The 57372-nt window shown below is 69.1% G+C and carries 50 protein-coding genes, 2 tRNA genes and 1 pseudogene (1 of these 53 only partly in view); 27 read left to right on the top strand and 26 right to left on the bottom strand.

Annotated features, from left to right (window positions below):
• A protein-coding gene (locus DEI82_RS08410; protein ID WP_111036486.1) for a UrvD/REP family ATP-dependent DNA helicase crosses the window boundary here: on the top strand, nt 1-1694 show its 3' portion. 1510 nt of this gene lie to the left of the window's left edge; 1694 of the gene's 3204 nt are visible here — the last part of the coding sequence; its start codon lies beyond the left edge, outside the window; its stop codon occupies nt 1692-1694.
• A complete protein-coding gene (locus DEI82_RS08405) occupies nt 1691-4981 on the top strand; it encodes an ATP-dependent DNA helicase (protein WP_258372013.1) in 3291 nt (1096 codons plus the stop codon). The genes DEI82_RS08410 and DEI82_RS08405 overlap by 4 nt, the downstream gene beginning before the upstream one ends.
• A 3-nt stretch (nt 4982-4984) precedes the next feature.
• On the opposite strand, the gene DEI82_RS08400 is transcribed toward DEI82_RS08405, so the two are convergent.
• Nucleotides 4985-5986, bottom strand: coding sequence for a phosphotransferase (locus DEI82_RS08400; RefSeq protein ID WP_111010838.1), 1002 nt, complete (start codon nt 5984-5986; stop codon nt 4985-4987).
• Nucleotides 5987-6132: 146 nt separating this feature from the next.
• Between DEI82_RS08400 and nudC the strand changes: the two genes are divergently transcribed.
• Both nudC and DEI82_RS08390 read left to right on the top strand, forming a co-directional pair.
• Nucleotides 6133-7068, top strand: a complete 936-nt coding sequence (nudC, locus tag DEI82_RS08395) for an NAD(+) diphosphatase (RefSeq protein WP_111036546.1) — start codon at nt 6133-6135, stop codon at nt 7066-7068.
• Nucleotides 7069-7155: 87 nt separating this feature from the next.
• Entirely contained in the window at nt 7156-8871 is a 1716-nt protein-coding gene (locus DEI82_RS08390; protein WP_111013632.1) for an ATP-dependent helicase, read from the top strand.
• Here the strand turns inward: DEI82_RS08390 and DEI82_RS16215 are convergent.
• Entirely contained in the window at nt 8762-9712 is a 951-nt protein-coding gene (locus DEI82_RS16215; protein WP_181435156.1) for a hypothetical protein, read from the bottom strand. The genes DEI82_RS08390 and DEI82_RS16215 overlap by 110 nt on opposite strands.
• A gap of 81 nt (nt 9713-9793) precedes the next feature.
• The gene (locus tag DEI82_RS08380; protein WP_111036484.1) at nt 9794-11155 is read right to left on the bottom strand and encodes a zinc-dependent metalloprotease; all 1362 of its coding nucleotides are present in this window, start codon (nt 11153-11155) and stop codon (nt 9794-9796) included.
• A gap of 135 nt (nt 11156-11290) precedes the next feature.
• Here DEI82_RS08380 and DEI82_RS08375 point away from each other — a divergent pair, with 135 nt between their 5' ends.
• From DEI82_RS08375 to DEI82_RS16510, 4 genes are all read left to right on the top strand, one after another.
• Nucleotides 11291-12403, top strand: coding sequence for a PDZ domain-containing protein (locus DEI82_RS08375; protein ID WP_111036483.1), 1113 nt, complete (start codon nt 11291-11293; stop codon nt 12401-12403).
• Between the two features lie 162 nt (nt 12404-12565).
• Nucleotides 12566-15616, top strand: coding sequence for a UPF0182 family protein (locus DEI82_RS08370; protein ID WP_181435155.1), 3051 nt, complete (start codon nt 12566-12568; stop codon nt 15614-15616).
• Between the two features lie 80 nt (nt 15617-15696).
• Nucleotides 15697-15773, top strand: a tRNA-Met gene (locus DEI82_RS08365).
• Between the two features lie 61 nt (nt 15774-15834).
• Nucleotides 15835-16458, top strand: a complete 624-nt coding sequence (locus DEI82_RS16510; protein WP_258372012.1) for a hypothetical protein — start codon at nt 15835-15837, stop codon at nt 16456-16458.
• Between the two features lie 81 nt (nt 16459-16539).
• Here DEI82_RS16510 and DEI82_RS16670 read toward each other — a convergent pair.
• The 12 genes and pseudogenes from DEI82_RS16670 to DEI82_RS08310 all read right to left on the bottom strand — a co-directional run.
• Nucleotides 16540-17514: pseudogene (locus DEI82_RS16670) on the bottom strand (recombinase family protein); the annotation flags it as partial.
• A 50-nt stretch (nt 17515-17564) separates the two neighbouring features.
• Nucleotides 17565-18203, bottom strand: coding sequence for an ImmA/IrrE family metallo-endopeptidase (locus tag DEI82_RS08350; RefSeq protein ID WP_181435154.1), 639 nt, complete (start codon nt 18201-18203; stop codon nt 17565-17567).
• Between the two features lie 28 nt (nt 18204-18231).
• A complete protein-coding gene (locus DEI82_RS08345; protein WP_111036481.1) occupies nt 18232-18615 on the bottom strand; it encodes a helix-turn-helix transcriptional regulator in 384 nt (127 codons plus the stop codon).
• 166 nt (nt 18616-18781) lie between these two features.
• The gene (locus DEI82_RS08340) at nt 18782-19045 is read right to left on the bottom strand and encodes a DNA-binding protein (protein ID WP_111036480.1); all 264 of its coding nucleotides are present in this window, start codon (nt 19043-19045) and stop codon (nt 18782-18784) included.
• Between the two features lie 130 nt (nt 19046-19175).
• A complete protein-coding gene (locus DEI82_RS08335) occupies nt 19176-20147 on the bottom strand; it encodes a site-specific DNA-methyltransferase (RefSeq protein ID WP_111036479.1) in 972 nt (323 codons plus the stop codon).
• Nucleotides 20144-20866, bottom strand: a complete 723-nt coding sequence (locus DEI82_RS08330; RefSeq protein ID WP_181435153.1) for a replication-relaxation family protein — start codon at nt 20864-20866, stop codon at nt 20144-20146. The genes DEI82_RS08335 and DEI82_RS08330 overlap by 4 nt, the downstream gene beginning before the upstream one ends.
• Before the next feature lie 209 nt (nt 20867-21075).
• A complete protein-coding gene (locus DEI82_RS08325) occupies nt 21076-23142 on the bottom strand; it encodes a type IV secretory system conjugative DNA transfer family protein (RefSeq protein ID WP_146242870.1) in 2067 nt (688 codons plus the stop codon).
• The gene (locus tag DEI82_RS15990) at nt 23135-23320 is read right to left on the bottom strand and encodes a hypothetical protein (protein WP_146242869.1); all 186 of its coding nucleotides are present in this window, start codon (nt 23318-23320) and stop codon (nt 23135-23137) included. The genes DEI82_RS08325 and DEI82_RS15990 overlap by 8 nt, the downstream gene beginning before the upstream one ends.
• Before the next feature lie 143 nt (nt 23321-23463).
• A complete protein-coding gene (locus DEI82_RS08320) occupies nt 23464-23655 on the bottom strand; it encodes a hypothetical protein (RefSeq protein WP_111036476.1) in 192 nt (63 codons plus the stop codon).
• 3 nt (nt 23656-23658) lie between these two features.
• Nucleotides 23659-23886, bottom strand: a complete 228-nt coding sequence (locus DEI82_RS08315) for a hypothetical protein (RefSeq protein ID WP_146242868.1) — start codon at nt 23884-23886, stop codon at nt 23659-23661.
• The gene (locus tag DEI82_RS16210) at nt 23883-24047 is read right to left on the bottom strand and encodes a hypothetical protein (RefSeq protein WP_181435152.1); all 165 of its coding nucleotides are present in this window, start codon (nt 24045-24047) and stop codon (nt 23883-23885) included. The genes DEI82_RS08315 and DEI82_RS16210 overlap by 4 nt, the downstream gene beginning before the upstream one ends.
• Entirely contained in the window at nt 24044-24346 is a 303-nt protein-coding gene (locus tag DEI82_RS08310) for a hypothetical protein (protein ID WP_111036474.1), read from the bottom strand. Before DEI82_RS08310 ends, DEI82_RS16210 begins: the two co-directional genes overlap by 4 nt.
• Before the next feature lie 229 nt (nt 24347-24575).
• On the opposite strand from DEI82_RS08310, the gene DEI82_RS15985 reads away from it, so the two are divergent.
• The 3 genes from DEI82_RS15985 (at nt 24576) to DEI82_RS15975 (ending at nt 29233) form a co-directional block, all read left to right on the top strand.
• A complete protein-coding gene (locus DEI82_RS15985; protein ID WP_146242867.1) occupies nt 24576-25709 on the top strand; it encodes a hypothetical protein in 1134 nt (377 codons plus the stop codon).
• A 184-nt stretch (nt 25710-25893) separates the two neighbouring features.
• Complete coding sequence (locus tag DEI82_RS15980; protein WP_181435151.1) at nt 25894-26382, top strand: hypothetical protein; 489 nt, start codon at nt 25894-25896, stop codon at nt 26380-26382.
• On the top strand, nt 26372-29233 hold the full coding sequence (locus tag DEI82_RS15975) for a hypothetical protein (protein ID WP_146242865.1): 2862 nt from the start codon (nt 26372-26374) through the stop codon (nt 29231-29233). Before DEI82_RS15980 ends, DEI82_RS15975 begins: the two co-directional genes overlap by 11 nt.
• 322 nt (nt 29234-29555) lie before the next feature.
• Here DEI82_RS15975 and DEI82_RS16665 read toward each other — a convergent pair whose 3' ends face one another.
• Complete coding sequence (locus DEI82_RS16665) at nt 29556-29750, bottom strand: helix-turn-helix domain-containing protein (protein ID WP_111036470.1); 195 nt, start codon at nt 29748-29750, stop codon at nt 29556-29558.
• 387 nt (nt 29751-30137) lie between these two features.
• Here DEI82_RS16665 and DEI82_RS08285 point away from each other — a divergent pair, with 387 nt between their 5' ends.
• The 3 genes from DEI82_RS08285 to DEI82_RS08270 are packed head-to-tail and all read left to right on the top strand — an operon-like array spanning nt 30138 to nt 34293.
• Nucleotides 30138-32057 (top strand): ATP-dependent endonuclease, encoded by a 1920-nt coding sequence (locus tag DEI82_RS08285; RefSeq protein WP_111036469.1) that lies wholly within the window; start codon nt 30138-30140, stop codon nt 32055-32057.
• On the top strand, nt 32054-33826 hold the full coding sequence (locus DEI82_RS15970) for an ATP-dependent helicase (protein ID WP_146242864.1): 1773 nt from the start codon (nt 32054-32056) through the stop codon (nt 33824-33826). The genes DEI82_RS08285 and DEI82_RS15970 overlap by 4 nt, the downstream gene beginning before the upstream one ends.
• Nucleotides 33827-33876: 50 nt before the next feature.
• A complete protein-coding gene (locus tag DEI82_RS08270; RefSeq protein ID WP_111036468.1) occupies nt 33877-34293 on the top strand; it encodes a hypothetical protein in 417 nt (138 codons plus the stop codon).
• 8 nt (nt 34294-34301) lie between these two features.
• Here DEI82_RS08270 and DEI82_RS16660 read toward each other — a convergent pair whose 3' ends face one another.
• Complete coding sequence (locus tag DEI82_RS16660) at nt 34302-34463, bottom strand: helix-turn-helix domain-containing protein (protein WP_181435149.1); 162 nt, start codon at nt 34461-34463, stop codon at nt 34302-34304.
• Between the two features lie 238 nt (nt 34464-34701).
• On the opposite strand from DEI82_RS16660, the gene DEI82_RS08260 reads away from it, so the two are divergent.
• Nucleotides 34702-35508 (top strand): carbon-nitrogen hydrolase family protein, encoded by an 807-nt coding sequence (locus tag DEI82_RS08260; RefSeq protein ID WP_111036541.1) that lies wholly within the window; start codon nt 34702-34704, stop codon nt 35506-35508.
• Here DEI82_RS08260 and DEI82_RS08255 read toward each other — a convergent pair.
• Nucleotides 35495-36700 (bottom strand): aminotransferase class I/II-fold pyridoxal phosphate-dependent enzyme, encoded by a 1206-nt coding sequence (locus DEI82_RS08255; RefSeq protein ID WP_111036467.1) that lies wholly within the window; start codon nt 36698-36700, stop codon nt 35495-35497. The two genes, DEI82_RS08260 and DEI82_RS08255, sit on opposite strands and share 14 nt — an antisense overlap.
• 290 nt (nt 36701-36990) lie before the next feature.
• Here DEI82_RS08255 and DEI82_RS08250 point away from each other — a divergent pair, with 290 nt between their 5' ends.
• The 5 genes from DEI82_RS08250 to DEI82_RS08230 all read left to right on the top strand — a co-directional run bounded on the left by DEI82_RS08250 (nt 36991) and on the right by DEI82_RS08230 (nt 43091).
• A complete protein-coding gene (locus DEI82_RS08250; protein WP_258372010.1) occupies nt 36991-38748 on the top strand; it encodes a S1C family serine protease in 1758 nt (585 codons plus the stop codon).
• 176 nt (nt 38749-38924) lie between these two features.
• On the top strand, nt 38925-39968 hold the full coding sequence (locus DEI82_RS08245) for a glycosyltransferase family 2 protein (protein ID WP_111010831.1): 1044 nt from the start codon (nt 38925-38927) through the stop codon (nt 39966-39968).
• A 1-nt stretch (nt 39969) separates the two neighbouring features.
• On the top strand, nt 39970-40863 hold the full coding sequence (locus DEI82_RS08240) for a CDP-alcohol phosphatidyltransferase family protein (protein WP_111036466.1): 894 nt from the start codon (nt 39970-39972) through the stop codon (nt 40861-40863).
• 62 nt (nt 40864-40925) lie between these two features.
• Nucleotides 40926-41771 (top strand): glycosyltransferase family 2 protein, encoded by an 846-nt coding sequence (locus DEI82_RS08235; protein ID WP_258372009.1) that lies wholly within the window; start codon nt 40926-40928, stop codon nt 41769-41771.
• Nucleotides 41772-41816: 45 nt separating this feature from the next.
• On the top strand, nt 41817-43091 hold the full coding sequence (locus tag DEI82_RS08230) for a CDP-glycerol glycerophosphotransferase family protein (RefSeq protein WP_111036465.1): 1275 nt from the start codon (nt 41817-41819) through the stop codon (nt 43089-43091).
• A gap of 23 nt (nt 43092-43114) precedes the next feature.
• Here the strand turns inward: DEI82_RS08230 and DEI82_RS08225 are convergent, their stop codons facing one another.
• The 4 genes from DEI82_RS08225 to DEI82_RS08210 form a co-directional block, all read right to left on the bottom strand.
• Nucleotides 43115-43396, bottom strand: coding sequence for a hypothetical protein (locus tag DEI82_RS08225; RefSeq protein ID WP_111027115.1), 282 nt, complete (start codon nt 43394-43396; stop codon nt 43115-43117).
• 114 nt (nt 43397-43510) lie between these two features.
• On the bottom strand, nt 43511-44281 hold the full coding sequence (locus DEI82_RS08220; RefSeq protein ID WP_111010827.1) for an ABC transporter ATP-binding protein: 771 nt from the start codon (nt 44279-44281) through the stop codon (nt 43511-43513).
• Nucleotides 44281-45099 (bottom strand): ABC transporter permease, encoded by an 819-nt coding sequence (locus DEI82_RS08215; RefSeq protein ID WP_111010826.1) that lies wholly within the window; start codon nt 45097-45099, stop codon nt 44281-44283. Before DEI82_RS08215 ends, DEI82_RS08220 begins: the two co-directional genes overlap by 1 nt.
• Nucleotides 45100-45142: 43 nt before the next feature.
• Entirely contained in the window at nt 45143-45838 is a 696-nt protein-coding gene (locus DEI82_RS08210) for an NTP transferase domain-containing protein (protein WP_111010825.1), read from the bottom strand.
• Between the two features lie 265 nt (nt 45839-46103).
• Between DEI82_RS08210 and DEI82_RS08205 the strand changes: the two genes are divergently transcribed.
• Genes DEI82_RS08205 through DEI82_RS08195 form a run of 3 tightly spaced genes read left to right on the top strand, consistent with a single transcriptional unit; the run spans nt 46104 to nt 49326 of the window.
• Entirely contained in the window at nt 46104-47465 is a 1362-nt protein-coding gene (locus DEI82_RS08205; RefSeq protein ID WP_258372008.1) for an ABC transporter ATP-binding protein, read from the top strand.
• The gene (locus DEI82_RS08200) at nt 47441-49012 is read left to right on the top strand and encodes an ABC transporter permease (protein ID WP_111036464.1); all 1572 of its coding nucleotides are present in this window, start codon (nt 47441-47443) and stop codon (nt 49010-49012) included. Before DEI82_RS08205 ends, DEI82_RS08200 begins: the two co-directional genes overlap by 25 nt.
• Before the next feature lie 50 nt (nt 49013-49062).
• Entirely contained in the window at nt 49063-49326 is a 264-nt protein-coding gene (locus DEI82_RS08195) for a DUF3039 domain-containing protein (protein WP_111010823.1), read from the top strand.
• A gap of 12 nt (nt 49327-49338) precedes the next feature.
• On the opposite strand, the gene DEI82_RS08190 is transcribed toward DEI82_RS08195, so the two are convergent.
• On the bottom strand, nt 49339-50586 hold the full coding sequence (locus DEI82_RS08190; RefSeq protein ID WP_375334618.1) for a nicotinate phosphoribosyltransferase: 1248 nt from the start codon (nt 50584-50586) through the stop codon (nt 49339-49341).
• 211 nt (nt 50587-50797) lie between these two features.
• On the opposite strand from DEI82_RS08190, the gene murI reads away from it, so the two are divergent.
• From murI to rdgB, 3 genes are read left to right on the top strand one after another with little or no spacing between them, the layout of a single operon-like run.
• Complete coding sequence (gene murI / locus DEI82_RS08185) at nt 50798-51655, top strand: glutamate racemase (RefSeq protein WP_111036462.1); 858 nt, start codon at nt 50798-50800, stop codon at nt 51653-51655.
• The gene (rph, locus tag DEI82_RS08180; protein ID WP_111010820.1) at nt 51652-52401 is read left to right on the top strand and encodes a ribonuclease PH; all 750 of its coding nucleotides are present in this window, start codon (nt 51652-51654) and stop codon (nt 52399-52401) included. Before murI ends, rph begins: the two co-directional genes overlap by 4 nt.
• Entirely contained in the window at nt 52398-53108 is a 711-nt protein-coding gene (gene rdgB / locus DEI82_RS08175) for an RdgB/HAM1 family non-canonical purine NTP pyrophosphatase (RefSeq protein ID WP_111036461.1), read from the top strand. The genes rph and rdgB overlap by 4 nt, the downstream gene beginning before the upstream one ends.
• Nucleotides 53109-53252: 144 nt before the next feature.
• On the opposite strand, the gene DEI82_RS08170 is transcribed toward rdgB, so the two are convergent.
• The 3 genes from DEI82_RS08170 to DEI82_RS08160 form a co-directional block, all read right to left on the bottom strand.
• A complete protein-coding gene (locus DEI82_RS08170) occupies nt 53253-53954 on the bottom strand; it encodes a DedA family protein (RefSeq protein WP_111011582.1) in 702 nt (233 codons plus the stop codon).
• Between the two features lie 170 nt (nt 53955-54124).
• Nucleotides 54125-54205: transfer RNA gene (locus DEI82_RS08165), tRNA-Leu, on the bottom strand.
• A 50-nt stretch (nt 54206-54255) separates the two neighbouring features.
• Nucleotides 54256-55539 carry an MFS transporter gene (locus DEI82_RS08160; RefSeq protein WP_111036460.1) on the bottom strand — a complete coding sequence of 428 codons (1284 nt, stop codon included), beginning with the start codon at nt 55537-55539 and terminating at the stop codon, nt 54256-54258.
• Nucleotides 55540-55578: 39 nt separating this feature from the next.
• Here DEI82_RS08160 and mnmA point away from each other — a divergent pair, with 39 nt between their 5' ends.
• Nucleotides 55579-56700, top strand: a complete 1122-nt coding sequence (gene mnmA, locus DEI82_RS08155; protein WP_111036459.1) for a tRNA 2-thiouridine(34) synthase MnmA — start codon at nt 55579-55581, stop codon at nt 56698-56700.
• The last annotated feature ends 672 nt before the right edge of the window (nt 56701-57372 follow it).

Genomic DNA, 57372 nt, shown 5'->3' with positions numbered 1-57372 from the left:
CGGCGGACGACCTGCTGGTCGAGGCGCTCTCCGGCCCGGACCGCTTCACGACGATCGACGCGGGCTTCGCGCGCCGAGCCGGGCGCCTCGCGGCGAGCCTCGAGCGGGCGCGCCGCGATGCCGCCGGGGGCGCCAGCATCGAGGAACTGCTCTGGGGGCTGTGGGAGCGCAGCGGACTCGCCCGCACGTGGGGCGGGCAGTCGGCCGCCGGTGGTGTCGGCGCGGCCGAGGCGGACCGGCATCTCGACGCGGTGGTCGGTCTGTTCACGGCGGCGAAGCGGTTCGTCGAACGCACACCGGACGCCCCGGCGCGTGTGTTCGTGGACGACCTGCTCGGCGCCGACCTGCCCGAGGACACGATCGGACCCGACCGGACCGCCGGCCGGGTCCGCGTGGTGACGCCGCTCGCGACCATCGGGGTGGAGTGCGACGTCGTGGTGGTGCTCGGACTCCAGGACGGCGTGTGGCCGAACACCCGCGTCCGTGGCAGCCTGCTCGACCCCGACGGCCTCGTCCGGGCCGCCGCCGGGATCGAGCGCACACCGACCGACGAGCGCGCCGCCGTGGTCGCCGACGAGCTGCGGCTGTTCGCCAGGGCGGTGTCCCGGGCGACGACACAGGTGGTGCTCGGCAGCATCGCCAACGACGACGAGGCTCCGAGCCCTTTCCTCCGGCTCGTCCCGGCGCCACCCGACCGCACGCCGAACTCCCACCCGCTCTCGCTCCGGGGCATGGCCGGGTCCCTGCGCCGACGGGTCGTGACCACCGGCGATGCGGAAGCCGCGTCGGCCCTGGCACGCCTGGCGGCTGAGGGCGTACCCGGGGCCGATCCGGACGAGTGGTACGGCATCGCCGAGCCGAGCACCGACCGACCCCTCGTCGACCTGACGGCGGAACCGGTGGTGCCGGAGGACGGCGGGGTGGCCGTGCCCCCGACCGTCGCCGTGTCGCCGTCGCGCATCGGGACCTTCGAGGAGTGCCCGCTGCACTGGTTCGCCCAGTCCTTCGGCGGTGGCGCACCGAGCCCGGCCATGGGCATCGGGACGATCGTCCACGACGCCATGGAGCACGCGACCGACGTCGACGTCGAGTCGCTCTGGCGCCGCGTCGAGGACCGGTGGTCCGAGCTCGTGTTCGAGTCCGACTGGATCGCCGAGCGGGAACGCGCTCGGACGCGGCGGATGATCGAGGGTCTCAGCGACTACCTCCGCACGGCTGCCGCCGCCGACCGACGCGTCCTCGGTGCCGAGGCGTCGTTCGTGCTGGTGACCGGCCCCGCTCGCCTCCGCGGCAGCATCGACCGGATCGAGGAAGCGCCCGACGGCACCGTCAGCGTCGTCGACCTGAAGACGGGGACGACGATGCCGGGCAAGTCCGCCATGCCGGAGCACGCACAGCTGGGTGCGTACCAGCTCGCGCTCGCCGACGGGGCGGTGGAGGGCCTCCCGGCCGACGTCCCCGTGTCGGACGCACGGCTCGTGTTCGTCGCGAGCGGGCAGGGCGGGCACGCGTTCACGGAACGGATCCAGCCCGCGTTCGACGACGACGCCCGCGCGTCCTACCGGCAGCGCCTGCACACGGTCGCCGAGGGCATGGCCGGACGCGTGTTCGTCGCCCACGTCGACGACCACTGCGAGCGCGCCCGGACCGGTGTCGAGTGCCGGATCCACGTCGTCGGGGAGGTCACCTGGTGACGGGCGCCCCCGCCGCGGAGCAGGACCGGCACGCCGAGGTCGCGCCGACGGCATCGGCGGACGCGGCGGCCCCGTCGGCTGCGATGCACGCGGCAGCCCGCCCCGCGGCGCGGTACTCGGCGGACGCGATCGCCGACGCCCTCGGGCGGCCTCGCCCCACCGACCAGCAGCGCGCCGTGATCGAGTCGCCGCTCGCGCCGGCGCTCGTCGTGGCGGGCGCGGGGAGCGGGAAGACCGAGACCATGGCCTCCCGGGTCGTGTGGCTGCTCGCGAACGGCGCGGTGCGCCCGGACGAGGTGCTCGGCCTGACCTTCACCCGCAAAGCCGCCGGTGAGCTCGGCGTGCGGATCAACGACCGGATCGCCGCGCTCGAGGGCGCCGGGCTGATCGAGCCCGCCGACGCCTTCGAGGCCCCGACGGTCTCCACCTACAACGCCTTCGCGAACGCGGTGTTCCGCGAGAACGCCCTGCTCGTCGGGCGTGACGGCGAGTCGCAGGTCCTCACGGAGCCGTCGGCCTGGCAGCTCGCGCGACGCGTCGTGGTCGCCGCGCAGGACGACCGCCTGGCGGGTCTGGGCCGGAACGTCGACACCGTCACCGCGGCGCTCGTCGCCCTCAACGGCGCGATGAGCGAGCACCTGGTCGACCCGGACCGGCTCCGTCGCTTCGCGGAGCAGTTCACCGCGCTGCTCGAGCTCCCCGCCACCCGGGGCAAGCCGTCGGCCGCGCTGGTCGGGACGGTGCCGGCCGTCGGCGGACTCGCGCCGCTGGTGGACCTGGTGGAGACGTTCCGACGCCAGAAGACCGAGCGGGGCTTCGTCGAGTTCTCCGACCAGATCGCCCTCGCCCTCGCCGCGGCCGAGGCGGCACCGCGCGTCGCGGACGACCTGCGCGCCCGCTACCGGGTCGTGCTCCTGGACGAGTACCAGGACACGTCGGTCGTCCAGACCCGGTTCCTCGCGCGGCTGTTCCGCGGGCACCCCGTCATGGCCGTGGGTGACCCACACCAGTCCATCTACGGGTTCCGCGGGGCGAGCGCGGCCAACCTCGCACGGTTCCCCCGGAACTTCGGCGCGGACGACCCGTCGCCCAGGACGTACGCGCTCTCGACGAGCTGGCGGAACCCCGTGTCGGTGCTCGTCGGGGCGAACGCCCTCGTGGCGCCGCTCACCGAGGCCGCGCGCGTCCGCGTCGAGGAACTGCGCCCCCGACCGGGTGCGGAGGTCGGCACGGTCGAGGCACGGTTCCCCGAGACCCTGCCGGAGGAAGCCGCTGCGGTCGCTGACTGGTTCGCCGCCCGGCGGGCGGCGCGACCCGGCACGTCGATGGCACTGCTGCTCCGGGCCCGGAAGGACCTCGTGGCCTTCACCGCGGCGCTGGGCCACCGCGAGGTGCCCTACCGCGTGCTCGGCACCGGCGGCCTGCTCCAGCGGCCGGAGATCGTCGACCTCGTGGCCTGCCTGCGGGTGCTGCACGACCCGTCCGCCGGCAACGAGCTCATCCGCCTGCTCACGGGCGCACGCTGGCGCATCGGTCCCGCCGACGTCGTCGCCCTGCAGCGCGTCGGCCGGTGGCTGTTCGAGCGCGACCACACGCACGCGCGTCTCGACCCCGCGGTCGCGGACGCGTTCCGGGGCTCGGTCGCGGCGGGCGAGCACGGGTCGCTCGTCGACGCCCTCGACTTCGTCGCGACCGCACCCGACGAGCACGGGGCGACCGCCGACATCAGCGCCGAGGGGCGACTCCGGATGCGGGCGCTCGGTGCCGCCCTCTCGGCGCTCCGCGCCCGCGCCGGCGGTGACCTGGTCGACTTCGTCACGCTCGTGGTGCAGGAGATGCGGCTCGACGTCGAGGTCGCGGCGCACGAGCAGGGTGCGTCCGACCATCTCGACGCCTTCCTCGACGAACTCGCCGGGTTCGTGGCGACGGACGACCGAGCCGACCTCGGCTCGTTCATCGGCTGGCTCGACGCCGCCGCGCGCCGCGACGACATGGGGCCGCGGAGCGAGGAGCCGGAACCCGGCACCGTCCAGATCCTGACCATCCACGGGGCGAAGGGGCTCGAGTGGGACGCCGTCGCGGTCCCGCGGATGGTGGAGGGCGCGCTGCCGGCCCGTCCGCAGGAGGGCTCGACCGGCTGGCTCGGCTTCGGGCGGCTGCCGTACGAGTTCCGCGGCGACGCCGACGAGCTCCCGCATCTCGCCTGGCGGGGTGCCGAGACCCAGAAGGCGGTCGCGGACGCGATCGCGACCTTCAAGGAGGCCGTCGGGCGCAGCAACCTCGACGAGGAGCGCCGGCTCACCTACGTGGCGCTGACCCGCGCACGGCAGGCGCTGCTCGTGACCGGCTCGTACTGGGGGACCGGCGTGCGCCCGACGGAGCCGAGTCGCTACCTCGCCGACCTCGTCGCCGCCGGTGTCGTGGATCCGGACGCGATCCCGGCGGGGACCGAGTTCGACGAGAACCCGCTCGCCGACTCCGGCGCGACCATGCCGTGGCCCCACCTGCCGTTCGGCGAACGGGGCGCGCGTGTCCTGGCGGCCGCCGACCGGGTGCGGGCAGCGCACCCGGGTGCCGCCGGACGGTACGCGGCCGACCTCGACCTCCTGCTCGCCGAGCGACGCGCCGCTCACCGCGACCGTCACGTCGTGACCGTGCCCCACCGGATCCCGGCCTCGGGGTTCAAGGACTACCTGACCGAACCCGCCGCGGTCGCGGAGCGGCTCCGTCGCCCGATGCCGGAGCGGCCCTACCGGGCGACCCGCCTCGGGACCCTGTTCCACCAGTGGGTCGAGCGCCGGGCCCGGCCGTCGGGGTCGCTCGAGACCCTCGACGCCTGGGACGGCGAGCTCGACGCCGACGTCGACGAGCACGTCGGCACGGCCGCTGCCCCGTCCGACGACGACGCCCGGCGGCTCGCCGAGTTCCAGGCCACGTTCGCACGGTCCCGCTGGGCCGACCGCACCCCGGTCGAGGTGGAGCGCGAGATCCACATCCCGTTCCTGGGGCACAGCGTCGTGTGCAAGCTCGACGCCGTGTACGAGATCGACGGGCGGATCGAGATCGTCGACTGGAAGACGGGGCGCGCGCCGTCCGGGGCCGAGGACCTGGAGCGGCGGCAGCTCCAACTCGCGCTCTACCGCGTGGCGTACGCGGAGTTCACCGGACGGCCGGTCGAGGACGTCGACGCGGTCTTCTACTTCGTCGCGGACGACCTCGAGGTGCGTCCAGCGGAACTGCTCGACCGAGCCGGTCTGGAGCGCGCGTGGGTGCGTGCGATCGGCTGATCGTCAGGCGTGCCGACGCTCCGTCGACGACAGCAGCTGCTCCACCTCGGTGATCTCCATCGTGTCCGGCGACGCGGCCTGGAGCGGCTGGGCGAGGGGCGAGTGCACCACGTCGACGAGGCGGTGCATCATCGCGACCGCGTCGTCCACGACCTCGGTGCTCTTCACCTGGACGCCGTGCAGGAGCCACTGGGCGGTCTCGAGCTCGTGGTAGAGCCGCGCCCGTTGCGGCACCTGCCGGTCCCGGGCGCCGCCGCCGGCCGTGTAGGCGTGCATGACCGTCTCGAAGGCGGACGCGTTCCGTGCGCTGAGGACCCAGGCGAGATCTCGTGCCGGGTCGCCCAGCCGCAGCTCGCCCCAGCCGAGGACGCCGCTGACGTGGTCGCCCACGACGAGCACCCGATCCGCGGCGAGACCGCCGTGCACCACCGTCGGGGTGAACTGCCACAGCTGTTGGTCGCGCGCGGCGCCCTCCCACCGTTCCGTGAGCGCCGCCGGCACGAGCCCGGTGGCGACGGCCCGGTCCATCACCGACACCGCCGAGCGGAGGATCTCGAACGGTGTCAGCGACGGCAGTCCCGCATCCGTCACGAAGCTCGTGGGGAGCGCGTGGACCGCGGCGATCGCGCCGCCCAGCGCGGTCGCGAGATCGGGTCGCTCGACGAGCGCACCGAGGTCGACGTGCGTGCCGTCCACGTAGGTGGTCACGATCGCACGGGTCTGGCCGATGGGCGCCTGTCCGCGGTACTCCGGCACCGCGAACGGGAGGCGCGTCCGGATCCCGGTGCTCAGCGCACGGATGGCGACGAGGTCGGCCGACTGGCGCCCCTCGGCTCGCTGGCTGCGTGGACGTCGGATGACGAGCTGCTCGCCCTCGGCGTCACGGAGGACCGCCGAGTCGTAGTCCCCGGCCTGCGCGGAACCGAGCGTCCGGGTGCCGGTGACCACGAGCCCCGGAACGGCCGTGGTGGCCAACGCCGCTAGAGTGAAGTGGGAACCCGCCATGTCCTCAAGGGTAGGTCGGTGCCCTGGTGTCGAACCGACGCCACGCTGTCTCCCGGACGATCATCGCCGCGCACTCGAGCGGCGGTCCCGCCTGGCGTCCCACCGTCTCGGCGTCCGCCCGGGCGCATCGCAGAGAGGACCGCATCGTGTCGCAGGAGTTCGTCGATCGTCTGCCGCTCGCCCGGAACGAGCTCGACCGCGACGGCGAGTACCGGGAGACACCGGACCTCGAGCGGCTGCTCCGAGCCGACCGCGAGACGCGGTTCCTGCCCGTCCGCCGCGCCGCGTTGCTGCGGGAGCCGGACGGTGTCCTGCGGTTCGTCGACGCGGCCGCGATCCCCGAGGGCACCACGCTGCTGTACCTGGGGCGCGCGCTCGCGGACGCCCCGGACGCACCGCGCGGTACCCGGTTCGTCGCGGCCTTCGTCGACGACGCCACTGCCGCCGCCATCGAGCCGGACGACACGGCGTGGGAGAACCTCCGGATGTTCGGCACCGAGCTCTCGGCCCGTGACTCCGGCATCGCGGTCGAGGCCGTGGCCATGGCGAACTGGCACGCGGTGCACGGGTTCTCGCCGAGGACCGGCAGCGCCACGACGACCGAGCGTGGCGGGTGGGTGCGGCGCGACCCGGCGGGCCATGAGCACTTCCCCCGGACGGACCCGGCGATCATCGTGGGGGTCACCGACGGCGAGGACCGCCTGCTGCTCGGCTCGAACGCCGCCTGGGAGCCCGGCCGGTACTCGCTCCTCGCGGGCTTCGTCGAACCGGGCGAGAGCCTCGAGGACGCCGTGCGCCGCGAGGTCTTCGAGGAGTCGGGCGTCCACGTTGAGGACCCGGTCTACCTCGGATCCCAGCCGTGGCCGTTCCCCGCGTCGCTCATGCTCGGGTTCCGCGCTCGCGCCGTGGGCGGGGACGCCTCGACGATCCGGCCCGACGGTGTCGAGATCATGGACGTCCGCTGGTTCTCGCGTGCGGACCTCGCGGCGGTCGCCGGACGCTCGGTCCACCTGCCCGGTCGGACCTCGATCGCTCGCGCCATCATCGAGGACTGGTACGGAGCCGAACTCGACGTCCCCTGACGTCGATCGGCCCGGCGTCCCGGCGTCCCGGCGTCCTGGTGTCCCGCTGACGAGCCGGACCGAACCGCACGAGAGGGGAGATCGCCCATGGACCCCGAACGCCTGCTCGAGGCGCTCGACCCGGAGCAACGGACCGTCGCACGGCGCCTGCTCGGACCGGTGGCCGTCCTGGCGGGTGCCGGGACCGGCAAGACCCGTGCGATCACACACCGCATCGCGTACGGCGTGGCGACGGGGACGTACGCGCCGAGCCACGTGCTCGCGCTGACCTTCACGACCCGCGCGGCCGGCGAGCTCCGCGCGCGCCTCCGAGCACTCGGCGCCGGTCAGGTCGCGGCCCGCACCTTCCACGCGGCCGCCATGTCCCAGCTGAGCTACTTCTGGCCCGACACCATCGGGGGTCCGGCGCCGCGCATCGTCGAGTCGAAGGGCCGCCTCATCGCGCACGCGGCCGACACGATCGGCATGGGTGTGGACACCGCTGCCCTCCGCGACCTGGCCGCCGAGGTCGAGTGGCGGAAGGTGCAACGCCTGACGCTCGAGGAGTACGAGGCCGCCGCGGCCGATCGCGCGATCCCGACCGGGACGACGCCGCGCCGGGTCGTCGACCTCATGCGTGCGTACGAGGACCTCAAGGACGATCGTCGGCAGCTCGACTTCGAGGACGTCCTGCTCGCGACGCTCGGCATGGTCGAGTCGGAACCGCGGGTCGCGTCGTACGTCCGGCAGCAGTACCGCTTCTTCGTCGTCGACGAGTACCAGGACGTCTCTCCGGTGCAGCACGACCTGCTCCGAGCGTGGCTCGGTGACCGCGACGACGTGTGCGTCGTCGGGGACGCCTCGCAGACGATCTACTCGTTCGCGGGTGCGTCGAGCCGGTACCTCCTCGGTTTCGGCACCGACTTCCCCCGCGCCTCGGTCGTCCGCCTCGAGCGGAACTACCGGTCGACGACCGAGGTCGTCCACGTCGCGAACACGCTCATGCGCGGGCAGCCGGGGGCGCTCGACCTGGAGGCCCGCACGGACGAGCCGGGGCACCCACCGGAGGTCGTCCCGGTCGCCGACGACGCGGCCGAGGCGCGCGAGGTCGCCCGCCGCGTCGCCGATCGCATCGCCGGCGGGGCGCGGCCGTCGGAGTGCGCCGTGCTGTTCCGCATCGGAGCGCAGTCCGCGGCGCTCGAGGCGGCACTCGGGCGCGCGGGTGTCCCGACGCGCGTGCAGGGCGGCCCACGGTTCTTCGACCGGCCGGAGGTGCGCCAGGCCGTGCTGCTCCTCCGGGGTGCGGCGATGAGCATCACGGACGAGCCGGTGACGAAGACCGTGTCCGACGTCCTGCGGTCCCTCGGCTGGGCCGCGTCGCCGCCCGATGCCGCCGGTGCGGGGGCGGTGCGCGACCGGTGGGAGGCGCTCCAGGCGATCATGGGCCTCGCTGAGCAGGCCGCGCCCGGCACCACCCTCCAGCGCTTCGCGGCGGACCTCGTCGACCGCGAGGCGACCCATCACGAACCCGAGGTCGAGGCCGTCACGCTCTCCACCCTCCACTCGGCGAAGGGGCTCGAGTGGCCGCACGTGACGATCGTCGGGGCGTCGGAGGGCCTCTTGCCGATCTCGTACGCGACGACGGACGCCGAGGTCGACGAGGAGCGCCGCCTGTTCTACGTCGGGGTCACGCGGGCGCGGGCCTCGTTGACGGTCACGTGGGCGCGGCGGGGATCGGGGCGCGGAGGAGACCGTCAGCCGAGTCGTTTCCTGGCAGCGCTCGGCACGCGCACCGTGGATGCGGCAGCAGCGTCCGGCTCGTGACCGCGAGCGTCTCGCGGTCGACGAACACCTGCACGCCAGCCGCGTGACCGGTGGTGGTGGCGTCCCGGTCAGCGGACGCGTCGCCGTCGCCGTCGCCGACGCCCTCGCCGTCGGTGACCGAGGTCGTGATCGGTCCGGCGCCCGTCCTGGTGCCCAGCCGGTCGAGCGCCAGGCGGCACGCGATCGCGGCCACCGCTGCCGCGCGGTGGGGTGACAGCGGCGCGGCGCGTCGCCCCCACAGTTGTGTCGCGAGCGTGGGCCAGTGATCGTCCTCGTCCACCCGCGCGAGCTCGACGCAGTGCAGGCACGGACCGCGGTCCGGCTCGACGACGGGGCCGACCCGGACGCGCCCGTCGCCGACGACGACGGTGAGCTGCGGGAGGTCGCGGAGCAGCCACGCCGACCGCAGGGCGGGATCGAGGACGTGGTCCGCGACCGCCAGAGCCAGGTCGGCCTCCGGGGTCGCCGGTCCACGCGGTTCCCCCGCTGGAGGATCGGGCTGGGCCACCGTCACGCCCTCGCCGCGCAGGTGCCCCTGCAACAGGTCGACGACCGGCCCGGATCCGTGGAGTTCGACGCACCGTCGGCGTGCGACCGGCCGGTCGACCAGTACGGGCGCGACCGCCGCGAGCACGCCGGCCGCCGCGGCCGGGCCGCACCGGGCCTGGGCGGCGAGAGCGGGAAGGGCCTCACGGCTCGTCTCACGCCGGAGGGACGTCAGGAAGCGCTCCTCCGCCACGGAGGCGACGGGGACCACAGCCCGTGGCGGATCCACCCCGATCTGCACCGTGTGCAGGTCGCGCCAGACGAACTCGAGCGACGGATCGATGCGGATGCCCATGTCCGGCAGTCTCGCCGGTCCGGGGCGGACGGTTCCCGGACCTCCCGTCAGTTGTGGAGAACCGGGACCTGTGGACGAGCGCTAGTCGTCGTCGCGCGCCGTGCCGTCCGGCGACTCGTGCGGACGGTCGTCCGTCGTGTCGTTGAGCAGGTCCTCGAGCGCGCGGTCGATGTCGTCGGAGGCCGTGCCCGGGTCCCGCAGCCGCGCGACGAGCGCGTCGGGGTCGTCGATGTCCGCGGACGTCGGGACGAGGTCCGGGTGCGACCAGAGCGCGTCGCGCTGCTCCGGGCCCAGCTCGTCGACGACCCGCTGCCACATCGCCGCGGCCTCGCGTAGCCGCCGCGGCCGGAGTTCGAGACCGACCAGCGTGGCGAACGCGGACTCCGCGGGACCGCCCGCGGCGCGACGTCGACGCACCATCTCGGCGATGGCGGCCGACCGGGGCAGGCGCGTGGTCGCCGCCGCGGTGACGACGTCGACCCAGCCTTCGATCAGCGCGAGCATGGTCTCGAGTCGCGCGAGCGCCTGGTCCTGCTCGGGCGTCCGCGGGGGGATGAGGGCGCCGCTCGACAGGGCGTCGCGCAGCTCCTCGGCGTTCGAGGGGTCGAAGCCGCTCGCGAGTTCCTCGATCGCGGAGGTGTCGACGTGGATGCCACGTGCGAACTCGGTGATCGAGGAGATGAGGTGGAGGCGCAGCCACCGCGCCGAGCGGAACAGGCGCGCGTGCGCGAGCTCGCGGACCGCCAGGTAGATCCGGACCTCGTCGACGGGGACGTCGAGGCCCTCGGCGAAGGCGGCGACGTTCTGCGGCACCAGGGCGGCCTGCTGGTCGTCGAGGAGCGGGACCCCGACGTCGCCGCCGGACACGACCTCGGTCGCGAGCTGCCCGACGACCTGTCCGAGCTGCACCGCGAACAGGGCGCCGCCGACGCTCCGCATGATGCGACCGGCACCGCTGAGCATGCTCCGGAGCTCCTCGGGCGCCTGCTGGTCGATGACCTCGGTGAGGGCGTCGGCGATGCTCGTCGCGACGGGCTCGGCGATCTGGCTCCAGACCGGCATCGTCGCGGACGCCCACTGCTCGCGCGTCATGAGGCGCGGCGCCGCGGTGAGCTCGGCGACCGAGGTGACGTCGTCCAGCCACAGTGCGGCGACCTGGAACGCCTGCGTCAACGCGGCGCTCGTCGCCGGGTCGACGCCCTGGCCGCCCTCGCGAGCGATCGCGACCGCGCGCTCCGTGGCAGCCGAGAAGTCGATGCCGTCGCCGCCGCCCCGGACGGCGTCCTGCAACTGCCCCATCAGCCGGGCGACGAAGGCCGGGTCGTTCGGGAGCCCCGCGGCGCCCGCGAGCTGGGACGGATCGATGTCGGCACCGCCGGAGAGGAGGCGGCGCAGCATCTCCTGGAACTCGTCGTCCGGTTGCCGCTGCGGATCATCAGCCATGCGCACTACGCTAACCGCTGCCCTGCACCCGGACCTGGGACGTGCCCCTCGGACGCCCGTTCGCGCTGCGCCGTGGGCGAACACGCGCTCCCGTGACCGGGACGCGCGGAGCACCGGCCCGTCGGAAGGACCTCGTTGACCCTCTTCGCCCCGGCTCCTGCCCGCCCGCGTTCCCGCGCTCGCACCGTCGGCTGGGTGCTCGTCGTCGCCGCGGTCGTCCTCGCCCTCCTCGCCACCGTGCTGCCGAGCCCGTACGTCATCGAACTGCCGGGCCCGGTGTTCAACACCATCGGCACGCAACAGCAGGGCACCGCGGCGAAGCCGAAGCGGGTGCAGCTCATCCAGGTGTCGGGACACCCGACCTACCCCACGGCGGGCGCGCTCGACATGCTCACCGTGAGCGTCGAGGGCACCCAGACCGAACGCCCGTCGTGGCTCAGCGTCATCCGTGCGCTGTTCACGAAGTCCGAGGCCGTCGTCCCCGCCGAGGCGATCTACCCGACCGGCGAGACGACCGAGCAGGTGAACCAGCAGGACGCCGCTGACATGGCGGACTCCCAGCAGGCGGCGGTCGCGGCGGCCCTCGTCCACCAGGGGTTCACGGTCGGCTCCACGCTCACCGTCTCGGCGGTCGAACCCCGGTCGGCGGCCGACGGCGTCCTGCGCGAGGGCGACGTCATCGAGTCGATCAACGGGAGGTCGTTGACGCACGACAGCGACGCCAGCACCCTCCGCGCGCGCGTGACCGCGAACGGCGCCGGGACGGCCGCCACCCTCGTGGTCCGTCGCGACGGCGCCACCCGGACCGTCTCGATCACACCGAAGGCCTCCGACGGTGCGGTGCTCCTGGGCATCGGCGTCAGCCAGCACTACGACTTCCCGTTCTCGGTGAAGATCCGCCTGCAGGACGTCGGTGGCCCGAGCGCCGGCATGATGTTCGCGCTCGGGACCATCGACAAGCTGACGCCCGGGCACCTCAACGGCGGAGCCCACGTGGCCGGGACGGGCACGATCGACGTCGACGGCGACGTCGGTGCCATCGGCGGGATCCGGCAGAAGCTCTACGGTGCGCGCTCGGCGGGCGCGACGGTGTTCCTGGCCCCGGAGAGCAACTGCGACGAGGTCGCCGGACACGTCCCCGACGGGCTCGACGTCTACGCGGTGTCGACGCTCCGGCAGGCCGTGCACGACCTGTCCGTCGTCCGGAGCGGCGCGAGCACCGCCCACCTGGCGCGCTGCGGATCCTGACCGGGGTCTGCCGCCGTCCATGGCACGCCGGGGCGGCTCCGGGCGGTTCCACCGACGCTCCACAGCCTGCGCTCCGCCCAGCGTGATCGTCAGCCCGAACCCATAGGATCAGGGTCCCGACGGCTGCGACGCCGTCGTGTCGACACGTCTGGAGCTCACCTGGTGACGAACACATCGTCCGCTGTCCGGCGGCGCTCGCCGCGGATCCCGATCGTCGTCACGATCATCGTGCTGGCGGCGCTGGTGATCGCGTTCTTCGTCTTCGCGAGCCTGTACACCGACTACCTCTGGTTCGCGCAGCTCGGGTTCCAACGCGTCCTCACCACCCGGTGGCTCGCCGGCACCGCGATGTTCTTCGCCGGTTTCCTCGGCATGGCGGTGCCGGTGTACGTCAGCATCGCCGTCGCCTACCGGTTCCGGCCGGTCTACGCCAAGCTCAACGCCCAACTCGACCGCTACCAGCAGGTCATCGAACCGCTCCGCCGCGCCGTCATGTTCGGCGTGCCGTCGGTCCTCGGACTGTTCGCCGGCCTCGCGACCGCGCCGCGCTGGAGCCTCGTGCTCGCCTACTTCAACCGCACGCCGTTCGGCCGCGTCGACCCGCAGTTCCACCTCGACATCGCGTTCTACGTGTTCGACCTGCCGTTCTGGCGTGCGCTCGTCGCCTTCGCCTCCGCTGTCGTGCTCATCGCCGGACTCGCCGCCGTCGCCGCCAGCTACCTGTACGGCGCGCTCCGCTTCGGCAGCCGGGAGGTCCGGATCTCGCGGACCGCTCGGGTCCAGTTGGCCGTCACCGCGGCCCTGTACGTGGCCCTGCAGGCCGTCAGCCTCTGGCTCGACCAGTACGCGACCCTCTCGAAGGACAACTCGCTCATCACGGGTGCGCAGTACACCGAGGTCAACGCGACCATCCCCGGGCGCGAGATCCTCGCGGGCATCGCCGCCGTCGTCGCGCTCCTGTTCGTCGTGACAGCGGTCATCGGCCGGTGGCGGATCTCGGTCGTGGGCACCGCGCTGCTGCTCGTGTCGGCCATCGTCGTCGGCGGGATCTACCCCTGGGTCGTCCAGCGCCTGCAGGTGGCACCGAGCGAGCGCAGCTACGAGTCGGCGTTCATCCAGCGCAACATCGACGCGACCCGGTCCGCGTACGACGTCGCGGGAGTGAAGGAGCGTTCGTACGACGCCAGGACCGACACGCAGACCGGAGCGCTCGCGTCGGACGCGCAGACCACGGCGAACATCCGCATCATCGACCCGTCGATCGTGTCGGAGTCGTTCAGCCAGCTGCAGCAGTACCGCCAGTACTACAAGTTCCCCTCCACCCTCGACGTCGACCGCTACGACATCGACGGCACCTCCGAGGACACCGTGATCGCCGTGCGCGACATCGATGTGGACGGCCTCGGCTCCTCGGCGACGCAGTACAACCGCACGTTCGTGTACACACACGGGTACGGGGTCGTCGCCGCGTACGGCAACCAGCGCACGAGCGACGGCAAGCCCGTGTTCCTCGAGTCCGGCATCCCCTCGACGGGCGACCTCGGGGACTACCAGCCGCGCGTGTACTTCGGCGAGAGCTCGCCCGCGTACTCGATCGTCGGGGCGCCCAAGGGGACGAAGAAGATCGAGCTCGACTACCCCTCGGGCGCCGAGGACGCTGCGGCGAGCAACGCGACGACCACGTACCAGGCGAACGGCGGACCGAGCATCGGCAACGTGTTCAACCGTCTCGTCTACGCGGCCAAGTTCGGGTCGGAGCAGATCCTGCTGTCGAACGCGGTGAACGCGGATTCGCAGATCCTGTACGACCGCGATCCGCTCCAGCGGGTGCAGAAGGTCGCGCCGTACCTGACGCTCGACAAGGACGTCTACCCGGCGATCGTCAACCACCGGATCGTCTGGATCGTCGACGGCTACACGACGACCGACGCGTACCCGTACTCCCAGAGCGCGAGCCTGTCGGACAGCATCAACGGCACCACCTCGTCCGGGTACAACACCGACCAGGTGAACTACATCCGGAACTCGGTCAAGGCGACGGTGGACGCCTACACGGGCAAGGTCACCCTGTACTCCTGGGACGCGAAGGACCCGCTGCTGACGACGTGGAAGAAGATCTTCCCCGCGACCGTCCAACCGATGTCGTCGATGAGTGCCGAGCTGCTCGACCACGTGCGGTACCCGACCGACCTGTTCAAGGTGCAGCGGACCATCCTCGGGACCTACCACGTCACGAACGCGAACTCGTTCTACTCCGGCGACGACGCCTGGGTGACGCCGCAGGACCCGTCGTCGAGCTCGTCGAGTTCGTCCACGTCGAGGGTCACCAGCGCACTCGGCACCACCACGACGACCTCGAGCGCCGACCTGCAGGACCCGTACTACCTCACGATGAAGGTCCCGGGGGAGCAGACGGCCTACACGCTCTACTCGACCTACATCCCGCAGCAGTCGGGGTCGAACGCGCGGAACGTGCTGACGGGGTACCTGTCGGTCGACTCGGACGCCGGCGGCCGCGGCAAGGGCAAGCGCTCGAAGGCGTACGGGCGTCTGTCGCTCCTGACGATCCCGAAGACCGACAGCGTGCCCGGTCCGGGTCAGGTCCAGTCGTCGTTCAACGCGGACACCGACGTCTCCACCGAGCTGAACATCCTGAAGCGGGGTGACACGACGATCAAGCGCGGCAACCTGCTGACGCTGCCGATCGGCGGGGGGTTCCTGTACGTCCAGCCGGTGTACGTGCAGTCGACCTCGAACACGTCGTACCCACTACTGCAGAAGGTCCTCGTCGCCTTCGGGGACAAGATCGCGTTCGAGGACACCCTCAACGACGCGCTCAACTCGCTGTTCGGTGGGAACTCCGGTGCCGCGGCGGGTGACCAGGGCGCGTCGACGGGTTCGAGCGGCACCGGTTCGGGTACCAGCGGATCCAGCGGATCCGGCTCGAGCGACACGGGTTCCGACTCGGGCGCGAGCGGTTCCGGTGGATCGAGCGGCGCGGGATCGGTCAGCGCGAACGCCGCCCTCCAGCAGGCGCTCCAGGACGCGAGCCAAGCGCTCCAGGACCGTCAGCAGGCCTACGCCGACAACGACCTGGTGGCGGCGGCCGAGGCCGACAAGCGACTGCAGCAGGCGGTGCAGGACGCGCTCCAGGCCGAGTCGAACGGTGCGACCACGGGGTCGAGCAGCTCGTCGAGTTCCTCCTCCAAGTGAGCCGGATCGGGGCCGCTCGCTCGTGCGAGCGGCCCCGATTCGCGTCCTCGTCCGGGCCGTGTTAGGCTTCTGAACCGTGCCGCGGGGTGGAGCAGTTCGGTAGCTCGCTGGGCTCATAACCCAGAGGTCGTAGGTTCAAATCCTGCCCCCGCAACCAAGAAGTAATCGTTAGAACCTCGGTCCTTTACAGGGCCGAGGTTCTTTCGTTCCCAGGGGAAGTGACCACTAGGGCGCTCCACGGTCAGAAAGTCGCTCAGACGGGCGACGGACGCGTTCCGGACCGTCGTCTGGCCGGTCGTTGGGTCCACCTCTGTAGGGATCGGCGTCCACCCCTGTCCTTTCTGAAGGTCCTTGGTTCGAACGTTTCCACTGAGGACCCGTTTCCGATCGCGTGCGAGATCGAGTTCCAGCGACTCCGAGAGGAGGCGGCGGTAGGGGTCCGCGATGTCGCTCCCGACGACCTCGTCGTCCTGGATGTAGAGCCGGTCGAAGACGCTCTGGTTGAGGTCGCGGCGGTCGATCTCCGACGCGTTCGTGTAGTAGCGCTGAGCGTCGGCGAGCAGGGTGGAGAGGTGCTCGAGCTTCTCGAGCACGAGCGACTGGTCGGACGCATGCTTCTCGATGATCGCCTCGGCCCCGCCCTTGGCGGCTGCAATCCGTGCCTGTTCCTCTTTCATCCGCTCAAGCGGCACCGCATCGGCGTAGTAGGCCTGCATCAGCCGGTCGAGCTGGCCCGCGAGCTCAGCGAGTTGGCGCTCGGCGTCGTCCCGGGCACTCTGCTGACTGGGCATGAGCGTGTCGATGTGTGCGAGCACGAGCCGACGGATCTTGGCGACGCGTGACTCGGCGAGGGTCACCGTCGACCAATAGTCCTCAACGAGCTGCTCGACGATGTGCGCTTGCACGGCGCGGAAGGTGCACCCGTTTTTCTTACGCTGACGGCCGAGGCAGTAGAAGTAGTCGTAGAGGTTGCCGACGCGGTTGCGACTCTGCTCGAAGGTCAGCGGCTCGCCGCACTGCCCGCAGTACAGCGACCCCTTGAGGTAGTGCGTGTGTCGCCAGGGCTTCTCGCGGCTCTGGATACGAGCGGTGCGGACTTGTTGTGCCCGGGCGAAGAGCGCCTCGCTGATGAGCGCCGGGTGGTTGCCCGGGTACTCGACGCCCTCGAACTTGACGATGCCGACGTAGTAGCGGTTCTTGAGGATAACGTTGACCTGCGAGCTGGAGATCGGCGCGCGCGGCCGACTCGGTCGCGGCAGGGTCGTGACGCCGAACTTGTTCAGTTCGTCGCGGATGAGGCTCGCGGTCCAGTCACCTTCGGCGTAACGCTCGAAGATCCAGGGGACCCATTGAGCGCGCTCGGCATCGACCTCGACGGTGCGCACATCGCGGCCCTCCGGCGACCTGATGTGGGTGTTGATGTAGCCGAAGGGAGCGGCGTTCACGGTGCCGCCGCCCTTCGCCTTCTGCAGCATGCCCTTGCGGGACTCGGTGGCGAGGTTGCGGCTGTAGAACTCGGCGATCGAACTCATGATGCCGTGCAGCAGCATGCCGCTCGGCGTCTCGTCGATGTTCTCGGTGCAGCTCACGAGCTGCGCACCTGCCTTGCTCAGGGCGAGGTTGATCTCGACGTCGTCGGCGCGGTTGCGGGCGAGCCGGTCGACCTTGTGCACGATGACCGTGCTCACGCGGTGTGTGTCGACGTAGGCGAGCATGCGCTTGAGTTCGGGCCGGTTAGCGGAGCGGGCACTCTCGCCGGCGTCGACGAACTCGTCGACGAGCTGCACGCCGAGCGCCTCGGCTTTGCGCATGCAGGCTTCACGTTGAGCGGGGATCGAGAAGCCTTCGGCCTCGCCGCCGCGGGCAGCCTGATCCTTCGTACTCACGCGCAGGTACATCACCGCCAGCGGTTTGCTGACGAAGGGTGAAGCAGTGGCCGGTGACGGGTTCATGAGCAGCTCCTCGGGGTTTCGACGATACGGAAGTGTTGGGGGCCATCCAGCGGAGATGAGATCGGGCGCGCACAGCGAGCGGTCGGGAGTCCGTCCGTGCTGTTGAGCTTCGTCTGTGCGAGCCGGACGACGATGGCGTCAACGCTGACGCCGAAGTGGTGGGCGAGATCAGTGACGCGTTGCACCCCAGCGCCCCAGAGTGCCTTCAGGTCGCGCTTCGGAACGAGGGCGCAGCCCGCGAAATAGTCGGCGGCGCGCTCGGCCTGCAGGGCGGCGCTTGCCCGCAGTGTGGTGCGGTAGAGCTGGGCGGCTCGGCCGTGGTCGACGATGTGCTTGAACTCGTGCAGCAGGGTGAAGCGCTGACGAGCGCGGCTGTCGTGCGCGTTGATGACGATGAGCCAGGTCGCGCCGGTCCAGTGGCTCATGCCGGAGACGCTGAGTGGTTCGTGGACGACCTGTATGCGGGGGATGCTGCCGATGCTGACCTCGTGCAGCTCGTTGCAGCCGGAGAGGGTGGCGACGAGGTGCGCCGCCTGTAGTTCCGCGATCCGGAGGGCTTCGTCGAAGGTCAGGTTGCCCCGCGCCGGGGTGAGCGAGCGGAGGCGACCGAGAAGTGATGATGATGGTGAATTCATGGGGGCGCCTCCTTTCGTGTGGGGCTGATTAGTGTTCGTCTTCGCCGTTGAGCGGGCCATCGGGGTCGAATCCGTACTTGTCGGCAATCGTGCGGAACGAGGCCTCAAGCTCGGCTTGCGCCGCGGCGGGCATGTCGGCGAACTTGCTTCGGAGGTAGGGGGTGAACGCCGGCAGGTCGCTCGGGCGTGTATAGCCCGCGAGGGCGTAGAGGTCGGCCAGGTCGAGATCGAGCGTCTCGGCGATGGCGCTGAGGACAGCGGGCTTCGGTGAGCTGATGCTGCCGGCTTCGAGACGCACAATGCCCGACTGGTCGAGGCCGACCTTCTCACTGAGCCCTCTGGTCGAGATGCCTCGCTGCTGACGGGCCTCGCGGATAACACCCGCAAGGGTTGGTGTGGAATTAGACTGCATAGTAGATAACGTGCTCCTTATTCTTTGATCGATCACTTTCTATTCTATTCCGGTCGATGCGGAAATACATCGAATTAGGACAATTTCACAACAGAATCGGAAAGTGGAAAAGGGAGCGAGGATCAGCGGTTGGAGCCGCTGATCCTCGCCGGTAGGGCGAACCGCTCTAGCCCTTGCTACTGCGCCGCGTCGGGGTGGGCCCGGCGCTCAGCAGAGCCTCGATGGCGCTGCGCTGCTCGGCCGCCTCACGCTCGATCTCGACCGTCAGGGCCTGGGCCTTAACGGCGATGTCGGGCTGTGCCGCGAGCGTGCTCAGGTACTCGTCGATGGCGGCGCGGATCGTGTCCGTCACCGACAGGCCGCTGAGCTTCGACAGGATGCTCAGGCGAGCGTGCGTCTCCTCTTCCAAGCGAATGGCGAGGGTCTTCATCTGGGTTCGTCTCCTCTCTGAGGGTGCTTCTGCTGGCGCTACCAGCCCACCTCCTCGGGGTGGTGCGGGGGCCGAGCGTCCGGCTGGATGCTCCATGAGGCCACCGCAGGCTCCCGAGGAAGTCATTGGCTTAGGCGGCGTCGAGGCGGTCGAGCGCGAGCTGGCGGAAGGCTGGGTTGAGCTCGATGCCGAGATAGTCACGGCCGAGGCGGCGCGCGACGAGGGCGGTCGTACCGGCGCCCATGAATGGGTCGAGGACGAGGCCCGGCTCACGGGGCGCGTCGTGGTCGCAGGTGGGCAGCGGCTCCCCGACGGTTGTCCGGCTCGGGGGAGCCCGCCAAGGGCGGTGACAGCGTGTGCAGCGCCACCGTGGGCAGCCGGCCCGCAGCATCCGCTCCACGAGCGCCTCGGGGAAGGTCGCGAAGTGCTCGCCGCGGAAGTTGCTGACGGCGAGACTCCAGACGTCGCCGGGGTTCTTGCCGAGCGGGTGCCCGATCAGCCCCCGACTCTTGAGGAGGGCGAGGCCCTTTCCGCCGTCCGAGTTCGGGCCGAGCCAAGCCGGGGTTGACTCGCTCGGCGCCGGGGTCTCGCGAGGCTTCGGCGGGCGTGAGGTGTGCGGTTCGCGGATCTCATTGAGGGCGAAGAAGTAGCGCGGAGAGCGCGTGAGGAGGTAGATCATCTCGTGCTTCGTCGCGAGCCGGTCACGCACGCTCGTCGGCACGGTGTTCGTCTTCGCCCAGATGATCTTGTTGCGGATCGTCCAGCCGCTCGTGAGGAGTGCGAGTGCCAGTCGCTCGGGACCGAGCAGCAGGCTCTTGCGGGGCCCACCGTCGGCTGGCTTCGTGCTGTAGGTGTCGCCGAGGTTGAGCCAGAGCGTGCCCGTCGGGACGAGGACCCGGGCACACTGAGCGAGGACGGCACGGAGGTCGCTCACCCAGCCATCGACGCTCGTCTCAAGCCCGAGCTGACCGGCGACGCCATAGTCACGGAGGCGGAAGTAGGGCGGGCTCGTGATGATCTGATCGATCGACTCATCGGGCAGATGCGCGAGCGTCGTCAGGGCGTCCCCTTCGAGGATCGTGTTGCGGGGGAGGGCGTTCATGCGGTCGCCTCGACGAGGGCGCCGGTGAGCGCGTTCACCGTCACGATGACGAAGAGGCCGGGCGTCAGGCGAGGCGCCCGGCGCACGGCGTCACGCAGACGCGCGGCACGCGTCGAATCGGTGAGAATCCACCAGACGAGCGGGAAGCTCCCGTGGGCCTCCTGTTCAGCACCGGTCGCGCGGTACGCCTCGTACACGTCGCACTTGCGCAGCAGGGTCGGTAGGCTCTCCGTCCCGAGGTCGACCTCGAGGAACCACCGCTCCTCGTACGCGGGTGTCTCGATGAGCGCAGCGAGGTCGGGCTCAAGCGTCCGGCGCTCCCCGCCGGGGCCGAGGAAGGTCCGCCATGACTCAGGTTCCACCGCAACCCTGACCCGCCGGGTCTCGGTTGCGAGCGAGCGGAGCACGACGTGCACGTCTCCGACCGCGAGGCAGTGGCGCAGAAAGCGCGGCGATGGTGCGATCCGGCGGAAGTTCAGGCCGTCCGATCGGAGCAGCCGGGCGCTGGCGCTCGTGAGTTGCCAGACGTTGGCGCTGCTACCAGCACGAACCCCGCCGACGCGACGCTCGAGACTCGCGAGGAGCCCGGAGCGCCCGAGCCGGGCGAGGACCCGCCGCGCGGTGCGGGCGGCCGAGTCCTCGCTCGTGTGCCCCGTGAAGACGAGCGCTTCGAGCTGCCGCGTCGTGAGGTAGCGGTGGGCGGCGACGTGTTCGAGCACCTGACGATCGCGCTCGGGAAGGTGGGACTCAAGCCACTGAAGCCGCTCGGCGCTGACACGCCGTCTCGCTTGCTCCGCAGCCGAAGGATGCGGAGTATTCGTCCCCCTTCTCGTTAGCAATACGGCGCTGACCTGCGACTTTTCGAGATCAGTCTCTGAGCCGAGCGGAAGCCCGACCGGAAGGCCTGCGCCAGGGACGTAGCGGTCGCTCATGAGGCACCGCCGGGCTGCTTCGGTGTGCGGCCGATGCGCTCGCTCCGGGTCTTAGGCGGGTCAATGAAGCCGCCGAGTTCGCTGTCCGTGTCACTGGCAGGGACACCGTAGCGCTCGCGGGAGCGGTCGCGGACGGCGGCGGGATCGGTCGTGGGCGGCATGAGTGGCGTCGTCGTGAGCGACACCCACGGAGCCGGCGTCCCGCGGCTGAGGAGGGCGGCGTAGGCGTGATGGGCGGGCAGGGACTCAAGGTCGATCGCCTCGACGTGGCCGCGGCTCATGCGGGCGAGGTCGCGGGCGTCGCCGGACTCGACGCCGAACATCACGCGCGAGCGCGCGTTCGCCAGCACCGCGTCGCGCATCGGCTTCGGGAGTTGCCCGAGGTGCTGATGAGCGAGCGTCAGCCCGACGCCGAAGCCGCGCGCCTGGGCGAGGGCGTCCCCGATGTCGGCGAGACGGAGGTAGTCCTGGACCTCGTCGATGTAGAGGCTGGCGTGGGATCGCTGCTCGCCGCGCGCCGTGATCGTGTCCCAGAGCAGTGAGACGACGAGCGAGCCGAGGAGCTGCGCCGCCTCCGGGCCGAGCTGGCCCTTCGCGAGGCTGACGAGCAGGATGCGCCGCTTGGTGAAGACGTCGGCGAGTTCGAAGCGCGGGTGCCGCTGGCCGAGCGTGTGGCGCATGCCCGGTCGCAGCAGGATCGGACGGAGCTTGTTCATGACGGGCGCGATGGCGTGCTGACGCTCGCCGTCCGAGAGCGCCTCGTACCACCCCCAGAAGGAACCGAGGCCGAGGGGATCGTCCTTCACGACCTGGCTCGTCACGGAGCGGCGGAAGCCAGGGTTTGTGAGCAGCGTCGGCAGCAGTACGAGCGAGGCGTCGCCGCGCCGGGCGAGCGTGAGGACGCCCGCGTGGATGATGTCGTGGCTGCGAGGCCCCCAGGCGTCCTCGTAGAGCGAGTGGAAGGTCGCGAGCAGCACGTCGGCCGTCCGGTCCGGGTCACCCTGCAGGCTTGCGAGCCCGACGGGCGCCGGGTCCCTGGGATCGAGGACCACGACGTCGTCACGGCGTTCGGTCGGGATGCGGGCGAGCAGCGTCTCGACGAGGTCACCCTTTGGATCGATCAGGCAGAGCCCTCGGTCCGCCTCCATGTCCTGCAGCGCGAGCCGCGCGAGCAGGGTCGACTTCCCGACTCCTGTAGGGCCCAGGACGTGCAGGTGGCGAAGGGCGTCTTCGAAACGGAGCGCGATCGGGCGCTCACTCTCCGCGGCCGTCTCGAGTCCGAGGACGAGCCCCCGGCGCGCGATTTCGGCCGTGGCGGCGAGGATGACCGGGTGCGGGGATGGCACCCCGGGCAGCCGCTCGGCGATGGGCCAGGCGGTGAGGGGGACGAGTTCCCGCGGTGAGAGCTGCGAGCGCCAGAACCACGGCAGTCGCACGGCCGCGAAGGCCTCGGGGCTCGAACGATGGACGCCGAAGCGCACTTCGGGCACCTCGAGCAGACGCAGCCCCGTGAGGACACCGTTGACCAGGGAGCGCACGCGGTCGGGGGAGCCAGCGACGGCCGCGACTCGCAGGTCGGTCGCGAACCGGGGCTCGCGAGCCTTCTCGACCTCGAGGCGGTCGCGGGGGCCGCGCCCCACGGGAACAGTGCGCCGGGTGCGGGCGCCGACGGTGAACTGCAGGATGACGCGTTCGCCCCTTCCTGCTCGCGCGAGCCCCGCGAGCAGTGTCCGCACGACCGGCTCGGCGTTAGTGGGGAGTAGAGGACGGGATCCACTGCCTATGAAGCCGGCGCGGACGACGGTGTCGGTCTCGACGTCGGTCCGGGCTGCCCTCGTAAGGCGAACCCCGGGCAGGTGAGCGCGCAGCAAGTCGCGCAGGCGACCGGTGTCACGTGCGTCTGCACCGAGCCGCCAGTGCACCGTGCGATCCGTGCCCTCGGCTTCGAGGGTGACGAACGGCTGGCCGGGGAGGGCATGAAGGGCGGTAAAGACCGCCTCGACGGCGTCCGGCGCGAGCGGGGCGCGCAGCGCGAGGCCGTGCCAGATGAGCGTCCTAGTCACGGGGCGGCTCCTCTCGCTGGCGCTCGGCCTCGGCTTCCTTTTCGGCCTGGGCGATCGCGAGCGCGGCGAGCGAGCGCGCGATGCGGTTGAGGTCCGGTTCGCGCCGGAGCGTGCCGCGAACCGACAGCCGACGCGGCGACGCGGTGCGCTTTGAGGGAGTGCGTTTTTTGTTGGACATGAGTTACCTCCTTTCAGTGACGGGGTGAATAGGGTGAGCGATGCGAATAGGCATCAGTCGTCCTTTACTATGCGATGCGCGATTGCATCGGTCAATGAGATTTGCGTATTCCACAACACCGAGCGGAAGAAGTACGCGGAGGGCTACCAGCGCCGAAACCGTGCCCACAGAAAGAACACGAGCCCGGCGAGCAGGGCGAGCGCGGCGAGGCAGATGAGGAGCTGCCACCAAATCGCTTCGATGATGCGCACCGTGAGGTAGAGCGCGATCGCGCTCGCGAGGATGGCCGCGAAGCAGACGTAGAGCTTGATGAAGAGCTTGTCGAAGTCGAACATGAGCTAGTCCAGGAGGTTGCGCCAGGACTGGTGAGCGGCGTCGTTCATCGCACGCCGCGCGGACCGGTACTCCTGGTCGAGGCTCCGCTCCATCAGCCGCTGCTGACGAGCCACGCGCTCGGCCGGCGTGGGGCCGGCCGCCGCGGCGATCAGTCCGAAGACGATCACCGCGACCACCAGCCCGGCGACGATGGCGAGTGCCACCGCGACCACCGTGATGAGTGCCGTCACCACAGCCAGCCCTTTGCAACGCTGAGCTCGGCGCGCAGCGCCGCGTCCTCACCCGCGAGCGCGTCCGCGTACTCGTCGAGCTGCGCGTTCATCGCTCTGGCCTGCAGTGCGAAGTCCACGAGCAGGGACGCGCGGTCCGCCTCGGACAGCGACTCGTTCACAGCCGGAATCCGTCGAAGTCGTGCTGCCGCCGTTCGGCGGAGGCGACGTAGCCGGCGACGAAGCGATTCATGACTCCTGCGAGCAGCGGGTCATCACCGGCGAGGGTCTGCCCGTACTTGTAGAGGTCGACGGTCTGCTCCATCGCCCTGCTCACGAGGGCAGCGGCCGCATCGCCCTTCAGGGCGTTCTCCCTTGCCTGGAAGACGATCGCCTCAAGTGCCCGCTTGTGCTGCTTCTCCTCCCGGGTGGCAAGGAGCGATGCGGAACGGTTGCTCCGCAACAGATCGATCTCGTTCATCAGATCTCCATTGAGCGAGACGAACGCCCGCAGTAGATAACCGCGTCAGAAGCGTCAGTCTCGACCTGCTTCAAGCCTGAGTGCGGGAGCGGTGCAGGAACCAGATGGCTGACCCCGAGCTAGGGCGTTGCTAACCTCTCGCTAACCGAAACGAGGTCACTTTCCGCCCGTTCCCATTGCACGTGATGAAGTATATATCTATAATGTAAAATACGAAGGAGGGTGACGCTTGGCAGGATCGCTTGCAGACCAGTTGAAACGTGCGACGCGGTACGGACTACACGGTTCGAACGCGATCCGGAATGCTGGCATTACTCTCACTGACGCGCAGGGCAAGGAGTTTGTCCTGCGGGCTGTCGACCTCGAGCAAATCGTCATGAGCCGCGAATTGAATGATTCCGCGGACTACGATCTTCTCATTGACAAGCTCATACATGGTCAAATGCGCACGGAGCTGAACACCCGTCAGCTCTTGCGTCTACGTGCAATGTTGCTTCTCGGCATCGGCCGCGCGGCCGACTGGGCTCAAGACACGAACCTCCGCAAGGCTGCCGTCGCCCGCACCTATCCACGCCCGTCTGGAAACGGCGGCTTCGAAACCCTCACCGACACGATGCGCGACCAGTTGCTGGATCAGGTCGCGACATTCGTACAAGGACAGCTCAGAATTCTGACCCTCGCCGCAACATCGTTGCCGACTCGTGCTGAGCAGCCCCCCGAGATCGGTCCCGAGGACGACCCGTATGTAACTGCGTTTTATGAGGGCCGACGTACCGAACCCGAGCGGGGTGGCCAACTTCGCAATTCACATCGCCGAACCATTCGCGCGCTTGTGGACGGCGTAAGTGAGTTCAGGCAGAACATGACGTTTGCCTGGGCAGGAGCACCCAATCCAAGCCATCAGATCGTCGGTCCCGGTAACATGTCCATCGAGCACATGCGCGAGCGACCTACTGATGGTCACCCTGGGTGGATCTACGAACTTGTAATCAGGTTTCCGCCCTTATCTGCGGGCGAGACACGAGAGCTGGCTTGGGACGTCATTACGGACACTGAAGACGATTACTTCATTGACAACGACCACAAGCTGAAGGTATTTGGTATTGCGCCACGGGGCGTATTCGAACGCGCTCGCGTGATCGTGCAATTCCCGAAGTCACGCCTGCCGGAAGCGACCTGGATGCTTAACGGTATCGCACGTGACTACGACGGCGCGGAGCATGCTGGCACGCCGAGCCCGGAGCTGCGCAACCTGATGCTCATAGGCGAATGGGAAGCCCTGCGTACCGGACGGCTCTACGGCTTCCGGTGGCAGTGGGCCGCGAGCCACTCCGCACAAAAATCCGTCGACGTGCATGACTGACCGCTCGGCAGCGTCAGGATCCCAGGGGCGTAACCGTCGAGATCGTGTCGATGAGGCCCTGTTTGAGACCCACCGCGAACTCGCGGAGATGTATCGGTCAGCGCTCGACCTCTTGAGCGATGGGTCCGGTACCTTTCCCCCCCGCGTGAGAGCATCGTTCATCTGCCACGCTATGCGCGAACTAATGACCAAGACAGTTGGCCTCTTGGCGAAATCGGCCAGCCCGCCGATCAGCCCATCGATCGCCGAGCAGATGAAAGTGCTGCCGAGATTAGCTGCAGAATACAGCGATATGGATTTGATGCAAGACGCAGAACGGATACTTATTCCAGGCAAGGTGGCGGCAGCGCTGGCTACCCTGATCAAGGCTGCGGTGCAGGATGAAAACCGGAATCGTGATGGTGTTGCCTCAATGCTGACCGACGATGCAAATCGGAGCCATTACGCGGTGTCTCGGTGGATTCAAGCGAATAACTTCTTCGTCAAGTGGGCGCATATCCATGTGAAGCTAGATGTGCACGAGTCAGTCCCGACGGACATAGAGATCGCCAATCATATCGAGATTTTTGAAGAACTAATGGACGGTGTCGCGACGGCGTTCTTCGACCGGAGGCGGACCGTGCAGAACCTCCTCGCTGACATCAACGCGACTGACGAGGTAGATGATGCGTAACTATAAGGCACCGACGCCGGCCGATGTCGAGCATGCGCTGTTACAGATCCCTACTTATCAGCTACGACGGGTGTTCTTTGAGGGCTTGGAGAACCCCCTCTGGGTCGAACCACTGCAACGGGCCGGTGCCTTCTCAAATCCCCCTGAGCCAGAGACGACGGAGGATGGGTATATCCGGGACACGTTCTGGCCCGAGGTGACGTACTTACAGAAAGTCGCTGAAGAGGCTCCGGTCGAGGTAGTCAACGTCCTGCTATCTCTGTCGAGTAGCCGCAATGCTTGGTTGAGGAGGGCGGTATTTGAAATCGGGGCGAGGTTGCCAGTGGCAGAAGCAGTGCGCCTCGTACCGATGTTGAAAGAGTGGGCGAAGGACGACAACTTCGGTTGGCGAACCGACCCCAGATCACTCGTAACGTTCGCGACCATTCTTCTCGAGGGAGGCGCTAGGAAACAAGGTCAATGGCTCGCAAACGTTCTCTTTGCGCCGCGCTCCGCGGAGAACGAGAGGCGCGGTGCACTCTTCGAGCTGAAGGATTACTGGTATGAGATCGAGTTACCGCGGATCGTAAGTGCGCTGGGGGAGAAGGCGCTGCCCATGTTGGTGGGCTGGCTTGTGCGGTACATCGAGCTGTCGCCCTTCTTCTCGGTTGACGACTTTAGTGCTGTAGAGAGGAATTCCATCGAACGGGTGTCCGAGGGCGAGCACTTCGATCCGAAGCATGCGCTCATCGACGCCGTACGGGACGCCGCCTTAGCTCGCGTCGCTTCCGATCCTGTCGGGACGACCCGCTCTTTATTAGCTGGCCGCCGTCAGCTCCTTTACAAGATCGCACTCTACGTGGTTGCCGAGGGGCTACGCCGTGCTTCCGATGCGGGCATCGTCAACAGTGCACTGGGTGAAGTCTCTGTGACGCTTCTGTCGGCGCCGGACTCGTACGATGAGAACCTGCGCGCGGAGTACGCCCAACTAGCGCGATCAGCTCATGCAATGGGTGTCCATTTCGAGGATGAATTGGATTCCTTCATCGCGGCGGGATTCGCCGAGGATATTCGGTGGCTGACCGAGCGCTTGGCGCGAGAAGATAGAAGCGAAGAAGAGTTCGGGCGGGAAGTGAACAGGCATGCTGAACGCAACAAGCATAGATGGCTCGCCGCCATTGGGGCGGACGCCCTATCGGAGGACTTGAAGACTGAACTGGAATTGTTGAACGTTAGCTTTGGTATCGTTGACGATCCGCTTGACCCTCCGCACAAAGTCACATCCTGGACCGGTCCGAACGCTTTTAGTTCGCAGGAACGGATGGCGGAGATGTCGGCTGAAGAGCTCGTGAGCTATTTATCGGCTCTTCGTATAACTGGGGACGGTTGGGGTCCGGAGCCGTCCCATGAGGGGCAGGGGCGTGAACTTAGCGCTCTCCTAACAACGAAGCCTCTCGCGGTGTCTGGCGTTGATGATGTCGTTGCCGTCCTACGCCCTACCTATTTGCGCGCCATCCTGCAGGGATGGAGTGCAGCCTACAAGGCGGACCTAGTGCTCGATTGGGATCAGGTCCTCCAAGTACTGGCAGCGGTTTTGGGCGACTCAGCGCAGCCAGAGTTTGAGGCGGAAGGGCGCAATCATGACGACGACCCGGACCTGCGGTATGCGAAGAAGGCAGCGATCGATCTGATTGAGAATTTGTTGCAGACGGGTTCGGTCGGTCGTGTTCCTGAACGCATCGTGTCATCAGTTGCGGAATTGTTACTATCCGACCCTGGAAACGCTGAGGCGTGGGAGGAATACGAAGCCTACGATCACGGTGCAAACTGGGACCCTCTAAACGCAGCACTTAACTGGAGCTGGCCAAAGCGCGTGCGTGCCCTGCTGATTCTGGCTATCCGAGAGGACAGCAATCCCTGGCAGGATAGGGCGCTCGAAAAGGTCGAGGTTGAACTCGACCGGAACGACAAACATGGCGCCGCATGGTCGGTGATTGGGGAGTTCCTTGGTCGCCTTATGACAACTTGCGCCAGCTGGATCGACGAACGATGGGATCGGATTGTGGGTTCCGATTCAGGTTCAACTGTTGCTCAGCAGGTCGTTGTGACGACAGCTATCACCATGCATCGGTACAACCGGCCAATGTACGAACGGATGGAGGACGCGCTGATCGGCGCGCTGCGTGCTGGGGAGTCGTTGAAATCCGGATGGCGCACGACGGACGACGCACGAGCGAGAATTGGTGAATGGGTTATAGAGGCCTTCGTCTACGGCCATATCGATGAAGATGACAGGCTCTTCGTAGAGTTTTTTGAGGCGAGTCCTGCTGAGTTGCGTGGCAAATCTCTCAGTAACATTGCCTGGTCTTTCTCTCGATCAAAGTCTGTGGGCGCCGAGATCAGGGACAGGTTCGAGTCGCTCTGGGATCGTCGCATCCTTCATGTGCAGCACGCGCCCGATGACCGCGCTGAGCTAGTCGGTTTCTTTTGGCTTGCAAAGAGTGTGTACCATCCGGTTTCCTGGTGGCTGCCGCGACTACTTCAGGCGCTGGAGCTAGAGCCGAGCATTGCGACGGAGCGCTATATGATTGGCAAAGAGATCGCCAGGGCTGCGCTCGAAGATCCCGAGAGAAGCTTCCAAGTGACGAAGCGACTTCTTGAGCAGAGTCCCAGTGGGATGGTTGAGCATGACCTCGGTCGAAACGCCGTTCCTACGGTAATCGCTCGGGCTCTGGACTCCGGGAATTCCCGTCTTGAAGCGGACGCTCGCGACTTCATGAATAAGTTGGGAGCGGACGGATATCACACGCTCGAGAGCGAAGTGCATGCGGTCCTGGATGGCCGAATCACCATCAACGATGTCGATGACTAGTGCGCTTTCGACCCTACATTGCAGTTCGCGAGATGCAGTGACCTGAACGGCGAACCGCAGACTCTAGCGGCGAGCTTCCCGTGGCGTGCAGCTTCGCTGCTTGCCGCAGCCGCACCGCGTGATGCACCTCGACGTACTGAACTCGATCGTCTGGGAAGCTCAGCTCCGCTAGCAAGCACCGATCGGACACATGCCATCAGGGCACAAGGTGGTCCACGGCCTGGCTCGCCCTGAACCGAACATGGAGAAGCTCGCTCGGTCCATCTTCAATCGCATCATGCGTGAGATCGAAGACAAGCAGGACGCTGCCTAGCCCCACGGCTCACCGACTCCCATGGCTTCCACGCGGACGGCTTGCGACACCTGAAATCCCCAGCACCCGCAGCACGGTCGTCTTCGCAACGCCAACCCGCTCCGCGACCGCCCGGGTGCTCAAGCCTGACTCGTACAGCGCCACGATCTCGTCCTGTTGCTTGCGGGTCACTCGAGACCTGGTGGGGCGGAGGAAATCATCCATGCGACCGGAAGCCCCAGGGCGATCGACAAGGGTGTTGGTCGGCGCGTGAGCCAGGGCAACCAAGATATTTTATATCTACCTTAAATTTCAGAGGTAGCCATCATCAACAGAGACGGTTCCGGTACATGGAGCCGTCTTTTCGTTTCCGGTCGCTCAAAAGTCGATCGAACGCCGCTACCTCCTTGGAAGGGTGTTGGCACGAGTGACGGAAGCAGTCACCGGTACACTTATTTTGCGACATAGCCCACCTCTGTTGGAGTGTACCGATCGTGTTGTAAAGCTTACTCCTTGCGGGTTATTTCTTCGCTAAGGAATCGTCGAAACCGAGTAAACTATGAGTATGATAGTCACCAAGCATGAACAACTGGGGAGGCATTGCTCGCAACTATGAGGCTCACGCAATTGCATTTGAGTAACTTCCGGTCGTGTGCCAACACGTTGGTCACGCTATCCGAGGACCTCACCGTTATTGTTGGCGAGAATGCTTCCGGAAAATCTGCGATAATTGATGCTCTTCGTATCGCAACACCGAGCGCGACCGATATCAAGGGGATCTCATACTCCCCCATTGACGATCCCAATCGTTGGGTGAGCGATGAAGCTTCTGTTGAAATTGAAGCGACGTTTGGCGATTTCACCGACGGGCAAAAAGCCGTATTTCTGACACAGCTTGTCGACGACGACGATCACCTGCGCTACACCGCTCGCCTCGCCCGTGGTTCCGACGTACCGTACTGGGCGACAACACGACACCTGATTGGACGGGAACGGGCCGAGGATGCTGAGCCTACCAATCGTCGGCGGATCGCGCACATCTATCTACCACCCCTTCGTGACGCTGTCCGTGAACTCGATACTGCAAGTGGTGACCGCCTTGCCGAGGTACTGAAGGTCCTTACTGCCGGCGATGCTCAAAAAGAGTTACGGCGAGAATTCATGGACGACGCGAATGATCTTGTCGAGCGAATTGCTGCGCTCGACCTCCCTGGTCAAGCTCAGGACGCAATCGAAAGTCACCTCCGGCTGATTACGCCAACGACTCGCCAACAGGATGTGCGCTTCGGTGGTCGACACCATGAACTGCGCCGACTCGCCGGTTTGCTACGCGTCCGTCTTTCGGATGCTGGAATTGACCCATTTCGGTTGGCATCCTCAGGCCTGGGATACGCGAACCTACTATTCATCGCAACTATCGTTTTGCAGCTTGAGCACGCCAAGGATTATGACTTGACGGTTCTTCTAGTCGAAGAGCCAGAGGCGCACCTGCATCCCCAGCTACAATCCGTGCTGCTTGCGTATTTGCAGACGCAGGCGCAATCAAGCCGAAAAGCGACCGATGACCGATCTCTCGAACCTGAGGGCCGCGTACAGGTTATCGTGACCACGCATTCGCCACATCTCGCCAGTTCCGTGAGTGTAGAAGATGTGGTTGTTATATCCCGTGAGTTCGACGGAGAGCAACAAGAAACCATCGCGGAGGATCTACTAACCGATGCAGAGGTAGAGGCCGAGGAGTCGGTAGAAGAAACGCTTGATCGGACTGATGTCGGAGGTATGCAGTGGTCTACTGAAGCAACGGCTATATCGGGCCTTGGATTGAGTGACGCGGACACGAGAAAGATTGACCGGTACCTCAATGCGACAAGGGGAGCCCTTTTGTTTGCCCGCCACGTTGTTCTGGTCGAAGGAATTGCAGAGTCAATCTTAATTCCAGCGCTGGCGAAGCACGTATACAAGGATAATGCATCGGCGCTACGCCATCTCGCCTCAGTGAGTTTCATTGCGGTGGATGGAGTCGATTTCCTTCCATACCTCAAGCTGCTTCTCGAGGGTACGACGACAAGGGTTGACTTCGTCTGCGTGATCACGGATGGCGATCCTGACAAGGATGGACTGCTGCAGGGCGAGGCGCGAAAGCACGCATACGAGGCTAAATTCGTAGAAGCGATTGATGGCGGCCGCCTGAAGGTCTTTCACGGACAGACGACCCTCGAAGCCGACCTATTCGCGGTGGAGTCGAACGAAGCCCTTCTCAAGTCGAGCTATGTGAAGATGCATCCGAGGAGTGAGGCAAAGTGGGACGACCTTTTCTCCGCGATAGCGCCAAGTGCCCGTGCCGCACGTTTTGCTGAAGAAATTCAGAAGAAGACGGGCGGCCTTGATCTAGGTAAGGGTGACTTCGCTCAGCTTGTGGCGGAGGGGCTGCAGGCAGGCGATGACCTAGTCGCACCGCCCTATATTGGTGAGGCGCTCGCGGCGCTTGTGGCTTTGGCTGCGTCAGCCTCCGACTCGGCGAACCTGTCATGACAGACGATCTTGACCTCTCGGAGGAACAGCTGCGTGCCCTCGACTCGAACGTTCGATTGGTCGAAGCGTGCCCAGGAGCAGGCAAAACGAGGGTCATCGTCGCGCGCTACCGAGCGTCGATTGCATCAGGTGGCAAGTCAGTTGCGCTTCTATCCTTCACAAACGCTGCCATCGATGAGGTCACCCGTCGATCCGGTAGCTACGATGGAAGGACAGCGGTACCTAACTTTGTAGGAACCTTCGACGCCTTCCTGCATCGCTACGTGGTAACGCCCTGGTTTCGTCGAACTTTTCGGAAGACGCCGTCCTATCTTGACTCATGGAACGAGCTTTCGGGCGACATATCGGTAGTGAAGGCTCCTGGCGTGCATGGATCGGGAGTGCCACTAGGTAGCTTTGTCCCAAATGCGCAGGGCGAGTACGTTTTCCTCGAGGCTACAGCGGCGAATGCTCGAACTTACATTGCTCAACTCGCGAAACACGGTACGACGCCAAACGATCTCATTAGTACCGCGCGTGCCAAGATCTCGGGTTTGAATCGAGCTGGAACGTTCGATTGTGACGGTGCTCGTTACAAGGCGCTACAGATTCTGTGCGATCCAACCCAGAAGTGGCTACAAAACCGTATTGCCGATCGCTTCAAGGAAGTGCTTGTTGACGAGTTTCAAGATTGCTCTGAAGTAGAACATGCCATTCTTGACCGACTCGTTGAGCTAAAAGTTAAGGTTGTCGTGGTTGCTGACCCGGATCAGGCGATATACGCATTTCGGCAGGTTACGAGCGTCGACTATGGCGCCTATCGAGACGCCTTACCCCGGGACTCGGTTGTGCGTCTCAAGGATAATCACCGGTCCTCGCCGGCCATCTGTGCTCTCGTAGGTGCGTTACGGCGATCGGGTGATGCGCAGATCAGATCCGTGGGAGATATCCCTGATGCATGGCGAGCACAAAAGATTGTAGTTGCAGTCGGTTCGCCTGAGTTTCAGCGTACTGTGTTTGCGGAACTTGCTACCGGGCTCAATATCGCGGAGCGCGATCGCCAAATCTTATCAGATACCCGAAACGGCGCGCTTGCGTTGTCAGGGGGCCGGAATTATGACGCATCAGGAAATGACGGGACGGGGCGTCTACTGAGTGCACTTGGGTCCTTAATTACTACTAGGACTAGCACGGCGAAAAGGGACACCTTGAGTCGCGCCGCGCACGTCATACTTGGAGCATTCGATTGGCCGGAGAATATGAGTAACGCCGGCATGACAAGAAAGCTTGATGCCCTAGGTCTATCAATGTCATCGGTGTCATGGTTTATGTCAGAGTTGTTGGCCCGCTCGGTCGATTGGACCGATCGCCAAGACGTCGGAAAGTCCATCGTGGCACTACTGAAATCGCAGTTTCAGTCGTCCAGCCCGAAGTTGGTTCGGACACTAGGAAACCGTTTCAGATCGGCTGCTGAAGAGGATTGGCAGAGCTGGAGTCATGCCATCACTCATGCGACGACGCCTATCCCGGCCGCGAAGCACATACATGCCGTCAAGGGTGGTGAGTTCGAAGCTGTTTTATTAGATATCCCGTCTCGCGCCCGTGCTGGCGAAGAGCATGTGCTAGATACCTGGGTTAATGGAAGAAGTAGTGAATCATTGCGTGTGTTCTATGTCGGTGCAAGCCGAGCGCGTGCGCTCCTCGTTCTAGCTGTCGCCGAGAGACAACTTGCCACCCTTGAGCGAGGTTTGAGCGAAGCATCAGTTCCTTATGTAGTTCTAAGTTCTTGAATAGCTCACGCTTGTAATCGTCAATAGTTCGATTCATAATCGCCTGATCGATGCCACGCCTTAGCTCCTCCCAGTACCTCGCCACCCGTCGGTCCCTCTTCGCAGACTGGTTCCTAAAGATCCCCGTCCTCTCGCACCTGCCGTACGCCGAGCAGCTCACCCTCCACGAATTCTTCGCCTTCACGAAGCATCTCAATGACACGGAAGCCCTCGCTCACCGACGAGCTGCCACTGCCGCAGACCCCTCGCTCCCGCACCGTGCTGGCAAGGTCATGAAGCGCTTCGATCGTCTGAGCACGATTGACTGGGAAGCAGAGCGCCGCAAGCAAGCAGCGACCGGACAGAAACCATCAGGGCACAAGGTGATCCACGGCCTGGCTCGTCCTGAGCCAGGTCTCGACCGCATCGCACGTTCAATCGCGGAACGCATCGTGCATGAGATCGAAGAGGAGCAAGACGCTTCCTAGCCTCCGCCTCACTGCCGCCCGTGGTTCCCGCGCGGCCGGATCGTGATGCCTGCAAGCCCGAGCGCCCGCAGGACCGTCGTTTTCCCAAGTCCAACACGTTCCGCTACTGCTCGAGTACTCAAGCCCGACTCGTACAGCGCGACGATCTCGTCCTGCTGCTTGCGCGTCATGCGCGGTCGACCGGGGTGGGGAAGACCGGGGTCGCGACCGGAAGGGTCGGGATGTTCGACAAGGGTGTTGTGCGGCGCGTGAGCGAGGGCAACAAGATGAAGGCCCGGTCCGCCAGGACCGGGCCTTCTGCGTTCGCGCTCCGGTGTTCCCCGTTGCTGCGTTCCCGGTCGAGGGCGGAGCAGACGCCGCGCGTCGGTGGGGTCGCGTGCCTCCCGGCCGGTGTCTACGCTCGTGACCGTGCCCGCCACCCTGACCATCGCCGTCGCCCAGTTCGCGCCGGTCGCCGACGTCGCCGCGAACGTGGCGACCATCGGTGCGGCGGCGGACGCCGCCTCCGCCCGTGGTGCCGACGTCCTCGTCGCACCGGAGTACAGCTCGTTCTTCGAGCCCGAGCTCGGCCGTTCGTACGTCGATGCCGCGGAGCCGCTGGACGGCCCGTTCGTCTCGGGGCTCGCGCGGCACGCGAGGAGGACGGGCCTCACCATCGTCGCGGGCATGAGCGAACGCGGTACGGACGCGGACCGGTTCCGCAACACGGTCGTGGCAGTCGGCGCCGACGGTGACGTCGTGCTCGCCTACCGCAAGGTGCACCTCTACGACGCGTTCGGCGCTCGGGAGTCGGAGTGGATCGAGCCGGGGGATCCGGAGCAGGAGCCCGTGTTCGAGCGCGGCGGCGTACGGATCGGCGTCGAGACGTGTTACGACCTCCGGTTCCCCGAGGTCAGCCGTCGGCTCGCGGTCGCTGGCGCGGACGTCCTGCTCGTGCCGGCGGAGTGGGTCCGGGGGCCGGGCAAGGAGCACCACTGGCGGACACTGCTGACGGCTCGGGCGATCGAGAACACCGTGTACGTGGTCGGTGCCGGGCAGACACCCCCGGTCGGCGTCGGCCACTCGGTGGTGCTCGACCCGTCGGGCGTCGTCGTCGCCGGGCTCGGAGCGGATCCGGGCCTCCTGGCCGCGACGATCGAGACCGCGACCGTGGAACGCGTGCGGGCGGTCAACCCGTCGCTGGCGTTGCGCCGTTACGCGATCACACCGCGGTAGCGCGGAGTGCCGCGAGCCGGCCGGCGGCCTCCTCGAGCACCTCGCGGCGCTTGCAGAAGGCGAAGCGGACGAGGGAGCGGTAGCCGGCCGCGTGGTCGGGTCGGACGAATGCGGTCACGGGCACTCCGACGACCCCGGCGAGGCGCGGGAGGTCCAGGCAGAGCGCGCGGGCGTCCGGAGCGCCGAGGGGGGCCGCGTCCGCGATGACGAAGTACGTGGCGTCCGGCAGCATGACGTCGAAGCCGGCGGCGGTGAGGCCGGCCGCCAGCAGGTCGCGCTTGACGCGCAGGTCGTCGGCCACACCCTGGAACACGGCGTCCGGCAACCGGAGGCCGACCGCCACCGCGGGTTGGAACGGCGCGCCGTTCACGAAGGTGAGGAACTGCTTGACCGCGAGCGCCGCCTCCACGAGCGTGGCCGGGCCGCTCAACCAGCCGATCTTCCACCCGGTGGTGCTGAAGGTCTTGCCGGCGCTCGAGACCGTGACGGTGCGTTCCCAGGCGCCGGGGAGGGTCGCGATCGGGACGTGCGGGACGCCGAACGTGAGGTGCTCGTAGACCTCGTCGGTGAGGATCACCGCGTCGTGCCGCTCGGCGAGTTCCACGATGGTCGCGAGGACCTCGCGCGGCAGGACCCGACCCGTGGGGTTGTGCGGCGTGTTGACGAGGATCACCCGGGTCCGGTCGGTGACCGCGGCGCGGAGTGCGGCCTCGTCGGGCAGGAAGTCCGGTGCGACCAGGGGGACGGTGACGTGCGTCCCGCCCGCGAGGCGGATGAGTGCGCCGTACGCGTCGTAGAACGGCTCGAAGGTGACGACCTCGTCCCCGGTGTCGACGAGGGCGAGCAGGGTGGCCGCGAGCGCCTCGGTCGCCCCGGCCGTCACGAGGACCTCGCGCTCCGGGTCGAGGTCGATGCCGTGGAACCGCCGCTGGTGCTCGGCGATGGCGGCGCGGAGGTCCGGGATGCCGCGGCCCGGCGGGTACTGGTTGACCCCGGCGAGCACGGCGGCGGCCGCGGCCTCGACCACCGCGGCAGGCCCGTCCTGGTCCGGGAACCCCTGGCCCAGGTTGATGGCGCCGGTGGCCGCCGCGAGCGCGCTCATCTCGGCGAACACGGTCGGGGCGGGTCGTCCGTCCGGGGCGAGCAGCATCGCTCCCTCGGCGGCGCGGAGCCAGGGTCCGGTGGTTCGCATGCTGCTCCCGTCTCTGGGCTGGTCGGTCCAACCTAACGGCCGCGGCGCACCCGGCGACGGATGTGTCCGGGCGTGACGACCACGACGTTCAGGTGGTGCTTATGCTCGACCTAGGGTCCTGCCAGGGGTGGCAGGACGACCGTTCAGGTGGGTGGGCGAGACTGCTCTGCGCTGGAAGGGAGCACGCCGAGCATGACCGACACCACCCCGACCGGGAACGACGACCGTCGAGCGGCCGCCACGGAGCGGGGCGCCGACGAGCCGACCGCGATGAGAACTGGAGCACGCCGATGACGGCCGACGACGACGAGGCCCGCACGACCGGGGCCGACACGGGGGACGCGGACCAGCCGCGGTACGGCGAGCGACTGCCGGGGTACGGCTCCGACGGTCGCGCGCAGGACGCGCAGCAGACCGATCGCTTCACGGCCCCCTACCCCCGCGACGCGGGCGGCCAGGGGCAGTACGGCCAGCAGGGGCAGTACGGTCAGGGGCAGTACGGCCAGCAGGGGCAGTACGGCCAGCAGGGCCACGACAGCGGCCAGTACGGTCAGTACGGTCAGTACGGTCAGGGCCACCAGGAGGGCGGCCAGTACGGCCAGCAGTCGCCCTACGGGCAGTCGCACGGCGGCTCGGCGTACGGCGCTCCGTCCGCCGGCGGCCAGGGAGCGACCGACCAGTACGGACACCCGATCGGCTACGGACCGGGTGCGCACCAGACCACCGCTCCGGGTTCCTCGCAGGCGCCGACGAGCGCGTTCGGCGACGTGGACGGCGCCGACCGGCGGAACGGGACGTACTTCGAGGGCGGCGACAGCGGTCAGCCGCGCGACGCCCGACGTCGTGGCGCGTTGCCGCTCATCGGGATGCTCGTCATCGGCGCGGTCATCGGCGGGCTGGGCGGGGCGACCGTGTACGCCGCGGCCGACCACGACGGCGGGACGACCACGACGACCTCGTCGGGCACCACCTCGAACGGGCACCTCACGGTGAACGACTACAACTCCGCGACCGTGGTCACCGCGGTCGCGGCGAAGGCCACGCCCTCGGTCGTCACCATCAACGTGACCGCGGGCGGTGAGGCCGGCACCGGATCCGGAGTCGTGCTCGACAAGGACGGCTACATCGTCACGAACACCCACGTGGTGACGCTCGACGGTGACAGCTCGAAGGGCACGATCCAGGTCACGACCTCGGACGGCAAGATCTACAAGGGCACGCTCGTCGGCACCGACCCCACGGTCGACCTGGCGGTCGTCAAGATCGACGCGAGCGGCCTGACCCCGATGGACTTCGCCAACTCGGAGAAGCTCAACGTCGGCGACACCGCCGTGGCGATCGGCGCGCCGCTCGGGCTGTCGAACACCGTCACCGACGGCATCGTCTCGACCCTGAACCGGAGCATCCAGGTCACGTCGAGCGCGCCGAGCAGCGGTTCCGGTGACTCGAACGACGGCGGCGGCAACAACGGCCAGGGCCCGTACGACTTCTGGGGCAACGGCGACAACGGCAGCGCGTCCACGTCGGACGTCGTGTCGCTGCCCGTGATCCAGACCGACGCGGCGATCAACCCGGGCAACTCGGGTGGCGCGCTGCTCGACTCCAAGGGGCGTCTCATCGGGATCAACGTCGCGATCGCGAGCGCGGGCAGCTCCTCGTCGTCGTCCGACTCCCAGTCCGGCAGCATCGGCGTCGGCTTCGCCATCCCAGCGAACCTTGCCAAGCGCGTCGCGGGTGAGATCATCGACAGCGGTTCCGCCAGCCACGGTCTCCTCGGCGCCACGGTCGGCGACGCGACCGACGACACGAGCGCCACGCAGGTGGGCGCGGTCATCAAGTCGGTGACGAGCGGTGGCGCCGCGGCGTCGGCCGGGCTGCAGAAGGGCGACGTCGTGACGGCGCTCGGTGGCGTCCAGGTCACCGACGGTACCGACCTCACCGCACAGGTGCGGTACCTCGCGGGCGGTGCGAAGACCACGGTCACGTACGTCCGGAACGGGCAGAGCCACACCGCCGACGTCACGCTGGGCACCTACAAGGCCAGCTGACGCCGGGCGGCCGACCGGGAGGCCCGGCCCACCTCGACGAGGTGGGCCGGGCCTCCCGCCATCCCGGCCGGGCGCAGGGGCGCGGTCGACGGCGCTGCTAGGCTCGTGCACGCTCTACGGGGCGGTCCCCGGTGGGCCACGGCTCCGTTCCGCGAGGACCACGAGGTACTGATCGAATGCAGCCAGACGGCCAGCCCCTGCCGGGGGTCTCGTACGTGATGCCGGTCCTCAACGAGGTCACCGAGGTCCGTGCGGCGGTCGGGAGCCTGCTCGACCAGGACTACGACGGACCGATCGAGATCATCCTGGCGCTCGGCCCCTCCATCGACGGCACCAACGAGCTGGTCGAGGAGATGAGCCGCGCCGATCCCCGCATCCGCGCCGTCCCGAACCCGGTCGGCTCCACGCCCGCGGGGCTCAACGTCGCCATCCGGCATTCGGTGCACCCGGTCGTCGTCCGCGTCGACGCCCACTCGGTGCTGCCGCCGGAGTACACGCGGGTCGCGGTCCGCGTGCTGCTCGAGTCCGGCGCCGACAACGTCGGCGGCATCATGCGGGCCGAGGGACGCACCCCGTTCGAGCGCGCGGTCGCGCTCGCGTACGGCAGTCGGGTCGGGCTCGGTGGCACCCCGCACCACGTGGGCGGTCAGGCCGGTCCGGCCGAGACCGCGTACCTCGGCGTGTTCCGACGCGAGCGGCTCGTCGAGGTCGGTCTGTTCGACGAGGGCATCAAGCGCGGCCAGGACTGGGAGCTGAACCGTCGTCTGCGGATGACGGGCGGAACGGTGTGGTTCACCCCCGAACTCGTGGTGACGTACCGGCCCCGGCCGAGCCTGCGTCGCCTCGTGCGGCAGTTCGTGGCGACCGGTCTGTGGCGCGGCGAGCTCGCACGGCGCTTCCCGACGGGCAACGGTCTGCGGTACTTCGTCCCCCCGGTCATGGTCGTGGCGGTGTCCGGCGGTGTCATCGCCGGCATCGTCGGCGTCGTCGGGGCGATCCTCCGGTCGGCCCTCTCCTGGGCGATGCTCGGGTTCGTCGTCCCGGGCGCGTACCTGGCGTTCGTGGTGGTCGGCGCATCGGTCGTCGCACGCCGCAGTGACCCGGTGACGCGGGCGTGGCTCGTCGTCGTGCTGCCGTGCATCCACATCGGGTGGGGGATCGGGTTCGTCCTCGGGTTCCTCGCCCGCACCTCCGAACTCACGACCCACACCGGGAGGTGACATGACCGACGACCAGATCCCCGAGCACGTCCCGGGCGAGTCGGGAGCGGACGACGAGTCGCTGCCCCAGGACCGCCTCTTCGGCGACCACGCCGAGCACGCGTACGACCGGCCGCGGTCCATCGCCGAGCTCCGCGCGGTGACGCAGCCCGACGAGGTCCGCTCACGTGCGAATGCGGAACACTGGACGGCGTCGCTGTACCTGCGCGACGTCTCCCCGTACCTGACCTGGTTCCTGCTGCGCACCCGGATCAGCGCGAACCAGGTGACGGGCGTCATGATCCTCGTCGGCTGGAGCACGGCGGCCGCGTTGCTCGTGCCCGGACTCCTCGGGGCCGCGCTCGCGCTCGTGCTCGGACAGCTCCAGATGCTCGTCGACTGCTCCGACGGTGAGGTCGCCCGGTGGCGGGGGACCCGGTCACCCGCGGGGGTGTTCCTCGACAAGGTCGGCCACTACACGACTGAGGGCCTGATCCCGGCTGCGCTCGGCGTCCGAGCCGCGACCTGGCCCGTGCACGGCGGCGACTACGCGTGGACGACGATCGGGTTCGCACTGGCGCTCGTGATCGTGCTCAACAAGGCGCTCAACGACATGGTGCACGTGGCGCGGGCGAACGCGGGGCTGGATCGACTGGTCGACCGCCGCGACCACACGACCGTGCCGAGCGGCCGTCGCCTCGCGTCCCTCCGCCAGGTCGCGCGGTTCCTGCCGTTCCACCGGCTGTACCACTCCGTCGAGCTCACCATCCTCGCGTTCGTGTTCGCGCTCCTCGGGCTCGTCATGGGGCACCCGCTGGCGGACCGGATCCTCGTCGGGGCGCTCCTGCCGCTGTCGGTCCTGGCGCTCGCCGGGCACTTCCTCGCGATCATCGCCTCGAAGCGGGTGCGGGCGTGACCGGGCCCGGGACCCTGCGCCGCCGAGCGGTGCCGCATCGTGACCGTCCGCGGGTCGCGGTGGTGAGCCTCACACAGGGCACGCGTCCGGACGACCTCCGGCGCGGGCTCGAGTCCGTGCTCGCACAGGAGCGCGTCGAGCTCGACGTCGTGTGTGTCGGCAACGGCTGGACCCCCACCGGCCTGCCCGAGGACGTCCGACCGCTCGCGCTCGCCGAGAACGTCGGGATCCCCGCGGGCCGGAACGCCGGAGCAGCCGTCGTGGAGGGCGACTACGTGTTCTTCCTCGACGACGACGCCGCGATCCCGTCCCCGTCGTTCCTCGCGGACGCCGTGCGTGCCTTCGAGGGAGATCCGACGCTCGGACTCATCCAGCCGCGGGTCGTCGACCCGAGCGGGGCGTCCAACCCCCGCCGCTGGGTGCCCCGGATCCGCAAGGGCGACCCGCAGCGGTCCGGTCCGGTGTTCAGCGTGTGGGAGGGCGCGACGATGTTGCCGTTCGAGGTGTTCCGCGCCACGGGCGGCTGGGGGGACGTGTACTTCTACGCCCACGAGGGCATCGAGCTCGCCTGGCGCGTCTGGGGCGTCGGTCGGCGTGCCTGGTACGCGGGGGACCTCGTCGCGCACCACCCCGCGATCGACCCGGCTCGGCACCGCGAGTACTACCGGCTCAACGCCCGGAACCGGGTGTGGCTCGCCCGCCGGAACCTTCCGGCGGTGCTGCAGCCGGTGTACGTGGCGAGCTGGGCCCTCGTCCAGCTGATCCGGTGGCGTCGACACCCGCGACGACTGCTCGTGTGGTTCGCCGGTCTCCGCGAGGGCTGGTCCACCGACTGCGGCCCCCGCCGACCGCTCGGCCTCATCACCATCGCGCGCATGACCGCCGCCGGTCGGCCGCCCGTCGTCTAGCCCAGATCGAAGTGGTCGTCCCAGGACGGCCGGAAGGAGGGACCATTGCCGATCCTCCGTGACGTCCGCACCGCGCGCCGGCTGGTCACCCGCCTCGTGCGCTCGCGCCGCAACCGCCGCGAACTCGACCGACGGCTCCCGTCCGTCGACGTCCCGGATCCCCGCTCGATCGAGGTCGCCGTGTACTTCGCCGACGGACCCGTGAACATGTACCAGATCCGGCAGTGGTACGCGCCGCTGGCCAAGCTCGCCAAGGAGCACCCGGTGGCGATCATCGCGCGGTCGCCCGGCACCATGCTGAGTCTGCTCGAGGAGGCGCCCGTGGCGGTCGTGTACGCGCGGCAAGTGGTCGACCTCGAGCGGTTCGTGGACGAACAGCGCCCGCGCATCGTCCTGTACGTCAACCAGAACGCCCGAAACTTCCAGATGATGCGGTACGGGCGCATGTGGCACGTCTTCGTCAACCACGGCGAGAGCGACAAGATGTACATGACGACGAACCAGTTCAAGGCGTACGACTACGCCCTGATCGCCGGGGACGCCGCGCGCGACCGGCTGTCGAAGGCGCTGTGGGACTACGACCTCGATCGCCGGACGATCGCCATCGGACGTCCGCAGGCCGATCACTTCGCCGGCGCGGTGCCGTATCCGTCCGACGGTCGCACCGTGGTGCTCTACGCGCCGACCTGGGAGGGCGACCGGCCAGCAGCCGCGTACGGCTCCATCGCCACGCACGGCGTCGCGCTCACCGAGCGCGTGCTCGCGTCGCCCCAGCACCGGCTGGTGTACCGGCCACACCCCCGCAGCGGCGTCCGCGACGCCGACTACCGGGAGGCCCACCAGCGCATCGTCGCCGCCATCACCGCCGCGAACGCCGCTGATCCGGCCGCTCACCACGTGTACGACGACGGTCCGGTGCTCGGGTGGCAGCTCGCCGACGCCGACGTCGCGATCACGGACATCAGCGCGATGATCTACGACCGGCTCGCCGTCGGTCGCCCGTTGATCGTGACGCGGCCCGTCCATCCGGACGCCGAGGTCGACGAGGGCGGCTACCTGACGGCTGCGGACTGGCTCCACGCCGAGGACGCCCCCGCCGTGCTCGACCGGGTCGACGCGGCGCTGCACGACGCCTCGCAGACCGAGCGGCTCCAGTACTGGGTGGGCCGGTACTTCGGGGACACGACGCCCGGAGCGGCGACGGCGCGGTTCCACGCCGCGGTCGAGCGGTTGCTCGCCCGCTGGCACGAGGTCGCGCGCGAACGCGGTGCCGATGACGCGCGCGGTGACACGCCCACCGCGCCTGCGCCCACCGCCTGACCTGCGCTCCGGCCCGGGCGCCCTCACAGGGCGACCCGCCAGAGGTACTCCTGCCGGTCGGGCCGGCGCCACCGGACGACGACCACGCCGGCGTCCTCCGGCGCCCCACCGAACACGGCGATGCCGAGTGCCTGACCGGGATCGAGCCGGCGGATGCGGAGCGGGGGAGCGTACCCGGTGCCGAGATGCGTGAGGGTGAGGCCGTCGAGTGGTTCGTCGCTCCGGTTCCGGAGGTCGTAGCGGTGCGGGCTGTCGGATCGTTCGAGCTGGAAGGGGACGGGGTACGCGGTCTCGGTGTGGAGCATGGGGCCGACGCTAGGGGGAGCGGCCGACGGTGGGGGCCGGGCGGACCCATGGGCCGACGGGGGTTGTGGAGCGGGGCGGTGCGGCTCCGGTTGTGGAGCGGGAGCGAGCGCGGGTCAGGCGCCGGCGCTGTCCGCCGCGTAGCGGTCGAGCGCCTCGTCGATCGTGCCGTCGAGCACGAGTGCTCCCTTGTCCAGGTAGAGGCCGCGCGTGCAGAAGCGGCGCAGGTCCTTGTCGTTGTGGGACACGAAGAACAGCGTGCGACCACCGGCGAGCATCTCGTCGATGCGGCGGTAGCACTTCTCGCGGAACGCCCTGTCGCCCACGGCGAGGACCTCGTCGACCAGGATGATCGGCTCCTCGAGGCGTGCGATCACCGCGAACGCGATCCGGACCTTCATGCCGCTCGACAGGTGCTTGTAGGGGGTGTCGACGAAGTCACCGATCTCGGCGAAGGCGATGATGTCGTCGAAGGCCGCCTGGATCTCGGCCTTCGACATGCCGTGGAGGCCGGCGGTGAGGAAGACGTTGTCGCGTACGGTCAGGTCGCCGACGAAGCCACCGGTGATCTCGATGAGCGGCGCGACCCCGGCGCCGACGTGGACCCGGCCCTCGTCGGGCAGCATCACCTGCGCCACGAGCTTGAGCAGCGTCGACTTGCCCTGGCCGTTGCGCCCGACCACGCCGATCGACTCGCCCGGCTGCACCGTGAACGAGACGTGTCGGAGGGCCCAGAACTCGTCGGGGCGTCGTCGTCGGCTCCGCCCCGCGAAGAGGTCCTTGAAGCTCCGGTGCGAGCGGCGGTTGCGACGGAACCGGATGCCCGCGTCCTCGACCGCGATCACCGGGGTCGTGCGGACGTCGACGGTGGCGACGGGTGCGGTCATCAGAGCTCCTTGAGGACGCGGCGCTCACTCGCGCGGAACACGAGCAGGCCGACGCCGAGCACGACGAGGGTGACGACCGCGCCGACCACGATCGCCCGCTCGTTGAACTGGTTGGGGAAGAACCCCGACCGGTACATGCTGAAGATGCCCGTCAGCGGGTTGAACGACGACCAGCCGTGCAGGGCCTTCGGCAGGTTGAGGGGCGAGTAGATGATCGGCGACGCGTAGAAGGCGAAGCGGAGAACGAGCTTCGTCGCGCGCTCGAGGTCGCGGAAGAACACGACGAGGGGGGCGACGATCATGCCGATGCCGTAGACGAGCACGAGCTGCTCGACGATCGCGACGGGGAACCAGACGATCTGCCAGTGCACGGGCGCTCCGGAGACCACGGCGAACAGCGCGAGGACCGGGATGCTGAAGAGGAACTCGATGCCCTTCGACAGATCGACCCGCGCCACCCAGATGCTCCGCGGGATCGTCGTCGAGCGGATGAGCTTGGTCTCCTTGATGAACGCGCGCGTCGAGTCGGAGACGGCGCCGGTGAACCACATCCACGGCAGCAGGGCCGTGAGCAGGAACACGATGTACGGTTCCTCGCCGACGTCGCGGTGGAACACCTGCGTGAAGACGAACCAGTAGATGCCCGACATGACGAGCGGATCGAGGATCGACCACAGGTACCCGAGCGCGGAGGTCGAGTACCGGACCCGGAGGTCCCGCATCGTCAGGAGCCAGAGTGCGTGACGGTACCGGGTGCTCGCGGTCCGTGAGGCTGCCGGGGCGGTCGGTGTGGTCACCGGCGCACTCGTCGTGGTCATGCGTTCCCTCGGCATCGAGCCGAGGCGACCCGGACGGAACGGATCAGACGAACAGGTCGTTCGCGCGCTCGAGGTCCTCGGCGAAGTCGATCTCGACCGCGTAGAGGTCGGAGATGTCTACGGGCGACCAGCGTAGCCCGTCCTCGGCGATGGCCGCCTCGATGCCGCCCTCGAAGTACTCCTGGTCGTCGACGCGACCGAGCTGACGGATGAGCGCCTGCTTGTCGGACGAGGAGACGTAGTTGATGCCGACGGCCTCACCGAGCCCACCGACGACCCGCTTCGAGAGCTTGTCGATGAAGCCCTCGGCGTCGACGGTGTACTTGACCTCTTCGTCCGAGACCTTCTCGGTGTTGACGCTGACGAACGAGCGGTCCTGGTCCATCATGTCCGCAGCGCGCACGAGCGCACGCGGGTCGAACACGACGTCGCCGTTCATCCAGAGGACTCCGCCCTTGCCGGACGCGCCGAGCGCACGGAGGAGGCTCTTCGAGGTGTTCGTGGAGTCGTAGGACTCGTTGTAGACGAAGGAGGCCTCGGGGAAGGCCTCGACGATGTACTCCGACTTGTAGCCGACGACGATCGTGACGCGTGCGGAGGACCCGAACGCGGCGCGGATGTTGTCGAACTGCTGCTGCATGATGGTCCGGCCGTCCGCCAGCTCGGTGAGGGGCTTCGGGAGCGAGCGACCGAGCCGGCTGCCCATGCCCGCGGCGAGGATCACGATCTGCGTGGTCATGCTGGTCTCCTCGGGGTCCGCCCGGGCGCCGTTGCGCGGTCGGGCTGATCGATCCTGCCCGAGACGTCTCTGAGATGCCCGAGAACATCGGTACCCCGGGGACGGACGAGCGCGGCAGGTTGCTGATTCGTGAACACACCGTTGTGTCTCGGTGAATCCTAGGCGCCCTCGTGCGCGGAGCGGCCGGGCACCGCGCATTTCGTGTCCGATTCGTGATCGTGCGGAGCCGGGCTCGCGTCATCCCTGGCGTTGGTACGGTGGGGCGGTGGGAGCTGTGACCGACGATGCGGACGACGCCGTCGGTGCTGCCACCCGGAACATGGATGGCGTCGACGAACGGCGCGGTACGGGGGACGACGTGACCGACGGCGAGCGGACCGACGGCGAGGGCGGCGCGCTGCCCGCCGCCGTCCCGAAGAGCACGACGCCGAAGCCCCGGGTCAAGCGACCGGCGGCACCGCGGACGGGTGCCGGTCGTTCCGGCGCTGCACGTCCGGGTGCACCGCGCGGTCGCGCCGGCGCTGCCCGCGGTGCGCGTGGCGCCGAGGAGGCGACCGCGGCCGCCGGCCCCGCTGCGGACGAGTCCTCGCCCTACGCGACCATGGACGCGACGGCGGACCTGTCGGAGTTCCCGCTCGAGGACGTCGGTGACCTGCCTCCCGCTGTCGGTGACGACGATGCGATCGTGACGTCCACGGACGCTCCGCCCGTCGGGGCCACGGCGCCCGCGGTTCCGGCCGAGCAGGACGACGCCACCCGGGACGCCCGGGGACAACGCACCACGGCCGCCGCGCCCGGCACCGCCCGGACCGGCAAGAAGCGGGCCGCCCGACCCGTGACGAAGCGCACCTCGCCCCGGCCGCAGCAACCGGTCGTCCTGGCGGCCTCCGGACTCGTCAAGCGGTACGGCCAGACGGTCGCCGCCGACCACATCGACCTGGAGATCCGCAAGGGCTCGGTGTTCGGCGTCGTCGGTCCGAACGGTGCCGGCAAGACGACCACGCTCTCGATGCTGACCGGGCTCCTCCGCCCCGACGCGGGCAGCGTGACCGTCCTCGACCACGACGTCTGGTCCGACCCGACCGCGGCGAAGCGTGCGATGGGGGTGCTCCCGGACCGACTCCGCCTGTTCGACCGCCTGACGGGCGCACAGCTGCTCTTCTACTCGGCGACGCTGCACGGCCTCGACCGGGCCACGGCACGCTCGAGGAGCGCGGACCTGGCGCAGGCGTTCGACCTCGGCGAGGCCCTCGGTCGGCAGGTCGCGGACTACTCCGTCGGCATGGCGAAGAAGATCGCCCTCGCCGCGACACTGATCCACTCGCCGCGGCTCCTCGTGCTCGACGAGCCGTTCGAGTCGGTCGACCCGGTCAGTGCCGTCACGATCACCGACATCCTGCGCCGGTACGCCGCGGGCGGTGGCACCGTGGTGCTGTCGAGCCACTCCATGGAACTGGTGCAGCGCACGTGCGACTCGGTCGCGATCATCGTCGGTGGGCAGGTGCTCGCGTCGGGCACGATGGCCCAGGTCCGCGGGCGCAAGAGCCTCGAGGACAAGTTCGTCGAACTCGCCGGTGGCCGGGTCGTCGGAGAGAGCATGGAATGGTTGCACAACTCCTCCGACTGAGACTCGACTCGCTGGGCGGCGCGCTCCGCCGGTCCGCGTCCCGCTCCGTCCTCGTGGTGGTCGCCGCGCTGGCCGCGTTCGTCGCAGCCGCATGCGCCGCCGCCGCCGTGGCCGGGCTCCGCGATGACACCGCGTCGACGGCCGCGGCCCTCGTCGTGCCGGTCGGCGCACTCGTGGCGCTCGGCTTCACGCTCGTCCCGTTCGCGCTCGGTGAGGGGGACCAGCTCGACCCACGGCGCTTCGCCACGTTCGGCATCGGCCGTCGCGACCTCACCCTCGGGCTCGGCGTCGCCGGACTCGTCGGGGTGCCGACCGTGGCCGTGGCCGTCGTCGCCGTGGCGCAGGTGGTCGCCTGGAGCCGGGGCGTCGGCACGACACTGCTCGCGCTGCTGTCCGCGGTCCTCGTCGTGCTCACCTGCGCGCTCCTCGCACGGGTGACGGCGACGCTCGGCGCCTGGCTGTTCGCCGCGCACCGCACCCGCGACGCCGGCTGGCTCGTCGCACTCGTGGTGGTGGTCCTCGGCCTGCCGGCGCTCTCGCTCGTGGTCATGGCGGCCCGACACGACCCCGTGTCGGCGAGCGTCCGGCACGCGGCACGGGCCGCCGGTTGGACCCCGTGGGGTGCGGCGTGGTCGTTCCCCGCGTCCGCCGCGGCCGGGCACGTGGGGGCCGCCGTGGGGCAGCTCGTCGTCGCCCTCGCCGTCATCGGCGTGCTCGGGTGGGCGTGGTGGGCACTCGTCGGCACGCTGCTGGAACACGTCGACGCGGGTCGTCGCACCCGGCGCTACCGCACGCTCGGCTGGTTCGACCAGCTCCCGGCGCACCCGGTCGGCGCCGTGGCCGCGCGGAGCTTGAGCTACTGGAGCCGCGACCCGCGCTACCGGTCGTCGTACCTCGTGCTCCTGTTCGTGCCCATCGTGGTGCTGCCGCTCGGCGTCGCGGGCATGCCGTGGCACTGGACGGCGCTCGTGCCGCTGCCGATCATGGCGCTCATCGCCGGGTTCCTGCCCCACAACGACGCCTCGTACGACAACACCGCGGTGTGGCTCCACGTCGCGTCGGGGGCACCGGGGTGGAGCGACCGGCTCGGTCGGCTCGTGCCCGTGCTCGTCGTCGGCGTACCCGCCCTGGTGATCGGCGCGGTGGTGTCCGTCTGGCTCTACGGCGACCCGTCGCTGCTGCCGGTGGTGCTCGGCGTGGCCGGGTGCGCACTGCTCACGGGCCTCGGGCTGTCGAGCATCGCGTCCGCGCTCCTGCCGTACCCGGCGGTCCGACCGGGCGACCACCCGTTCCGGCAGCCGCAGGCCACGGGCGCGCTCGCCGTCACCGCGCAGTCCGCGACGATCGTCGTGACCGTGCTGCTGACCCTGCCCGCCGGGTGGTTCGCCGTGCGCGCGTTCCGTGACGGTCTGCACCCCTGGGCGCTCGCGACGCTCGGCTCGGGCATCGCCATCGGGGTCGTGGTGCTCGTGATCGGCGTGTTCGTCGGCGGCCGGCTCTTCGACCGCTCCGGGCCGGACATCCTCGCTGCGGCGCAGCGGAACTGATCGGGCGGAGCGCACATCCGGTCCACCGGACGGCGACGTACCCTGGGTCCATGAGCACGATGGAACCGGGTGGTGGCGGCCTCGACGTGATGGACCGCGAGCTCGAGCAGCTCCTCGAGGACGAGGGCGTCGAGCCCGGGGACCACGAGCGCTTCTCGCACTACGTGAAGAAGGAGAAGATCCTCGAGTCCGCGATGACGGGCAAGCCCGTCAAGGCGCTGTGCGGCAAGAAGTGGACGCCGGGACGTGACCCGGAGAAGTTCCCGGTCTGCCCCACCTGCAAGGAGATCTACGAGCGCATGCGCGACGAGTAGTCCGTCCCGTCCTCACGCGTACAGCGTGGGGACGGCCGGTTCGCCGCGACCGATCCGTTCGGCGTCCGCCGGGAGCTCGGCCTTCGCCCGGCGGTGATGCCGGCGCGCAGCATCGACCCCGTGCACGCCGAGGAACGCGTCGTCGACCTCGCCGTGCGTCACGACCGGGACGAGCAGGGGCCGTTCGTCGTCCGCGGGAGCACCGCCCACGTGCAGGACCTCGGCGACCGCGACACCGTCCTGCAGCCTGCGCCCCGCGGTCTTCGCACCACCGACCGTCGCCTTGTCGGCGGATTTCTTGGCGACCGGCACCCACGCTCCCGAGGCGTCCTCGTGTGCAACGAGCTTGAACACCATGCCCGCCGCCGGGTGACCGCTGCCGGACACGACGCTCGTGCCGACGCCGTACGAGTCGACGGGGGCTGCCCGGAGCGCCGCGATCGTGTACTCGTCGAGGTCGTTCGTCACCGTGATCTTCGTCGACGTCGCTCCCAGGCGGTCGAGCTGCGCGCGCACGGTCGCGACGACGCTCGGCAGGTCGCCGCTGTCGATGCGGACCGCACCGAGGTGTCCGTCGGTCAGTCGGACCGCCGTCTCGACCGCGCGCTCGATGTCGAAGGTGTCCACGAGCAGGGTCGTGCCGTCACCGAGTGCCGCGAGCTGTGAGCGGAACGCGGCCTCCTCGGAGTCGTGGAGGAGCGTGAAGGCGTGTGCGGCCGTGCCCATCGTCGGGATGCCGAAGACGCGGCCGGCCTCGAGGTTGCTCGTCGCCCCGAACCCCGCCACGTAGGCCGCCCGGGCGGCGGCGACCGCGCTGCGTTCCCCGGTCCGGCGCGACCCCATCTCGGCGAGGGGGCGGCGGTCGGCCGCCGACACCATGCGCGCCGCGGCGGACGCGACCGCCGAGTCGGCGTTGAGCACGCTGAGCGCGAGTGTCTCGAGCACGACCGCCTCGGCGAACGTGCCCTCGATCTGGAGGATCGGTGAGTTCGGGAAGTACACCTCGCCTTCCCGGTACGCCCGGACGTCGCCACGGAACCGGTAGCCCGCGAGCCAGTCCGCGGTGCCGGGGGCGACGATGCGTCGGTCGCGGAGGAACGCGATGTCGTCGTCGTCGAAGCGGAACTCGTCGAGCAGGGCGAGGAACCGTCCCAGTCCCGCGGACACCCCGTACCGGCGGCCGTCGGGCAGGCGCCGTGCGAACACCTCGAACACGCAGCGGCGGTCCGCGGTGCCGTCCTTGAGGGCGGCGTCCACCATCGTGAGCTCGTACTGGTCGGTGAGGAGGGCCGTGGTCACCCGCCCGAGCGTAGTCCGGGCCGTCGTGCTGCCGTCGTGCTGCCGACCTGCCGCGCGCCGGACCGGCGGGCCGTCGGAGCGGCCGCGCGGCGGAGCGGCCGCGGGATGGGCGGGCGGACCGCCGGACGGGTGTCGGGCCTCCCGGCCGAGCCGCGCGGGTACGCTGGGGGCCGTGACGGACGCGCCCATCGGAGTCTTCGACAGCGGTGTCGGCGGCCTCACCGTCGCCCGCGCGATCATCGACCAGCTGCCGCGCGAGTCGATGCGCTACGTCGGGGACACCGCACACTCGCCGTACGGCCCGAAGCGGATCGCCGACGTCCGCCGGTACGCGCTCGACGTCATGGACGACCTGGTGGACCAAGGGGTCAAGGCGCTCGTCATCGCCTGCAACACGGCGAGCTCCGCCGTGCTCCGGGACGCCCGGGAGCGCTACGAGCAGGCCTACGGGATCCCGGTCGTCGAGGTGATCCAGCCCGCCGTGCGCGCCGCGGTCAAGCAGAGCAGGACGCGCCGGATCGGCGTCATCGGCACGATCGGCACCATCGGTTCGCGGTCCTACGAGGACGCCTTCGCGGCGGCCTCGGACGTCACGCTGACCCTCGCCGCCTGTCCCCGGTTCGTCGAGTTCGTGGAGGCCGGGGACACCGCCTCGCCCGCGCTCCGCGCCGTGGCCGAGCAGTACCTCGCGCCGATCCGCGCCGCCGACGTCGACACGCTCGTGCTCGGCTGCACCCACTACCCGCTCATGTCCGCCGCGATCCAGTACGTCATGGGTCCGGACGTCACCCTCGTCTCGAGCGCCGAGGAGACCGCGAACGACGTCTACCGTCGACTCGTCGAGCACGGCATCGAGCGGACGGCGACGACGCCGCCGACGTACGCGTTCGACACCACCGGGACCGACCGCGCCGGCTTCATCCGGCTCGCCCGCCGGTTCCTCGGACCGGAGGTCTCCCGCGTGGGTCATCTCGAGACCGGCGCGATCGACCTGCCACGCATCCCAGCCACCACCGGAAGGACACCATGACCGACGACGGCACCCGCATCGACGGACGCACCGCCACCGACCACCGTCCCGTGACCATCGAGCGCGGCTGGAGCGCCCAGGCGGAGGGCAGCGCGCTCATCGCCTTCGGCGGCACCAAGGTGCTCTGCACGGCGTCCTTCACGAACGGCGTCCCGCGCTGGATGGCGGGCAAGGGCACCGGGTGGGTGACCGCGGAGTACTCGATGCTCCCGCGCTCCACGAACGAGCGCATGCAGCGCGAGTCGATCAAGGGCAAGGTCGGCGGGCGGACGCACGAGATCTCGCGGCTGATCGGCCGGTCGCTCCGTGCCGTCGTCGACATGAAGGGACTCGGCGAGAACACCATCGTGCTCGACTGCGACGTCCTGCAGGCCGACGGCGGGACCAGGACGGCGTCCATCACGGGCGCGTACGTCGCCCTCGCCGACGCGATCGCCTGGGGCCGCGAGCGCGGGTTCGTCGGCAAGAAGGCGACGCCGCTCACGGACAGCGTCGCCGCGATCTCCGTCGGGATCGTCGGCGGCGTGCCGATGCTCGACCTGGCGTACGAGGAGGACTCGCGCGCGGACACCGACATGAACATCGTCACGACGGGTGCCGGGACCTTCGTCGAGGTGCAGGGAACCGCCGAGCACGCTCCGTTCGACCGGGCCGAGCTCGACACGCTGCTCGACCTCGGGCTCGCCGGAACGGCCTCGCTCGCGGCGATCCAGCGTGCGGTCCTCGCCGAGACGGCGACGGCATGACCGGGGCCGGGGCGGGGGCCGACGCCGCCGGGGTCCACGCCGACGCCGCCGCCGGGGCCGACGCCGCCGCCGGGGCCGACGCCGCCGCCGGGGCGGCGCGCGACCGCGTCGTCGTCCTCGCGACGCACAACGCGCACAAGGTCCAGGAGCTGCAGCGGATCCTCGGCGACGCACTCGCGGGCATCCGCCTCGTCGCCTACGACGGTCCCGAGCCGGTCGAGGACGGCGACACCTTCGGCGCGAACGCGCTGATCAAGGCGCGGGCCTGCGCGGCGCACACCGGACTGCCGGCCCTGGCCGACGACTCGGGCATCGCGGTCGACGCCCTCGGCGGGGCGCCCGGCATCCACTCGGCGCGCTACGCCGGGACCCGCGACGACGGGGACAACCTGCGACTGCTGCTCGCGAACATGGCCGGCGTGGTGCAGCGCACCGCGGCGTTCGTGTGCGCCGCGGCGTTCGTCGTGCCGTCGTCCGACCCCGCGACGTCGGCGGAGTGGGAGCACGTCGAGGAAGCCGTGTGGAACGGCGAGGTGCTCGAGGCCCCCGCGGGGTCCGGCGGCTTCGGGTACGACCCGGTGTTCCGACCGGACGACGCCGGGGTCTCGGCCGCCGAACTGTCCGCGGCGGAGAAGGACGCCCTCAGCCACCGGTCGAAGGCGTTCCGTGCGATCGCGCCGATCGTCCGCGAGTACTTCGGCGTCTGACACCGGCGCCGCATGGATCGGCCCCGGTCCGTCGGGCTGCTGGCGGGCCTCCCGGACGGCGGAGCGAGGAGGGGCGCGCGAGGTCGGCCCGACCTGGCGGGCCGCCGGCGGGCCTCCCGGCCGGGTCAGGGCCTCCCGGCCGGGTCAGCGGGCGGTCGACTCGCCCGCGGTCCCGTGCTCGTCCGACTCGCGCTTCGCCTTGCGCGCGTTCCGCACGTAGGTCAGCGCGGCCGGGACGACCGTGACGACGACCGCTGCGAGCAGGATGACGTCGATGTAGTTGCGCACGAAGTGCGCGACCGGCGGGATGTAGCCGAGGACGTAGCCGAGGAACGTCACCCCGGTGCCCCAGAGGAGCGCGCCGATCGCGTTGTACAGCGAGTACCGGCGGTAGGACATGCGGCCGACACCGGCGGCGATCGGCGCGAAGGTCCGGACGACCGGCACGAAGCGGGCCACGATGACCGCGAGTGCACCGAACCGGTCGAAGAACGCGTAGGTCCGGTCGACGTTCGACTTCGAGAACAGACCGCTCTCGCGTCGCTCGAAGATCGGGGGACCGACCTTGCGACCGATGAAGTACCCGACCTCGCCACCGAGGAACGCGGCAGCGCCGACGCAGAGGGCGATGAGCCAGATCGGCAGGCCGCCGAGGTGCCCGTGCTGGTCGAACGCCGTGAGTCCGGCGATCACGAGCAGGGTGTCACCGGGGAAGATGAACCCGATGAGCAGGCCGGTCTCGGCGAAGATGATCGCGCACAGCACGAGGACCGCGATGGATCCGAAGTGGTGGAGGATGTAGGTCGGATCCAGCCACGGGATCAGGGCAAGTGCGACGGTCGTCATGACTCTCTTCCGGTCGTCGGGCGCTCGGCTGGCTGCGCAGCCAGCGGCGGCACGGCGGCTCGCGGGGCGGGCGCCCGCACCACGAGGGTAGCGGTTCCGCGGCCTCGACCCGTGGGACCGTCGTGTGCGGCCTGCACGTTCGATCAGTGCCGGCTCCGTGGCCAGCTGCGTGCGGGAGAAGGGACTCGAACCCTCACGCCTAGGGCACAGGAACCTAAATCCTGCGTGTCTGCCAGTTTCACCACTCCCGCCGGCACGGTCAGTGTAGCCAGCGGCTGCGGAGGCGGAGCCGGGGCGCCGGTCAGCGCAGCGGGCGCGGGAGGTACCGCGGCACGTACCGGAGCAGCACGCCGACGCCGACGATCCCGAGCACCCCCATCACGCCGCTCGCGACGGCGATGGAGGCGACCGCCGTGACGCCCGAGATGACGAGGGGTGCTGCCGCGCTCCCGAAGTCGCCCGTGAACCGCCACGCGCCGAGGAACGGCGCGGGCGCCATGCGCGGCGCGAGGTCGGCGCCGAGGGTCATGAGGATGCCCGATCCGACGCCGTTCGCGAGCGACATCAGCATCGCGACCCCGACGAACCAGACCACCCGGGTGTCGAGGTGGTCGCTCCACGCCAGGAGGAAGTAGCACAGGCTCAGGCCCCCGAGGCACGGCAGCGCGCTCGCGAGCCGGCCGAACCGGTCCATGATCTGACCACTCGTGTAGAACAGCGCGAAGTCGATCGCGCCGGCGATCCCGATCACGAGTGCGGCGGTCGAGTCGTCCATGCCGACGCTCACCGCCCACAGCGGCAGGATCACCTGACGCCCCGCCCGCATCGCGCCGATGAGGCCCGCGCCGCTGCCCAACCGCAGGAGCACCGCGCGGTGTCGGCGGATCGTGCCGAACAGGCCCTCGGCGCCCTCTCGGGCGGCCTCACCGCCCGGGTCCGCGGACGCGGCAGCGGGACGTGCGGGCGACGGCCGGGAGGCCCGGGGCCGGACCCGGAGGCCGCGTGCGCCGTCGACGGGGTCGCGTACGACGAGGAGGACCCCGGCGGCCGCCAGACAGCAGACGACGTGGATCCAGAACGCGCTCTGCGTCGAGCCGGTCACGTGCGTCAGGCCCGCGGACAGGAACGGACCGACGAAGTACCCGAAGCGGAACACGCCGCCGAGGGTCGAGAGCGCCCGGGCCCGGATCGCGATCGGCACCGAGGTCGTCATGTACGCGTGCCGCGCGAGGGCGAACACCGCCGTGGAGACCCCGACCAGGAACACCCCGACCGCGAGCACGACCGCGTTCGGGGACCACACCGCGACGAGGAGGCCGACGATGCTCACGAGCGCGGCGCCGATCATGGCGGTGCGCTCGCCGATCGCCGCCACGACCCAGCCGCTCGGCACGTCGCCGATGAGCTCGCCCACCAGGATGAGCGACGCGACGAACCCCGCGAACGCGAGCGTCGCCCCGAGCGAGTGCGCCGCGATCGGGATGATCGGGATGATCGCGCCCTCGCCGATGGCGAAGAGCGTCGCGGGCAGGAACGCGGACAACGCGACCGCGCGGAGGTCGAAGGTGGCGTCGCGCGAGCTCATGGCCCCTCCACGGTACGCCCGACGACGTACGCTTGAGGGATGAGGGTGCTGGCAGCGATGAGTGGTGGCGTCGACTCGGCCGTGGCCGCCGCCCGGGCCGTCGACGCCGGACACGACGTCGTCGGGGTCCACCTCGCGCTGAGTCGCATGCCGGGGACGCTCCGGACGGGCAGCCGTGGCTGCTGCACGATCGAGGACTCGATGGACGCCCAGCGCGCGGCAGCCGCGATCGGGATCCCGTACTACGTGTGGGACTTCTCCGAGCGGTTCGCCGAGGACGTCGTCGACGACTTCGTCGCCGAGTACTCCGCCGGGCGCACCCCGAACCCGTGCATGCGGTGCAACGAGCGGATCAAGTTCGCGGCGCTGCTCGAGAAGGCCCTGGCGCTCGGGTTCGACGCCGTCGCCACCGGGCACTACGCCTCGATCGTCACGGGTGCGGACGGTTCCCGCGAACTCCACCGTGCCGCGGCCTGGGCGAAGGACCAGTCCTACGTGCTCGGGGTCCTGACGGCGGAGCAGCTCGCGCACGCGATGTTCCCGCTCGCCGCGACGCCGTCGAAGGCCGAGGTCCGGGCGGAGGCCGCAGCGCGTGGCCTGACCGTCGCCCAGAAGCCCGACAGCCACGACATCTGCTTCATCCCGGACGGGGACACCCGTGGGTGGCTCGCGGACCGCGTCGGCACGGCGACCGGTGACATCGTCGAGCGCGACGGCACCGTGGTCGGCTCGCACGAGGGCGCCCACGCGTACACCGTCGGGCAGCGGCGGGGGCTCGCCATCGGTCACCCCGCACCGGACGGGCGGCCGCGGTTCGTGCTCGAGGTGCGGCCGAAGGACAACACCGTCGTGGTCGGGCCGAAGGAGGCCCTGGCGATCGCGGAGCTCGCGGGTGCGCGCTTCACGTGGGCCGGTGCGGCCCCGGCCGACCCGACCCTCCCGTTCGACTGCGAGGTCCAGATCCGCGCCCACGCCGACCCCGTGCCGGCGGTGGCTCGGGTCGCCGCCACGCCGACCGGTGGGACGGAACTCGTCGTCACGCCGGCGGAGCCGATCGTCGGCGTCGCCCCCGGGCAGACCGCCGTCGTGTACGTCGGCACGCGCGTCCTCGGGCAGTGCACGATCGACCGCACGGTCTCGGCGGTGCCTGCGGTCCGCTGAGGCGGCGTGTCTGGGCGTGTCTGGGCGTGACGGGGGCGTGGTCCGGCGCTGGCCGCGGGGCCGTCAGCGCGCGGAGCGCGCGGCCGTACCCGGCCGGCGCGTCGGCGCGGGCCGTCCGGCCGTCTCCCGCCGTCGCGGCCCGCTGCGTTGGGAACTCAGGACCGTTGGTCGTGGGGCGGCGTCGGGTGGGGCCTCTCGGCGGGATCGTCCTGCGTTGTCGACGGGGCTGACGAGGCAGCCGCTGCGGCCGGGAGGCCCGGTGCGGCACCGGCGGGCCGGCGCGGCCCGGCTTGTTCCGCCCTGTTGGCAATTCAGGAACGAGGTTGTGTGGCGGGGCCGCGTGAGCCCTCCTGGCCGGCTTGTCCTGAGTTGTCGACGGGGCTGACGAGCGGGGCAGCCGCCGCGGCCGGGAGGCCCGGCGCGGCACCGGCGGGCCGGTGCCGCCGGGCGGGCGGCGGGGCGGCCAGGCCAGGCGCGGTCGCGGTCGCGGTCGGGTGGACCGTCGGCCCCGTCCCGTTGGCAACTCAGGAATGTCAGCTGTGTGGCGTGGTCGAGTGGGGCCTCCTGGCTGGGTCGTCCTGAGTTGTGGATGGGGCGGACGCGCGGGTTGACGCGCGGGCCGTCGGGCTGCTGGGAGGCCGGTGGGGACCTGTCTCTTATACACATCTCCGA

The organism is Curtobacterium sp. MCBD17_019 (genome assembly GCF_003234555.1).
In the GTDB taxonomy this organism is placed as follows: Bacteria; Actinomycetota; Actinomycetes; order Actinomycetales; family Microbacteriaceae; genus Curtobacterium.
This window is presented reverse-complemented; position numbering and strand designations above follow the sequence as displayed.

Bases quoted from the DNA above. Each gene is read 5' to 3' on its own strand.
- DEI82_RS16660 (WP_181435149.1), bottom strand. From the start codon at position 34,463: ATGACGCGCAAGCAGCAGGACGAGATCGTCGCGCTGTACGAGTCGGGC.
- DEI82_RS08310 (WP_111036474.1), bottom strand. From the start codon at position 24,346: ATGAACGAGATCGATCTGTTGCGGAGCAACCGTTCCGCATCGCTCCTT.
- DEI82_RS08320 (WP_111036476.1), bottom strand. From the start codon at position 23,655: ATGTTCGACTTCGACAAGCTCTTCATCAAGCTCTACGTCTGCTTCGCG.
- DEI82_RS08170 (WP_111011582.1), bottom strand. From the start codon at position 53,954: ATGACGACCGTCGCACTTGCCCTGATCCCGTGGCTGGATCCGACCTAC.
- DEI82_RS15980 (WP_181435151.1), top strand. From the start codon at position 25,894: ATGACCAAGACAGTTGGCCTCTTGGCGAAATCGGCCAGCCCGCCGATC.
- DEI82_RS08190 (WP_375334618.1), bottom strand. From the start codon at position 50,586: ATGGTGGACGCCGCCCTCAAGGACGGCACCGCGGACCGCCGCTGCGTG.
- DEI82_RS08240 (WP_111036466.1), top strand. From the start codon at position 39,970: ATGACCGACGACCAGATCCCCGAGCACGTCCCGGGCGAGTCGGGAGCG.
- DEI82_RS08200 (WP_111036464.1), top strand. From the start codon at position 47,441: ATGGTTGCACAACTCCTCCGACTGAGACTCGACTCGCTGGGCGGCGCG.
- DEI82_RS08270 (WP_111036468.1), top strand. From the start codon at position 33,877: ATGCCACGCCTTAGCTCCTCCCAGTACCTCGCCACCCGTCGGTCCCTC.
- DEI82_RS08160 (WP_111036460.1), bottom strand. From the start codon at position 55,539: ATGAGCTCGCGCGACGCCACCTTCGACCTCCGCGCGGTCGCGTTGTCC.
- DEI82_RS08335 (WP_111036479.1), bottom strand. From the start codon at position 20,147: ATGAACGCCCTCCCCCGCAACACGATCCTCGAAGGGGACGCCCTGACG.
- DEI82_RS08350 (WP_181435154.1), bottom strand. From the start codon at position 18,203: ATGAATTCACCATCATCATCACTTCTCGGTCGCCTCCGCTCGCTCACC.
- rph (WP_111010820.1), top strand. From the start codon at position 51,652: ATGACCGACGACGGCACCCGCATCGACGGACGCACCGCCACCGACCAC.
- DEI82_RS08220 (WP_111010827.1), bottom strand. From the start codon at position 44,281: ATGACCGCACCCGTCGCCACCGTCGACGTCCGCACGACCCCGGTGATC.
- DEI82_RS08215 (WP_111010826.1), bottom strand. From the start codon at position 45,099: ATGACCACGACGAGTGCGCCGGTGACCACACCGACCGCCCCGGCAGCC.
- mnmA (WP_111036459.1), top strand. From the start codon at position 55,579: ATGAGGGTGCTGGCAGCGATGAGTGGTGGCGTCGACTCGGCCGTGGCC.
- rdgB (WP_111036461.1), top strand. From the start codon at position 52,398: ATGACCGGGGCCGGGGCGGGGGCCGACGCCGCCGGGGTCCACGCCGAC.
- DEI82_RS08210 (WP_111010825.1), bottom strand. From the start codon at position 45,838: ATGACCACGCAGATCGTGATCCTCGCCGCGGGCATGGGCAGCCGGCTC.
- DEI82_RS08255 (WP_111036467.1), bottom strand. From the start codon at position 36,700: ATGCGAACCACCGGACCCTGGCTCCGCGCCGCCGAGGGAGCGATGCTG.
- DEI82_RS15970 (WP_146242864.1), top strand. From the start codon at position 32,054: ATGACAGACGATCTTGACCTCTCGGAGGAACAGCTGCGTGCCCTCGAC.
- DEI82_RS08390 (WP_111013632.1), top strand. From the start codon at position 7,156: ATGGACCCCGAACGCCTGCTCGAGGCGCTCGACCCGGAGCAACGGACC.
- DEI82_RS08340 (WP_111036480.1), bottom strand. From the start codon at position 19,045: ATGAAGACCCTCGCCATTCGCTTGGAAGAGGAGACGCACGCTCGCCTG.
- DEI82_RS08380 (WP_111036484.1), bottom strand. From the start codon at position 11,155: ATGGCTGATGATCCGCAGCGGCAACCGGACGACGAGTTCCAGGAGATG.
- DEI82_RS08285 (WP_111036469.1), top strand. From the start codon at position 30,138: ATGAGGCTCACGCAATTGCATTTGAGTAACTTCCGGTCGTGTGCCAAC.
- DEI82_RS08195 (WP_111010823.1), top strand. From the start codon at position 49,063: ATGAGCACGATGGAACCGGGTGGTGGCGGCCTCGACGTGATGGACCGC.
- DEI82_RS08245 (WP_111010831.1), top strand. From the start codon at position 38,925: ATGCAGCCAGACGGCCAGCCCCTGCCGGGGGTCTCGTACGTGATGCCG.
- DEI82_RS08225 (WP_111027115.1), bottom strand. From the start codon at position 43,396: ATGCTCCACACCGAGACCGCGTACCCCGTCCCCTTCCAGCTCGAACGA.
- DEI82_RS08250 (WP_258372010.1), top strand. From the start codon at position 36,991: ATGACGGCCGACGACGACGAGGCCCGCACGACCGGGGCCGACACGGGG.
- DEI82_RS16665 (WP_111036470.1), bottom strand. From the start codon at position 29,750: ATGGATGATTTCCTCCGCCCCACCAGGTCTCGAGTGACCCGCAAGCAA.
- DEI82_RS15975 (WP_146242865.1), top strand. From the start codon at position 26,372: ATGATGCGTAACTATAAGGCACCGACGCCGGCCGATGTCGAGCATGCG.
- DEI82_RS08345 (WP_111036481.1), bottom strand. From the start codon at position 18,615: ATGCAGTCTAATTCCACACCAACCCTTGCGGGTGTTATCCGCGAGGCC.
- DEI82_RS16215 (WP_181435156.1), bottom strand. From the start codon at position 9,712: ATGGGCATCCGCATCGATCCGTCGCTCGAGTTCGTCTGGCGCGACCTG.
- DEI82_RS15990 (WP_146242869.1), bottom strand. From the start codon at position 23,320: ATGTCCAACAAAAAACGCACTCCCTCAAAGCGCACCGCGTCGCCGCGT.
- DEI82_RS08400 (WP_111010838.1), bottom strand. From the start codon at position 5,986: ATGGCGGGTTCCCACTTCACTCTAGCGGCGTTGGCCACCACGGCCGTT.